The 57,671-nt window shown below is 42.7% G+C and carries 45 protein-coding genes and 1 pseudogene (2 of these 46 only partly in view); 37 read left to right on the top strand and 9 right to left on the bottom strand.

Annotated elements, in window-relative coordinates; translation table 11 throughout:
* The 4 genes from NSQ23_RS14495 to NSQ23_RS14480 form a co-directional block, all read left to right on the top strand.
* Positions 1 to 713, top strand: the final stretch of a protein-coding gene (locus NSQ23_RS14495; RefSeq protein WP_339171731.1) for an alpha-amylase family glycosyl hydrolase. 5,332 nt of this gene lie to the left of the window's left edge; 713 of the gene's 6,045 nt are visible here — the last part of the coding sequence; its start codon lies off the left edge, out of view; it ends in the stop codon at positions 711 to 713.
* Between the two features lie 151 nt (positions 714 to 864).
* Positions 865 to 5,154: a S8 family serine peptidase gene (locus tag NSQ23_RS14490; RefSeq protein ID WP_339171729.1), complete on the top strand. Its 4,290-nt coding sequence runs from the start codon at positions 865 to 867 to the stop codon at positions 5,152 to 5,154.
* A 46-nt stretch (positions 5,155 to 5,200) separates the two neighbouring features.
* The gene (locus NSQ23_RS14485; RefSeq protein ID WP_339171727.1) at positions 5,201 to 11,722 is read left to right on the top strand and encodes an S-layer homology domain-containing protein; all 6,522 of its coding nucleotides are present in this window, start codon (positions 5,201 to 5,203) and stop codon (positions 11,720 to 11,722) included.
* A 72-nt stretch (positions 11,723 to 11,794) separates the two neighbouring features.
* Positions 11,795 to 13,555 carry an S-layer homology domain-containing protein gene (locus tag NSQ23_RS14480; protein ID WP_339171725.1) on the top strand — a complete coding sequence of 587 codons (1,761 nt, stop codon included), beginning with the start codon at positions 11,795 to 11,797 and terminating at the stop codon, positions 13,553 to 13,555.
* Between the two features lie 29 nt (positions 13,556 to 13,584).
* On the opposite strand, the gene NSQ23_RS14475 is transcribed toward NSQ23_RS14480, so the two are convergent.
* Positions 13,585 to 15,423: a copper amine oxidase N-terminal domain-containing protein gene (locus tag NSQ23_RS14475; RefSeq protein WP_339171722.1), complete on the bottom strand. Its 1,839-nt coding sequence runs from the start codon at positions 15,421 to 15,423 to the stop codon at positions 13,585 to 13,587.
* 86 nt (positions 15,424 to 15,509) lie between these two features.
* On the bottom strand, positions 15,510 to 17,432 hold the full coding sequence (locus NSQ23_RS14470; protein ID WP_339171720.1) for a 5'-nucleotidase C-terminal domain-containing protein: 1,923 nt from the start codon (positions 17,430 to 17,432) through the stop codon (positions 15,510 to 15,512).
* A gap of 188 nt (positions 17,433 to 17,620) precedes the next feature.
* Here NSQ23_RS14470 and NSQ23_RS14465 point away from each other — a divergent pair, with 188 nt between their 5' ends.
* The 3 genes from NSQ23_RS14465 to NSQ23_RS14455 all read left to right on the top strand — a co-directional run bounded on the left by NSQ23_RS14465 (position 17,621) and on the right by NSQ23_RS14455 (position 22,310).
* Positions 17,621 to 19,840 (top strand): S8 family serine peptidase, encoded by a 2,220-nt coding sequence (locus NSQ23_RS14465; RefSeq protein WP_339171718.1) that lies wholly within the window; start codon positions 17,621 to 17,623, stop codon positions 19,838 to 19,840.
* A 297-nt stretch (positions 19,841 to 20,137) separates the two neighbouring features.
* Positions 20,138 to 21,550, top strand: a complete 1,413-nt coding sequence (locus NSQ23_RS14460; RefSeq protein WP_339171717.1) for an N-acetylmuramoyl-L-alanine amidase — start codon at positions 20,138 to 20,140, stop codon at positions 21,548 to 21,550.
* A gap of 13 nt (positions 21,551 to 21,563) precedes the next feature.
* The gene (locus tag NSQ23_RS14455) at positions 21,564 to 22,310 is read left to right on the top strand and encodes an S-layer homology domain-containing protein (protein WP_339171716.1); all 747 of its coding nucleotides are present in this window, start codon (positions 21,564 to 21,566) and stop codon (positions 22,308 to 22,310) included.
* Positions 22,311 to 22,328: 18 nt separating this feature from the next.
* Here the strand turns inward: NSQ23_RS14455 and NSQ23_RS14450 are convergent, their stop codons facing one another.
* Both NSQ23_RS14450 and NSQ23_RS14445 read right to left on the bottom strand, forming a co-directional pair.
* Positions 22,329 to 23,672: a SpoIID/LytB domain-containing protein gene (locus tag NSQ23_RS14450; RefSeq protein ID WP_339171714.1), complete on the bottom strand. Its 1,344-nt coding sequence runs from the start codon at positions 23,670 to 23,672 to the stop codon at positions 22,329 to 22,331.
* Between the two features lie 2 nt (positions 23,673 to 23,674).
* The gene (locus NSQ23_RS14445) at positions 23,675 to 23,893 is read right to left on the bottom strand and encodes a hypothetical protein (RefSeq protein ID WP_339171711.1); all 219 of its coding nucleotides are present in this window, start codon (positions 23,891 to 23,893) and stop codon (positions 23,675 to 23,677) included.
* A 223-nt stretch (positions 23,894 to 24,116) separates the two neighbouring features.
* Here NSQ23_RS14445 and NSQ23_RS14440 point away from each other — a divergent pair, with 223 nt between their 5' ends.
* A complete protein-coding gene (locus NSQ23_RS14440; RefSeq protein ID WP_339171708.1) occupies positions 24,117 to 25,169 on the top strand; it encodes an MraY family glycosyltransferase in 1,053 nt (350 codons plus the stop codon).
* A 31-nt stretch (positions 25,170 to 25,200) separates the two neighbouring features.
* Here NSQ23_RS14440 and NSQ23_RS14435 read toward each other — a convergent pair whose 3' ends face one another.
* Entirely contained in the window at positions 25,201 to 26,220 is a 1,020-nt protein-coding gene (locus NSQ23_RS14435) for an LCP family protein (RefSeq protein WP_339171706.1), read from the bottom strand.
* Between the two features lie 92 nt (positions 26,221 to 26,312).
* Positions 26,313 to 26,951 (bottom strand): YigZ family protein, encoded by a 639-nt coding sequence (locus NSQ23_RS14430; protein WP_064221018.1) that lies wholly within the window; start codon positions 26,949 to 26,951, stop codon positions 26,313 to 26,315.
* A 195-nt stretch (positions 26,952 to 27,146) separates the two neighbouring features.
* On the opposite strand from NSQ23_RS14430, the gene NSQ23_RS14425 reads away from it, so the two are divergent.
* The 11 genes from NSQ23_RS14425 (at position 27,147) to NSQ23_RS14375 (ending at position 40,203) form a co-directional block, all read left to right on the top strand.
* Positions 27,147 to 28,313: a sensor histidine kinase gene (locus NSQ23_RS14425; protein WP_339171703.1), complete on the top strand. Its 1,167-nt coding sequence runs from the start codon at positions 27,147 to 27,149 to the stop codon at positions 28,311 to 28,313.
* Complete coding sequence (locus NSQ23_RS14420) at positions 28,310 to 28,990, top strand: response regulator transcription factor (RefSeq protein ID WP_339171701.1); 681 nt, start codon at positions 28,310 to 28,312, stop codon at positions 28,988 to 28,990. The genes NSQ23_RS14425 and NSQ23_RS14420 overlap by 4 nt, the downstream gene beginning before the upstream one ends.
* Before the next feature lie 99 nt (positions 28,991 to 29,089).
* Entirely contained in the window at positions 29,090 to 29,932 is an 843-nt protein-coding gene (locus NSQ23_RS14415; RefSeq protein WP_339171698.1) for a DegV family protein, read from the top strand.
* A gap of 68 nt (positions 29,933 to 30,000) precedes the next feature.
* Complete coding sequence (locus NSQ23_RS14410; protein WP_339171696.1) at positions 30,001 to 31,356, top strand: DEAD/DEAH box helicase; 1,356 nt, start codon at positions 30,001 to 30,003, stop codon at positions 31,354 to 31,356.
* Positions 31,334 to 32,002: a ComF family protein gene (locus tag NSQ23_RS14405; protein ID WP_339171693.1), complete on the top strand. Its 669-nt coding sequence runs from the start codon at positions 31,334 to 31,336 to the stop codon at positions 32,000 to 32,002. The genes NSQ23_RS14410 and NSQ23_RS14405 overlap by 23 nt, the downstream gene beginning before the upstream one ends.
* Positions 32,003 to 32,084: 82 nt before the next feature.
* Positions 32,085 to 36,086: a metal-dependent peptidase gene (locus NSQ23_RS14400; protein WP_339171690.1), complete on the top strand. Its 4,002-nt coding sequence runs from the start codon at positions 32,085 to 32,087 to the stop codon at positions 36,084 to 36,086.
* Complete coding sequence (locus NSQ23_RS14395) at positions 36,083 to 36,370, top strand: EscU/YscU/HrcU family type III secretion system export apparatus switch protein (protein ID WP_064221020.1); 288 nt, start codon at positions 36,083 to 36,085, stop codon at positions 36,368 to 36,370. Before NSQ23_RS14400 ends, NSQ23_RS14395 begins: the two co-directional genes overlap by 4 nt.
* Positions 36,371 to 36,428: 58 nt before the next feature.
* Entirely contained in the window at positions 36,429 to 36,842 is a 414-nt protein-coding gene (fliS, locus tag NSQ23_RS14390) for a flagellar export chaperone FliS (RefSeq protein ID WP_339171686.1), read from the top strand.
* Positions 36,843 to 36,855: 13 nt separating this feature from the next.
* On the top strand, positions 36,856 to 39,264 hold the full coding sequence (locus NSQ23_RS14385; protein ID WP_339171683.1) for a flagellin: 2,409 nt from the start codon (positions 36,856 to 36,858) through the stop codon (positions 39,262 to 39,264).
* A gap of 81 nt (positions 39,265 to 39,345) precedes the next feature.
* On the top strand, positions 39,346 to 39,783 hold the full coding sequence (locus NSQ23_RS14380; RefSeq protein WP_192954121.1) for a YaaR family protein: 438 nt from the start codon (positions 39,346 to 39,348) through the stop codon (positions 39,781 to 39,783).
* A gap of 12 nt (positions 39,784 to 39,795) precedes the next feature.
* Positions 39,796 to 40,203 (top strand): TIGR03826 family flagellar region protein, encoded by a 408-nt coding sequence (locus NSQ23_RS14375; RefSeq protein ID WP_339171677.1) that lies wholly within the window; start codon positions 39,796 to 39,798, stop codon positions 40,201 to 40,203.
* A gap of 277 nt (positions 40,204 to 40,480) precedes the next feature.
* Here NSQ23_RS14375 and NSQ23_RS14370 read toward each other — a convergent pair whose 3' ends face one another.
* Positions 40,481 to 41,920: a DDE-type integrase/transposase/recombinase gene (locus tag NSQ23_RS14370; RefSeq protein WP_339170875.1), complete on the bottom strand. Its 1,440-nt coding sequence runs from the start codon at positions 41,918 to 41,920 to the stop codon at positions 40,481 to 40,483.
* 164 nt (positions 41,921 to 42,084) lie between these two features.
* Between NSQ23_RS14370 and flgM the strand changes: the two genes are divergently transcribed.
* The 11 genes and pseudogenes from flgM to NSQ23_RS14315 form a co-directional block, all read left to right on the top strand.
* The gene (gene flgM / locus NSQ23_RS14365; protein ID WP_094240435.1) at positions 42,085 to 42,342 is read left to right on the top strand and encodes a flagellar biosynthesis anti-sigma factor FlgM; all 258 of its coding nucleotides are present in this window, start codon (positions 42,085 to 42,087) and stop codon (positions 42,340 to 42,342) included.
* Positions 42,343 to 42,356: 14 nt separating this feature from the next.
* On the top strand, positions 42,357 to 42,809 hold the full coding sequence (locus NSQ23_RS14360) for a flagellar protein FlgN (protein WP_339171673.1): 453 nt from the start codon (positions 42,357 to 42,359) through the stop codon (positions 42,807 to 42,809).
* A 13-nt stretch (positions 42,810 to 42,822) separates the two neighbouring features.
* The gene (gene flgK / locus NSQ23_RS14355; protein WP_339171670.1) at positions 42,823 to 44,349 is read left to right on the top strand and encodes a flagellar hook-associated protein FlgK; all 1,527 of its coding nucleotides are present in this window, start codon (positions 42,823 to 42,825) and stop codon (positions 44,347 to 44,349) included.
* A 241-nt stretch (positions 44,350 to 44,590) separates the two neighbouring features.
* On the top strand, positions 44,591 to 45,871 hold the full coding sequence (gene iscB / locus NSQ23_RS14350) for an RNA-guided endonuclease IscB (RefSeq protein WP_339174439.1): 1,281 nt from the start codon (positions 44,591 to 44,593) through the stop codon (positions 45,869 to 45,871).
* Positions 45,872 to 45,933: 62 nt separating this feature from the next.
* Complete coding sequence (flgL, locus tag NSQ23_RS14345) at positions 45,934 to 46,815, top strand: flagellar hook-associated protein FlgL (RefSeq protein ID WP_339171667.1); 882 nt, start codon at positions 45,934 to 45,936, stop codon at positions 46,813 to 46,815.
* Positions 46,816 to 46,826: 11 nt separating this feature from the next.
* Positions 46,827 to 47,384, top strand: a complete 558-nt coding sequence (locus NSQ23_RS14340) for a DUF6470 family protein (RefSeq protein WP_339171664.1) — start codon at positions 46,827 to 46,829, stop codon at positions 47,382 to 47,384.
* A gap of 13 nt (positions 47,385 to 47,397) precedes the next feature.
* Positions 47,398 to 47,835: a flagellar assembly protein FliW gene (gene fliW / locus NSQ23_RS14335; RefSeq protein WP_004892651.1), complete on the top strand. Its 438-nt coding sequence runs from the start codon at positions 47,398 to 47,400 to the stop codon at positions 47,833 to 47,835.
* A gap of 12 nt (positions 47,836 to 47,847) precedes the next feature.
* Entirely contained in the window at positions 47,848 to 48,096 is a 249-nt protein-coding gene (csrA, locus tag NSQ23_RS14330) for a carbon storage regulator CsrA (RefSeq protein ID WP_003397376.1), read from the top strand.
* Positions 48,086 to 48,271 (top strand): hypothetical protein, encoded by a 186-nt coding sequence (locus NSQ23_RS14325; protein ID WP_339171662.1) that lies wholly within the window; start codon positions 48,086 to 48,088, stop codon positions 48,269 to 48,271. Before csrA ends, NSQ23_RS14325 begins: the two co-directional genes overlap by 11 nt.
* 140 nt (positions 48,272 to 48,411) lie before the next feature.
* A complete protein-coding gene (locus NSQ23_RS14320) occupies positions 48,412 to 49,497 on the top strand; it encodes a flagellin (RefSeq protein ID WP_339171660.1) in 1,086 nt (361 codons plus the stop codon).
* A gap of 348 nt (positions 49,498 to 49,845) precedes the next feature.
* Positions 49,846 to 49,959 (top strand): annotated as a pseudogene (locus tag NSQ23_RS14315) (flagellin); the annotation flags it as partial.
* A 430-nt stretch (positions 49,960 to 50,389) separates the two neighbouring features.
* On the opposite strand, the gene NSQ23_RS14310 reads toward NSQ23_RS14315, so the two are convergent.
* A complete protein-coding gene (locus NSQ23_RS14310; RefSeq protein WP_339171658.1) occupies positions 50,390 to 50,815 on the bottom strand; it encodes a hypothetical protein in 426 nt (141 codons plus the stop codon).
* A gap of 51 nt (positions 50,816 to 50,866) precedes the next feature.
* On the bottom strand, positions 50,867 to 51,238 hold the full coding sequence (locus NSQ23_RS14305; protein ID WP_339171656.1) for a hypothetical protein: 372 nt from the start codon (positions 51,236 to 51,238) through the stop codon (positions 50,867 to 50,869).
* A gap of 298 nt (positions 51,239 to 51,536) precedes the next feature.
* Here NSQ23_RS14305 and NSQ23_RS14300 point away from each other — a divergent pair, with 298 nt between their 5' ends.
* The 7 genes from NSQ23_RS14300 to fliS (NSQ23_RS14270) all read left to right on the top strand — a co-directional run.
* The gene (locus NSQ23_RS14300; protein ID WP_339171654.1) at positions 51,537 to 51,815 is read left to right on the top strand and encodes a hypothetical protein; all 279 of its coding nucleotides are present in this window, start codon (positions 51,537 to 51,539) and stop codon (positions 51,813 to 51,815) included.
* A 396-nt stretch (positions 51,816 to 52,211) separates the two neighbouring features.
* Complete coding sequence (locus tag NSQ23_RS14295; RefSeq protein ID WP_004892636.1) at positions 52,212 to 52,844, top strand: DUF4433 domain-containing protein; 633 nt, start codon at positions 52,212 to 52,214, stop codon at positions 52,842 to 52,844.
* A 13-nt stretch (positions 52,845 to 52,857) separates the two neighbouring features.
* A complete protein-coding gene (locus NSQ23_RS14290) occupies positions 52,858 to 53,892 on the top strand; it encodes a macro domain-containing protein (RefSeq protein WP_339171652.1) in 1,035 nt (344 codons plus the stop codon).
* A 290-nt stretch (positions 53,893 to 54,182) separates the two neighbouring features.
* Positions 54,183 to 55,463 (top strand): RNA-guided endonuclease IscB, encoded by a 1,281-nt coding sequence (gene iscB, locus NSQ23_RS14285; protein ID WP_339174436.1) that lies wholly within the window; start codon positions 54,183 to 54,185, stop codon positions 55,461 to 55,463.
* Positions 55,464 to 55,740: 277 nt separating this feature from the next.
* On the top strand, positions 55,741 to 56,103 hold the full coding sequence (gene flaG / locus NSQ23_RS14280; RefSeq protein ID WP_192954449.1) for a flagellar protein FlaG: 363 nt from the start codon (positions 55,741 to 55,743) through the stop codon (positions 56,101 to 56,103).
* Positions 56,104 to 56,120: 17 nt separating this feature from the next.
* Entirely contained in the window at positions 56,121 to 57,614 is a 1,494-nt protein-coding gene (locus NSQ23_RS14275) for a flagellar hook-associated protein 2 (RefSeq protein ID WP_339171649.1), read from the top strand.
* A gap of 17 nt (positions 57,615 to 57,631) precedes the next feature.
* Positions 57,632 to 57,671: the start of a flagellar export chaperone FliS gene (gene fliS, locus NSQ23_RS14270; protein WP_339171646.1), read on the top strand. It continues 362 nt past the right edge of the window; only the first 40 of its 402 coding nucleotides appear in the window; the start codon lies at positions 57,632 to 57,634; its stop codon lies beyond the right edge, outside the window.

The following is a 57,671-nucleotide window of genomic DNA, read 5'->3' as shown; positions in this document are numbered from 1 at the left end:
AGGCGGTGAATGCAAGTCGTTCTATTGTGGTGCGCGTAAACGATGACGGTTCCATTACACCTGTACCGACCACATTTGTTGGCAACAAAGCGGTCATCAAGTCATTGACGAACTCGACATACGTCGTCGTTGAAGGAACACATACATTTGGCGACATCGAGCAACATTGGGCGAAAGGATATATCGAAACATTGGCAGCTAAACAGCTTGTGAAAGGTATGACAGAAACAGCATACCGACCAAATGAGCAGATGACACGTGCCCAGTTTGCTGTGTTGCTTGTACGCGCATTAGCATTGCCACATGAAACATATGACGGTCGATTTGCTGATGTAAAAGGCACAGAATGGTTTAACAAAAACGGTGAATTAGCGGCTGCAGTCAAACTAGGTATCATTCAAGGAAAAACAGCCAATACGTTCGCTCCGAATGAGCCAATCACTCGCGTGGAAGCAGCTGTTATGATCGAGCGAGCATTGAAACTTTCGTTTGTTGGCTATAATGAAGCAACGAAAGACAAAACGAAAAAAGTGACAGATTTCCGCGATACAAAACAGCTGCCAACATGGGCAAAACAGGCGATTGAAGCAGTATACCAAGCAGGAGTCATGCAAGGACGAGATAATGGAAGCTTTGATCCTACGAGCCATATGACGCGTGCCGAAATGGCGAAAGTATTGGTGGAGTTTTTAGGAAAAATAAAATTGATGTAACGAAAGGGAGGCCTCCGATATGGAGGTCTTTCTTGATGTCGGAAAATGTCGAAAATTACATAAGGAAATAGAAAAATAAGAATATTATAATATTTTATGTATTTTATAGTTTTATAACTTTATTTTTCTGTTATAGAAGGGAGAGGAAAAAGTGAAGTGGAAAAAACCTTTTAGTGTCATGACGACAACGGTGTTAATGGCGAGTATGTTTGCCGGAAGTGCATGGGCAAATGATTCTTCAAGCCGTGCGACGTCTGTTGTCTCATATTCTAGTAAGTTGCAAAGAGAGCTTGTGCAAAAAAAGCTAGAGAAGCAACTAAAAAAACTTCCACAAAAAGTAGAGTGGAAAGAAACAGACAACGTACGTGTTGTCGTTGAAGTGGAAGGAAAAACACCGCTTCAATACGCCACAGAGCAAGGCAAGCTGTATAAGGATTTATCAGAACAAACGCGAGAGCAGCTTGAAAAACAAGCGGAACAAAAACAAAAAGAAGCATTGCAACAAATTCAACAATCGGGTGTTGATGTAGACGTTGAACAATCGTTTACAACGGTCGTAAACGGGTTCAGTACAGAAGTGCAATATGGCGATATTGAAAAAATTCAAAGTTTGCCATCGGTTAAAGCTGTTCATCTTGTCAACGCCTATGAACGTCCACAACCGATGCCAAATATGAAAACAAGCCATCAATTTATTCAGTCACGAGCAACATGGGCAGACGCACAGTTGCGTGGTGAAGGTACTGTCATTGCGATTATTGATACAGGCGTTGATCCATCACACCAAGATATGAAATTAAGTGAAACAACGGAAGAAGCATTAACAAAAGATGAAGTTGAACAAATTGCTAGTGAACATCACCTCCCAGGAAAATACTTCACAGAAAAAGTGCCGTACGGATATAACTACTTCGATAAAACAGACGAAATTCGTGATCTTGGTCCAGCAGCTTCTATGCATGGCATGCACGTAGCTGGCACAGCGGCAGCAAACGGTCAAATTTCTGGTGTTGCACCAGAAGCACAAGTGTTAGCCATGAAAGTATTTAGTAATGATCCGATGTATGCATCTACATATGACGATGTGTATGTAGCGGCTATTGACGATGCGATTAAACTCGGTGCAGACGTGATTAACATGAGTTTAGGAAGTGCAGCTGCATTTTATAATGAACAAGATATGGCGAGTGAAGCGATTGCGCGCGCAACAGAAAATGGAATCGTCGTATCCGTCTCAGCAGGTAACTCGGGTCACTTTGCTTACGGATTTGGTAACCCACTCGCTGAGAATCCTGATATCGGGACTGTTGGAGCCCCAGGTCTAGCAGCAAATGCCCTTCAAGTTGCGGCAACAGGCAATGAGAGATATTTATACGAGACGTTCGTGAATGTTGGAGATAATCAATTCGTAGGTTACGGGGCAGATAACTGGGTGAAAGCGTTTGGCGATGATCCAGTTGAGTTAGTTTCTCTTGGCGGTGCATATGGTTTCGCAGAAGATTATGAAGGAATGGATGTAAAAGGAAAAGTTGTTCTTGTTCAGCGTGGTAAAATTTCTTTTTATGAAAAAACAATGAATGCCAAAGAAGCCGGAGCGATTGGTATTATTGTTTACAATAACGGAAACCCGAACTTTTACAAAGATCAAGGTGGATGGGATCTCATTCCATTTATGAAAATCCAAACAGAAGATGGACAAGCATTAGAGGAGCTGATTGCTAATGCTGGTGGTTCGCTTCAAGTCAACTTTGCAGTCAAAGATCAAACCGAAGATCCAGAAATGGGACGAATGACAGACTTTACGTCATGGGGAACAACGCCAAGTTTACAATTAAAACCAGAAATTTCTGCGCCAGGTGGAAACATTTACTCGACGCTACAAAATAATAAATATGGTTATATGAGCGGAACATCGATGGCAGCGCCACATGTAGCAGGTGGTGCAGCGCTTGTTATGCAACATTTAAAAGAACAATTCCCGAATATGGGAACGAAAGAGCGAGCAAAATTAGCAAAAATTTTACTAATGAATACAGCGAATGTAATTACGGATCAAGAAGGTTATCCATTCTCGCCACGTCGCCAAGGTGCTGGAATGATGCAAACGTATGCAGCGGTTACAACGCCAGTATACGTCGTCAATACAACGACTGGTGAGGCGAAAGTCGAACTTGGTGATTTTACTGAAAAGTCGATTAAAATGACGTTTACCGCATACAACATGTCAAATGAAGATGTCACATATGAGGTGAAAGCGAATGCGTTAACCGATCTTGTAGATGGAGATTATAACGCTTTAGCGGCACGTCATATAGAGGGTGCAGTCATTTCAACGGAATCTGACCAAATTGTAGTTCCAGCGAATGGGAAAAAACAGTTTTCTATAAAAATCGATTTATCAAATGCGAAAATCCCAACAACTGATGGGGCGAAAGAACTTCATGAAAATATTTTTGTTGAAGGATTTGTGCAATTGAAAAATGAAACAAAACCAGATTTAACGATCCCATATGTTGGTTTTTACGGCCATTGGGATGAACCGAATATTTTTGATGGCATTGCCGATCTTGGAGAAGCATCGTTTTATGGATGGTCAACGATGATAGATGAAAATACATCGCTTTTAATGCCGAATGAGAAAGGAAAGTATGCATTTTCTCCAAATGGCGACGGCTTTATGGATCAAATTCAGCCACTGCCAACATTTTTACGCAATGCAAAAGAAGTGCAATACAACATTTTAAAAGATGAGAAACAACTTCGCCGTATTAAATCTGAAAACAACGTACAGAAAAATTTCTTTGATGCCGGAAGTGAGCCGCCATTCTCTTACATGGACGGTCGTCTATGGGATGGAACAGCAAAATTCCAAGTTGTTCCGGATGGAGAATATGCGTATGAACTAAAAGCAGTCATCGACTATCCGAATGCACGTTGGCAGTCGAAGAAAATTCCAGTTCTCGTTGATACGGTAGCACCGACTTTATCAGTTAACTATGATGAAGAAACAAATACGATTTCATGGGAAGCTATTGAAAATGGTGCTGGTATTGCTGGTTACGATGTATTCGTAAACGGAGAATCGATTACAGGCGAAACATTGTTATCAAAAGAGGAAACGAGTGTAGAACTTCCACAAGTTTACACAAACGCGGAAGTAACGGTATCTGCGATTGACTATGCTGGAAACGTCAATTTTGCTTCAACGGTCGTAGCGGATGAAGAAGCGCCAATCATTTCACTATTCTCGCCGGAACCACTTAGCGCGTATGGTTCAAGAGATGTACACGTATTTGGATCTATTAGTGATGTGTCAAATGTTGAAGTGACTGTGAATGGAAAGAAAGTGAAAGTAAGTAACGACCCAATGATCGGAAAATATTTCTCTACAGTTGTGTCATTTGAAAGTGACGGTGTGAAAGACATCCAAGTAACAGCAACCGATGAAAAAGGTCAATCGATTACGATTAATCGCACAGTTTTTGTCGATTCCACACCAGGAGAAATTGAATTTGTAGAGCGTGTGCCGAAGTATGTGGCTCATGATGTGGATAAGTTTAACTTACAAGTGGCGTTAAAAGATAATTATCGTCATATGCAATTTTATGTCAATGACGACTTTGCTTATGGGGTAGATTTTGAAAGCCCGTTTGTTATGAAAGATTATGAACATACGTATACACAAGAGTTGCAGCTAGAAGAAGGGCTCAACACATTTGTGCTCACATTAAAAGATCTCGGTGGCCATGTGACACAAAAAGTCGTATCGATTTATCGTCTAGCAGAAGGAGAACAGCCACCAAAAGTAGAGATTACAGACACACATGTACAGCCAAATCAATTTGTTAGCGCAAATCGTCCAGCATGGTTCAGCGCGTACGCAAACGAAGAAGTGACGTGGAAAGTAAAAGTGAAAGATCCACTCGGTGAGGAGCAACAACTTCCAGAACAAATAGGACAGGAGTACTCTTACGCTTATCAAGTGGGACAAGATGCGATGAACGGCACATATACTGTGACGTTTGAGGCATACGATGCAGAAGGGAAGCTCGTTGATTCGAAAGCCAATACATTCGTTGTATACAACTATGAAACGCTAATTGAAGCGGTAAAAGTATTAAATGAAAACGGTGAGGAGCAAACATCGTTCAATCAAACGGGTTCTGCTTACGTGATGGCACGTGTTCAAAACTTAGAATACGCGCCAGTCAAACCGCTTGTTATTTTACAAGTGCTTGATGCGGATCGCCGAGTTGTTGGACGTGCTTTCTTGACAATCGACCAACTTGATCCACAACGAACAAATGGTCTTGGTATGCAATTGCCACTTTCATCCCTTGCAAAAGGAACGTATGCAGTAGAAGCATTCGTTTGGTCGGGATGGGATCAAAAAGCAATGGCTGAAGCAAATAAAGACAAAGTTCAATTCCAAGTAAAATAAAGGAGGGGTCTCTCCCCTCCTCATTAAACTAAGGAGGAATGTCGCGGTGAGGAAAGCGTTATATACGCTATTAGCAGTCTTACTTATTTTTTCATCTTTTGCTCCTTCTATTGTGGTACATGCCCAAGAGGAAGAGAAAACGATTCAAATCGAATTGCCAGATGGGTATGAACCTACAGGGGAAGCAGATGGTTGGTTAGTAGGTTATAGTACAGGGAATGATACTCACCCATCTTTGTGGGAATGGCTGAATGGTGAGAGTGACCAAGCGAATTTAGTTATTCCTGTTGACAAACTAAAACCAGATCTAACGTATGAACTTAGCTTTTCCATTAACGTAAAAAATGAACAAAATGAATATGCTGTATATGCGGATACGAGAAAACTGACATATGAACAACTTAAAGCATTACTTGAAGGAGAAAAATTATCTTTGCCAACGGACCTTGTACCCGTTCAAGTGACAGGAGAAGGTACGCCGGTTACTAAAGAAGCTTCGGCTGAGTATTACTTATCAACAACACATGGGGATTTTACAGTTTATGCATATGATATAAAAAGAAAAATATTTGTTCGTCCACAAAAGATGACTGTGAGTTATCGGGGATTCGACGATGAAAATAACGGTTATGTTGTATACAAACAATTCGAAGTAAATGGAGAACATCGTGTATTGTCATTTGAGGATGCGTTTCATAACATTTCAAAGATTGAAATAGAGGGTGATAAAAAATTAGATTCGTTTGTGTTTATGCGTGAAAAACAATATAGCGCTGCGCACGTTCATTTGAATGAAGGAAATATTTCTAATGTGTATGTTACATCTAATAAGTATAAATATGCTGTTTTCAGTATGGTTGATGATGGAGGATACACATATGACCTATCACCTATCAATCTTGACTTTACAACACCTCGTACGTTATCGGTTGCCGGTCAACCTGCAATAGAAAGCACAGATGTATCTTACTGGAAAGATAGTTCGAACGGTACGTTCATTTTATTAAGAACTGATGTGCGTCAAGGGGACTTTAAGTTAAGGAAAATTCAAAAGAAAACTGATGGCGTGTATAAGAATATTGAGCCATCGATTCGTATTGTCAATGAACAAGGGAAGGAAATAGCGTTTGAGAAGAAGTATGTTACGGTCGAGTACGCTCATCTCCGAGTACCTAACTTACCAAACGGCACATATATCGTATACTATGATTTAACTCTTCCAGACGGAAATGACGTGTATTGGAAAAAGGAACTTAAAGTATCTGACGGAGAAACATCTCAACCAGTTCCAGAAAAAGAAGTTCACATTCAAACAGACCAAGCTATTTACTCGCCAAATAGCGAAGTGAAGCTTAGCGGTTACGTACGTAAAAAAGGTCAAGCAGGCTACGGGATGAAACCGACGTTAAAAGTCACATCTCCAACAAATGACGTTGTATATACGTATCAATGGAACGATGCAGATATTCAACCAGATGGTTCGATCGCTACGTCGTTTACACTAAATCAAGCAGTTACCGGTGTATATCAAGTTGATTTAGTGACGGGAACAGGTGAAAGAGCGTATACTTCGTTTACTGTTTCTGAAAACGCCGCACCAGTCATCGTTTCGCCACAAGACGGCGCATTTGTTCGTGGGGATGACAATAAAATTCACATTTATGGATATGCGAAGGCAAATGTCGATTTAACTGTACAAGCAAAACAAGGCGAAGAAGTAATTGCATCCGCAAAAACGAAATCCGATTCAACAGGTCGTTTCACTGCCGAGTTAGAGCTTGAGGATGGAACGTATTCATTAATCGCATCAGATGGTGAACAGTCATCTAAAGCAGTAACAATTACAGTCGATACCACGCCGCCTGCTAAGCCTGAAGTGACGATTAAAGAGGAGAACAATGAACTTGTTCTTCGTTGGAATGAAGATAGCGATGTTGCTTACTACAATGTTTTACTTCAAATGAACAATGGAGAGTGGCAACAACTCAAATCAGGATTAAATGGCCAAGAGTATCGTTATTCACCGTTGTTGCCAAATACGACATATCGTTTTAAAGTCATTGCAGTTGACCAAATAGGAAACTATAGTGAAGCGATCGCTGAATGGAAAACAGAAGACTTTTCAGCAACGACATTGAAAGTTTATACGGAACAAGGTTATTTAAAATTGGATACAAACATTGGCGTTGAATTATACGGCTCATATAAAGAAGGTTATAAAGCGACAGCGGTCGTATATTATGACGGGAAGCAAAAAGAAATCAACTTACCGTACGATACGGAGCGTAAAGCATACGTTGGGGCGTTCCCGATTGAGCAAGGTATGATGTTTGTTGATCAAGTTGTTGCGTTTATTACAGATGGAAAAGGACAAAAAACGAATGAGCTAACAGAAAACGTTGGAAAGTATGTAGGGGCAACAGTTGAAGGAACAGTACGTACCAATGGTGAGCCATTAACAAAAGGAAAAGTGCAAATTGGTGCATACACAGCGGCTATTCAATCCGACGGTACGTTTACGCTCGAAGGATTGCCAAAAGGGTTTTACAGTATCGATATTTACGACGGAAAAGAATGGAATTACGCTGTTTCGACGATCCAATTGCAGTACGGACAAAAAGAGCAAATAACCGTTCATTTACCACAAGAAGTGCGCATTCATTTTGTTGATCAAAATGGACAGGCAGTCACTGACCGTTTATACGTAGAGATGTACAACGATCGTGCATGGTTTAGTGGATATATTAATCAAAAAGGGCAGTTCGTTTCTTGGGATGATCGTGCATTAAAACGTGTACCGGCTGGAGAATATAAATTGATCGTATACGGAAACGGTTTATATGAAACGTTGAAAACAAAAGTTACGATTGATCCAGAGCACAATTATGTAAAAGAGCCAATTGAATTCACATTAAACAAAAAAGACATCGAGGTCGTTGATGTCAAGCTAACGTTCAAAGATAAAGATGGAAATGTCATTACGGAACCAAATGCATATTTTTATTTATACCAATATGACGTATATCGTACGTCGAATTACGAGCTTGGTTTTTACCATTCAACGTATCCAGTGGAATATAACGAAGATGGTAGCGTAACGATTCGAAATGTAGTTGTGGCGGAGCGCTATTCGTTATATACGAGCGTACCTGGATATATCACAAAAGAAGAGACAGTAGATATTACGAAAGATGAGCATCATGTGACTGTTACACTCGAAAAAGGATTGACGGTCACAGGAAAAATCGCTGATTATGACAAAATGACGGGCGTATACGTATACGCTTATACCGACAATAGTTATGGTTATGTATCGTTTGCAGAAGATGGTACGTTTACAATTAAGGGATTACGCTCAGATGAAAAAATCACATACGTCGTCTCAGCGACAGATTATGTCGAAAAGAAAGTGACTGTTGACGGAGCAAGTGACGGTGAAACACTGGATCTCGGTACAATTACGTTAGAAAAAGCAAAATATATTGACGGACGTGTATATGAAGGAAGTACGCCACTCAAACACGTATATGTAAACGTATACGATGCTAATGAACAATATGCAGGCTGGGCGCGTACAGATAAAGATGGATATTTCAAAGTTCGCGGTTTACAACCAGGTATGTACAAACTTGAAGCATGGTACAACGGAAAAACGCTTGAACAAGAAGTTGATATTCAAAAAGAATCACAAACGGTCGCGCTTACATTTACGAAAGGAACAGGAAGTTTTGTAGGTGAAGGAAATCGCTTCGTTGCGTCTGTTGACACGGTCGTACCAGGAAAAACAATTGACTATAAGTTAACGTATCGAAATAACGGTACTGCAGATGAAGAGAACGTTCCTGTCACATTTACTTTGCCAAATCATGTGGAGCTTGTCAGCAACTCACTCGTTGTAAACGGACAGCAAGCAACGTTAACAGACGGTAAAGTGACCATTCCTAAAGTAAAAGCTGGTGAATCAGGATCTATTACTTTCCAAGTAAAAGTGAAAGATAGTGCGGATGATTTTGTACGTGTTGTTGCGAAGGTTGGAAATGGAGACGAATTATCAGCAACGACAAACGTATTGTTCGTCACTATGCAAGCACCAGCACAAACATCTGAGAAGCAAATAAAAGTATATGGAAAAGCAAAACCGAATGCTGTTGTTGAAGTATATGCAGATGGGAAAAAGTTAACAGAAACGAAAGTAGAAGGTCGTTGGTGGTTTGCGACTGTCAATTTGCCAGTCACAAAAGAAAAAGAAACGTTCGGATTGTACGCTGTTGTAAAAGAGAACGGTCAGCAGCATATGTCAAACGTTTCTACTGTTCAATATGATGCCTCTGTTCCAAAAGTAGAGGAAGCAGAAGTATATGCAGGATGGAACGGAACGGTATCGCTCAATCCTTATACCGGTGTCGCTTCGTTTGCGGTTGTTGAGAAAACACCGTTAGATACAAAAATTGTATTTAGCGATGAAGTCGATGAAGCATGGATTGAGTTTTTAGGTGAACAGTACAAAATGGAAAAAGAAAGTGATGGCAAAACGTTCACATTTGATGGCTCAAAACTCGGACCTTGGAGCTCGTACGGTGAACAAATGTTACAACTTATTTTCAAAGTGAAAGGGAAAGAAATTCGCCTGCCGCTGATGCAAATTATTGTGTTGATTGACCCATCAGGTTACGTATTTGAAGGTAGCATGGACAACCGTTTAGAAGGTGTAACAGCGGAAGTTCAACAACTTCAAGGGGATGAGTGGGTGAAATGGAGTGCCGAATTTTACGGTCAAGTGAACCCGCAAGTGACAGATGAAAATGGACGATACGGTTGGGATGTTATTCAAGGCAAGTGGCGTGTCGTCTTCTCAAAAGAAGGTTATGAGACGTATACGTCGCGCATTGTAGACGTTCCGCCAGCGGAAACACAATTGAACGTGCCGCTTGTTCGTCAAGGTAATCCGCGCGTGGAAACAGCAACACCTGCAACAAATGCGGAAAACGTAGATACGAATACAAGCATACAAGTTACATTCGATCGTCTAATGGACAAAGCGTCTATTGAACAATATGTAAGCGTATATGAAGTAAAAAATGGACAAAAAACAAAAGTATCCGGTACGTTCACATATGATCGCATCTTTAACGGTTATAAATCGGATGAAAGTAAAAAGGATGATAGTTTACTAGACGGCAAGGGTGAAAGCGGTTGGTTTATTGAAGATGGAACGAAAAAACTCGTTCAATCATTTACTTTCAAACCAAATGCACCACTCAAACATAATACGACATATGAAGTAGTAATCGACTCACAAGTAAAAGATTATGCTGGCAAGTCGATGACTGATTACACGTACATCTTTACGACAAAGCAGCAGCCAGCGAATCCGACACCAACTCCAGGAGGAGGCTCAGGAGGGGCGCCAAGTCCAACGCCAACACCAACACCTGCTCCATCGACCAATGTTGGGAAAGAAGTGATCCAAAATGGCGAGAAGACAGTCGAACTATTTACAGAGCGTGTGTTAGAAATGGCGAAAAATGTCGACACAGTAAACATTGCTGTGGAGCATAAACAAGGAGAGCAAAACATTCATACACTTAGTGTACAAGTGGCAAAACAGTTGGCTGAAGCGTTGGTGGCAAGCGGGAAATCTATGTCAATCGAGATGAATGGAGCTACTATCGTTTTAGCTAAAGATGTATTGAAATCATTTACGAAAGCGGATGTAAAACTATCCGTAAGTGTCAAAGATGTGAAGCAGGAGACTGAGGGCAAAGTCATTGCACCTGTATATGAACTGTCAGCTAAAACATTAGATGGCCAACATATACTAGGTGAAGAGCCTATTAAAGTCACATTTAACGTCGCATCTACGCCTGTTGATGCTCGGAAAGCGGCTGTATATCGCCTCAACGGTCAGTCGTATGAATACGTTGGCGGTGTATACGACAAATCGAAAAAACAAATGGCCGTTTCACTCCGCACGTTTGGCACGTTTGCTTTGTTAGAACAAAATAAAACGTTTAATGATGTGACAAGTCGCTTAGCTTGGGCGAAGGACGAAATTGAAGTGCTTGCTTCTCGCTCAATTATTCAAGGTGTGACAAAAGATCACTTTGAGCCGAATGAACCGATTACACGCGCTCAATTTGCGGTATTGCTCGCACGTGCATTGCAGTTACCAACTGGTGTGTACAAAGGTGTGTTTACCGATGTTTCATCACAGATGGCATGGGCCGCACCATACATTGAAGCTGCATATCGTGCAGGCATTGTGCAAGGAAATAAAGGGCTCTTTAAACCGAATGATGTCATTACAAGGGAACAAATGGCAACGATGCTTGTTCGTGCGCTTGCGTACAAAAATCAACATACAAAAGGTAATGAGCCGATTACGTTTGCTGATGAGCCAGCAATTGCACCGTATGCGCGTGAACATGTCCAATTGGCCGCATCTTTACAATTAATTCGCGGTACGGTTGTTAACGGCAAACTTGTATTTAAACCGAAAGCGAACGCAACGCGCGCAGAATCAGCTGTTATGTTGTATCGCTTACTTCAACAAACAGGAGAGTTTTAATGAGTGGGGAATGGCTTCTGTCGAATAAGACAGAAAGCCATTCTTCTATGCTATAATTAAGGGGGATTATGGATGAAAAAAGGAATAGCAACTTTATTATGTTTGTTGCTCATCTTTTCTTCTTTTTCAGCTTGGGCAGCCGGGGTTACTGTGTCAACGGATAAGTCTTCTTATGTGCGGGGAGAAAAGGTAAATATCTCTGGAAACGTACAAGGAAAAGGAACGAAGCCAACGTTAACTGTGCGGGGTCCTAATCAATCGATTGAGTACACATACCAGTGGAACGATAGTGAAATTAGCACAAACGGTGATGTACAGACATTTTTTACATTAGGAGATCATGCGTCATATGGTACATATACCGTCACTTTAAAAGCAAGTAGCGGAGAAGCAACAACAACATTTGTCGTCGAAGAGCCGAAAAAAGAAAAAGTAGTGGAACTTACTGCGGAATTGAATGCTTCTTCTTATGTAGAAGGGGATACAGCGACTGTTTCTGGAACGATAAAGGAAGATGGAAAAGCATTAAGTACGAGTGTACAAGTGACATGGATGAAAAATGGAACAACGTTAAAACAAGAAAGTGTTTTTTCAAATAGTAATGGACAATACGCTCATACATTCCGCGTCATTGAAACAGGTTCTTATATTGTGAAAGTCGAGGCTCTAGGAAAAACAGTCGAAAAAAGCTTTACTGTTTCAGCGGCACCAACACCGGATCCGACGCCATCACCAAGTCCAAGTCCAACTCCAGCGCCTAAACCAATCCCACAACCTACTCCATCAAAAGGAGAGGAAGTAGACGAGGCGGTACGTCAGCAGTTACAGTCATCGGTGTCAACTGTGACGGTTCAAGTGGAAAAACAAGCAACAATTTCTGCGGCAACAGTTAGTGAACTCGTGAAAGCGAATAAGCCGTTAGCTATCCAAGTAAATGGTGCTACGGTAGTCCTTTCGCCAGCTGCTTTACAGTCGTTCGATGTGCGTGCAAATGTGACGGTTACAGCCACACCTGTGCAAAAAAGTGAAGCATATCGTGCATATGATTTTTCTATCCAAGTAGATGGAAAAAAATATGATCGTTCATTTGAGAAACCAATTGACATTCGTATGAATGTAGGTAAACAAATTAAACATGCTGATTATACAGCAGCATATTATTGGAATGAAAATATGAAGCAATGGGAGTATGTTGGTGGGACATTAAAAGGGGAAGAATGGGTTGTATCTGTATCTCATTTTTCCACATATGCGGTCATCGAGCAATTTAAAACGTTTGCTGATGTGAACAAGCATTGGGCGAAAACGTATGTGGAATCATTAGCATCACGGATGATTGTTAAAGGAATGAAAGAAAATGAATTCGTGCCAAACGGAAAGGTGACACGTGCAGAGTTTGCTGTATTGTTAGCAAGAGTATTGCATTTACCGAAGACTACGTATAAAGGGACGTTTACGGACGTGAATGAAAAATTAAATTGGGCAGTTGCTGAAATTGAAGCAGCCAGCTCGGCTGGAATTGTTCGGGGAAGTGAGGGAAGATTTGACCCGTATGCTCCGATTACACGTGAACAAATGGCAACGATGATCGTCCGTGCGATTCAATATAAAAACGAGCAAGTTTTAGAAAAAGTAAAAGAAAGTAATGTATCATTTGCTGATGCTTCGGCGATTGCATCTTATGCTCGTGAAAATGTGCAATTGGCTGCTCAACTACAAATCATTGATGGGAAAATACAAAAAGGTCAGAGAGTTTTCGAACCAAAAGATAAAGCGACACGTGCAGAAGCAGCGAAAATGTTATATAAAATGCTTCGATTGTTACATGAATAAAAGGATGTCCGCCATGGACATCCTTTTATTCATCTCACCGTCGAAACTTCAACCCCAAGCGGCAGAGCGGCTCCGCCTGCATGCATCAGTTCAAGTGAAAGAACGTCTTGGTTTGAGAAAACAGTATAATCGATATAGGCCGATTGGGTAATCGGTTGGAGCGGTGGGATGAGATAAACAACCCCGTTTATTTTCACAGCTCCACAATAAGCCCCGCCGCGACCGCTAAAACGAAGGCGAATCGTTTTTATTTCCCCTGTTTCATTTTGAATCGGAAGCGATAGACGGTATGTTAAGCCGTAATGCCCTGGATTGTGTACCGTTTCGCTCGGATGGCTTAATGCATTGGCTACTGAAAGTAAATGGTCCGTTTTTCCGTTTGATATACTGTAAGCAACAGGTTCACCATCGATTGTATATGTCGGCAATGTTGCTTCTAATGTTGTCCCTTTCCATACGCCGCGCGGATGGGTTGCATAAGAATCAATCGGTGCGAGCGTAGGAGAAATGGTTGAAAAATTAGCTGCTGCACTTGTCACCACCGTGCGAATACGATAATTTGCTATGCCGCTTTCTTGTTGGACGGTAAAGTCATATAAAAATCCGAGCAGTTGGTTGTTTGGGACGTCAAATGCTTGAATGACCGCGCTCGTTCCTGCTTTCACTTCCACTGCTTGAGCAGTTGCGAGCGATTGGCGCAATATCGCTTCGGCAAGTGGCAACCCGACATCGTAATGCCCCCAGCTATTTGGACTTGTGCGGTATGTTCCTTTTATATTCGTTACTATTATGTCGTTTGCTGAACGATTATCAATAATCATTGCGACAGTGCCGCGCGTGCCTAAGTTATTGACGTGCCAGCCAAACACGCGATGGTCCATTGCTTGAAATGAACCTTGTACGTCGTCAAGCGCTAATGTTGCTTGTCCAAGCGGCACAGTAGCAGCAGTTAACACTTCTGGATTGTCGCTTATTAATAGACGCCGTCCATCTGCCATGCTTGGCGTTGTGACGTGTTGTGGAACAGTAATGGGAGCTTCGGTAATCGGTAGCAATGGACTACGAAACGTCGTTCTTGGAATGGAGAAAAATAAATCGTTATTTCCATTGCGAGTCATTTGCGCACCAAAAACAGTCATCACCCATGAAGCCGATACGTACCATTCATCGTTTAGTCGAATGGGAGCAAGTGGTGCGACGATTTCATGATCATCAACGACTAATTGTTTTTTTCCTGCCGTAATTGTCATTTGTCCGCGAGATAAGCGAATGCGCATCGTCTCATCTGTTTCGATCCAGTCGACATTGACATCAATGGCCGTCAGTAGTTTCTTTAAGGGAAGATATGTATATACTCCATCGGTCATGGCGTTGTTTGTTATTTTCGTTTCGTTTACGTACACCGCCCCGGCACTTGTCTGGAGAGTTGACCAAGAGAGGCGCACCTCTTTTCCTGTCCATTGCACATTCGCATCGAGCGCTTCAGCGATAAAACGAACCGGTACAAACGTGCGCCCTTTGTAAATGATCGGCGGGGCATCAAGTGTAACGGTTTGATCGTTGATGGTCGCTGTCGATGATTGAACGGTAAGAAAAATGACCTTTTTGTTTTTTTGAACAGTCACTTGTTTTGTATTTGCATTCCAAAAAACATTCGCTCCTGTTGATTGGGCAATTGCTCGAAATGGCACAAGAATACGATTGTTCACCATGATCGGTGAAGTATCTGTTTGTAGCACTTTCCCGTTTGAGATGATAGGGATACGTACCGTTCGAACATTTGTCGCCTCGGCGGATGTCGCCATAGTGGAAATACTAACAAAGGCAACAAGTACATATATAATCATTTTTTTAAACAAAACTACCACTCCTTTCTAGCACATTATACCATACGATTTCCTTTTGTCACGTATTTTGGGATTTGAAGTAAAAAAGACGCCCGTTTGGACGTCTTTTATTGATTCACGACTGTTATTCTTCCTTCAACAGTTGGGATCGGCTTGTTCGATTGCAAGTAGTTCATAACAACGGTGCTTAGCAGCTCGCCGCTATCGAACTCAATCGTGCTTGATTTGAACATGTCATAGCCGTCGCCACCTTTGGCGATAAAGTCATTTGTTGCGACAGTATATGTTTTCGTTTCATCAAGCGGTTGACCGTTCACTTCAACAGATGTTACGCGAGACCCAGCTGGTTTAGTCGCATCGAATGTAAAGCGAATGCCTGAAACGTGCGGGAAGCCGCCATTTTGTTCAGGGTACAGGCGAACACCATGTTCAAGCGCTTTTTTCAAATCGGCGCCGCTCATCGATACTTTCACAAGTGTGTTTGCAAACGGCAACGTTGTTAAAATGTGATTGCGCGTTACATCGCCTTTCGGAATGGAAGCGCGAATACCTCCGCCGTTCGTTAGAGCGACATCGGTTTGAAGAGCTTGGCGCATCGCATCGGCGATAAGGTTACCAAGGTTTGTTTCTTTTGTGCGCACGTTTGCGCGTTCTCCATCTAAGTTGACATCAATCGTTGCGATCACTTGTTGTAGTGTGGAGTCTGTCGTATTTTTGTACGTGTCTACGATGGAACGGATCGCAGCATCTTCTTGTTTTGTCGCATGATCGCGATATAAGAAACCGTTGACGCCGATCAGTTTACCTTTATAAAACAATAAATTTGTCTGTCCGAGCGCTTTTCCGTATTCGAACGCTTGCGAAACGTATGCGTATTTAAACTTTTTTGGCGCTTCAATCGTATCGTGGCTATGACCGCCGAGAATGACATCGACACCCGATACGTTGTTTGCCAGTTTTTCATCTGTTTGTAAACCAGAGTGTGATAGGACGACAATATGGTTGACTTTTCCTTTTAATTCGCTCACAAGTTGTTTTAACGTCGCTTCTTCATCAGCGAATGTGATGCCGACGATGCCAGCAGGGTTCGTTTTGACTGCTGTGTCTGTCGCGGTTAAACCGACAAGGGCAATTTTTTTATTGCCGATTTGCTTAATTGTATAAGCAGGTAAAAACGGTTTTCCATCTTTGTAAATGTTTCCGCTGACGACTGGGAATTGAACGGCTTGCTTTAGCTCAAGCAAACGATTTTGACCGTAGTTGAAATCGTGGTTGCCTGGAACCATCGCATCATATTTCATCGCATTCATTAAGTCGACGACAGCTTGTCCACTATTTAAGTTGACGTATGTCGTACCGTGGAACGTGTCGCCCAAGTCGACAAGTAACGTTTGTTTATTTTTTTGACGCACATCTTGGGCGATTTTTGCGATTTTAGCAAAGCCCATTTCGCCGTTTTTTTCGTTCGCAATAATGCGGCCATGTGTATCATTTGTATGAATGAATGTAATTTTTTCAATGTTTGTTTCGTATCGTTTTAAAATCGTTTTCGTTTGTTCAGCTGTGAGCCATTGTTGCGGTCGAATTGTTTTGTCGCTATATCCTTGAAGTAAGCCGAGGTGAAGGGCTGCAGAGAGCGATTGTTGCGCCCAAGGTTTTGTTGTTGCTCCGTCTTTGTACAATTTAAAGACGTTCGTTGCGTAATGATGGCGAAGCTGTAACGAACGAATGAGAAAGACATACGCTTGTTCACGCGTTATTTTTTCGTTTGGTGCAAATGTCGTTTCTGTCTTTCCGTTTGCGATGCCAAGACGAATAGCCGCTTCGACGTAAGGTGCAAGTTGTGGATCGACATCTGTAAATGGAAGATCTTTCACTTCACTTTTGACGTCTACGCCAAGTGTTGTGATGAGCTGCTGTACAAACTCTCCGCGCGTGATGTGCTCGCTCGCTTGCGATGGTTGCGGATGGAGCGCGAAAGCTACCGCTAGCATACAGACGAGCATCAGCCATTTTTTTGTTTGCTTCATCATTTTTTCCTCCTCTAGTTCATTATGATTCTATTAAATTATAACAAAACGATATATATGTTTTGCTATGAAAATGTAAAAAAATTATTTTTGTTTAAATTGTATGTCATTCCAATATTGTCACGATTTTTGTCTATTCACGTCGTTTTTCGCGCGATACAATGGAAGTACGCAGGAGGGAATTTCATATGAGTAGATGGTTATGGCTATCATTTATTTTTCTTTTTATCCCACAAGTCGTTTGGGCGAGTGAAAAAGAAGAATGGATTATTCAAGTTCGCAACGAGTCGGATATGAAATATATCAATGCTGATGTGCTAGATGTGATGGGAACGTTTGCGAAAGTGATGATGACAGAAGAAGAGCGTGAACACGTCTCGCACCTGCCGTTTGTTGTTCGAATAGAAAAAAACGATCGCAAGCGTGCCGCGACAAATGATCCGTTATTTGTTGAACAATGGTCGCTTCCTGTCATTCGTTGGACATTCCCTTCGCTCACTTCGACAAATCACTTCATCGGCAAGCTGATGAATGTTGACGGACAGATGGAGACATATCGCGGCGAAGCAGTCAATGGTGAACATATCGTGTTTACAATGGGGGAGGAGCGTGTGACGAGAATATCTGTAACGCTCGATCATGTGGAAGGGCCGTGGCGGTTAGAAGTGAAAGATAGTAACGGAGAGATATTAGGAGAAAACGAAGGAGAACTTCAACGGATAGATGTGCTTATCCCTCGCTTCTCGTCTACGATTCATTTACATGTGATCGCATCCGATTGGCAACAGGCGCCGCGCATCATACAAATGAAGGCGGTGAATCACGTCGTCGTTGCCGTCATTGATTCAGGTATTGTGCTTCATGAAGATTTTGGCGATCACATTTTATATAGTTTAAGTGTTGATTATGCAGAAAAAAAACGTTATGCGGAAGATACGTTTGGTCACGGAACGCATGTAACGGGCATTTTAGCTGCGGTAGGGAATAATGGAAAAGGGATTGCCGGGCTCATTGGAGATGCGCCGATTGATATTTTGCCAATTAAAGTGTTAGATCGTTACGGCGTAGGCGGTGATTTTGAAATTGCGAAAGGGGTAAAATATGCGCTCGATCACGGTGCTTCTGTCATCAATTTAAGTTTAGCTGGGCAAGGTGAGACGGAAGTGCTCCGCTCGATCATTGCAGAAGCGGTGAAACGAGGTGTGCATGTCGTTGCGGCAGCTGGCAATAGCCATATGGCAACAACAAACGTTTACCCTGCTAGCTATCCAGGGGTCATGACGGTAGCGGCGGTTGATCGGGAACAAATGCCGCTTTCTATTTCAAATTATGGTTGGGACGTAGAAATAAGCGCCCCAGGGGACTTTTTAATAAGCACATATTTGTCTGGCTATCGTACGATGCGTGGAACATCGATGGCAGCTCCGCACGTCTCTGCATTACTCGCTATATTGCGCGCGATGTATCCTGAAGAAGATGCGCTTCAGCTTCGCAAACGTGTATGGAAAACAGCAAAAGATGTGCATTGGAGAGGATATGATATATATACAGGATATGGAATGATCCGATGGCAACAAGCGCTTGCGTTATCGGCTCCACTAGGTATCGATTGGCTCAATTTACAACCGGGGCAGCCTATCGCAAAAAATCGCACATATATTTTAGCGTTATCCTCTCCATTTGTCGGGAAACAAGGTCATCTTTTTGTGAACGGAAAGCTCGTTTATTCGTTTAACGTAGATAGGGAAATGATGTCGTTTCGCTTGTTTGATCTGGCGCAACAACAAGGCGATATCGCCGTCGTGATCACGGACGATCAAAAGCGGGTTGTCGCCTCTGACGTTCGCCTCGTCCCGATTCGTATGACATCGTTTTCCGATGTGAACAGAACGCATTGGGCGTATGATGCGATTACACAAGCAAAGCAACGAGGAATGATACGTGGATATCCGGACGGTACGTTTCGTCCACACGTTTCTCTCACTCGTCGGCAAAGTATCATTATGCTTTATCGTCTGCTTAGTTGGGAGGCGCCGTCTGTATTGCGCTCTCCTTTCAGTGACGTGCCGCTCACATCAACAGATGCGCTAGCGGTCGTGACAGCTGCAGAAAAAGGAGTGGTAAAAGGAAGTGGGGGACGCGCACGTTTAGATGAACCGTTGACGCGTGGACAGCTTGCCCTATTGCTTACGCGTGCGTTGCAACTTGACAATGAGCCAATTCGTTCTGTTTATCCATTCCAAGACGTGACGCAACGAGATGTGTGGCTTGCCGTGCAATTGTTAGCGGAACGAGGATTAATTGCAAAACATGCTTTTTTCCGTCCGAATGATCCAGTCACGAGAGCACAAATGTGTGCCATAATGGTGCGAGTGTCGACACTAATTCGACAACATTCGACAAAATGAGCATAAAAAAAGCCCCGCCATTTCCAAATGACGGGGAGGCTGACTCAGCAACCGAAACCTTATCGCATAAGTAAGTATAGCCGTTTTTTTAAAAAAAATCACTAAAAAAATAATAACTTTATTTCATAATTTTGTCGATTAGTGTCGTTATTTGTCGAAAAAGGTTGAGGGATTTGTCGAATAGAAAAATGTGCATTATCGGGTATGGAAAAGGTTAGAATTGTTTGTTATGCTTAATGATAGAAAAATGTCGAAAGGGAGAAGAATATGCTGGGGAAACGTCACGTATATTGTCTGTTGATCGTTTTTCTTGCTTTTTTTTCTGTTGCCTCATCCAGTTGGGCAAATACAGAATTAAAGCAAGAAGGACGATTCGTTGATGTGGAAGATGGCCATTGGGCTAAAAATGAAATTGATTTTTTAGCAAATGAACAAATTATTCATGGGTATGAAGTTGGACGCACTGTACAGTTTCGTCCAGATCAAATGGTGACAAGAGCAGAAGCGGCAAAAATGATCGTCAGCGCTCTCGGACAAACAGAATGGAAAAACGGAACGTTGTCGTTTCAGGACGTTCCTGCTAGCCATTGGGCGCGCGGTTGGATCGCTCGTGCGGTGCAACTCGGTATCATGGGAGGGGACGGTACGACAAAATTTCGTCCAAATGATAGCCTTTCGCGTGCAGAAATGAGTGTCGTTCTTGTGAATGCCTTTTCCCTCCCGAGTAAAGGAGCAGCGGTAGAGGAGGCTGCTGTATTTAAAGATACAGCTGACCATTGGGCGCTCAGGCATATTAATCGCTTATATTATCACGGTATAGCGAATGGCCGAGACGGTCAATTTTTCCCGAAAGATGACATTTCACGTGCCGAATTTGCGACGTTGTTAGCGCGAACGATTAATGATCAATTTCGCTTGCCGCTACCAGATTTAATTGAACAAGGAAAAACAAATATTCAAGGAACGGTGACAACTTCTTCGCTTAACGTTCGACAAACCCCGTCAGCAACAGGGACGCTTGTCGGAACGTTGAAAAGAGGACAAGTTGTTGATGTGTACGATATAAACGGATATTGGGCAAAAATTGCGTATAACGGTCAGTTTGCTTACGTGCATAAAACGTATTTAAAACTAAGGAATATGGCAGGCTCTCCTGTGAAAGGACGCATTATTGTCGTTGATGCAGGACATGGTGGAAAAGACACAGGGGCTATGAGTGGGGGAGCGAATGAAAAAACGGTTGTGCTCGGAGTGGCAAAATGGCTAAAAGAAAAGCTTGAAAAAGCCGGTGCGACGGTTGTAATGACAAGAGAGACGGATGTGTACCCGACGCTACAAGATCGTGTTGATATGGCGAAAGATAACTATGCTGAAATGTTTGTCAGCATTCATACAAATTCGGCAACGAACACAAGCGCCAAAGGTGCTGAAGTATATTACGATTCATCGACAAATCCGAATGCCGAAGAAAGTAAAAAATTAGCGCAATACATTCAAGAGGAGATTGTGCGCATGGCGAATATGGTCGATCGTGGCGTGAAAAATAACAGGCTGTATGTGTTGCGCAACAATAGTGTGACGAGCGTGCTTGTAGAACTTGGATTTATTTCTAACGCTGAAGATCGAGCGAAATTAACGTCAGCCGAATATCAAAATATATATGCCGAAGCGATTTATCAAGGTATTGTGAAATATTATACGTCGCAATAAAGGGGGTGGCGTGGTGAAAAAATGGATTCTCTCCGTTGTTTCGGTTAGCATGCTGTTGTTAGCAGCGTGTGAGCAGGAACATGCGGGGGCAAGTGAAGAACAAGAAATTGCGACAGCACCGTGGACAGAACAGCAGTTGGCGGATACAAATAGCCGTTTGAATGAAATCGATAAAAAAATGCAACAACTTGAACAGCAGCTAGCTAAAATAAAAACAGCTGCCGATTCTCCGCAAGTGTTTAAAGACGTACCGATTAATCATTGGGCGTATGTTCATGTTGTTCGTTTATATCATCAAAATATTGTTGGTGGTGTCGGAAACGGCTTGTTTGCACCTGATCAGGCAATTACGCGTGCGCAAGCGGCTGCGATGCTTGTAAGAGCATTCCAACTGCCGCTATCGAACAAGCCATCGATTTTTGCAGATGTACCAAACTCTCATCCGTTTGCACGTGAAATTATGACAGCATATGAAGCTGGTTTTGTTGGGGGGTATCCAAACAGTCGGTTTGCGCCAAAAGAGTCGATGAAGCGAAAGCATATGGCGATGATTATTCAACGTGCTTTTCGCCTGCAGGCGACATCAGCACCGTATGCAGGGTATAAAGATGTGAACGAAAGAACGCAAGGAGCGTTAGAAATTCGTATCATTTCCCAACATGGTATCGCACAAGGGAGCAACGGATACTTTTTCCCAGAACGACCAACGACTCGTGCCGATTTTGCGACATTTATGGACCGAGCGCTGCAAATCAAATAGGCTGTGCATGTGCACAGCCTATTGAATTTTTTTCACTTCAATGCCTTTATAATAGTACTTTAAAATTTGATCGTACGTAAATCCTTTTTCCGCCATCGAACGCGCTCCCCATTGGCTCATGCCGAGTCGATGTCCCGAGCCATTGCCTGTGAACGTAAATTCCGTTGGAGCGGTCGGATAGTACATCGTTTCGTTTTCTGTCCGAATCGAAGCATTTCCTGTTGCGATCGTCGTTTGTCCGCTGGTTGTTTGAAGCGCATAGCCAGCGATATGATCAACTGTCTGCTCGGATCCGTCTGCTCGTTTAATTTTCACATTTGCATTGCCTTTTACATCAAAGGCAATACTTTTTAAGGAGACGCCGAAAAATGAACGAAACGCATCAGCGGATGAGACGAAAGAAGGGCGAGTTTGCAATATTCGTTTTTGCCCTGTCGTTGGATTGTACACCGTTGCCTCCATTTGTTGCACGCTTCCGGCATTTGTTCTTTGTGTAACGCGAAGGGATACGACTTGTTCGTTTGTTAACTTAAATCTTGATGATACAGTGCTTGTCGCAACTTTTGTATTCCATCCGTAGTGTGGGTTGCTTGGATGGCGATCGTACGGATCGGCAACGGAACGGATGTAAGGAACGTCCCGGCTCCATACGTTCTCGCTATTTTCCGTATTTCCACCAGAGCTTGAGTGAAAATAAGCAGAAATCGGTTCATTTTGGTATGTCGCATATACACCGGCTGTTTCATTTACTGCCGCAGTAGAAGTAGCTTGCTCTTTCGACTTCCCGCCATATACTTGGCTCGCTACTGTCATTTGCAAAAACGACGTATTTTTTAATTGGGCATACGCATAGCTGCGCGCCGCCACCGCTTGTGCTTTTAGCGCCTCTTTATGCCAAGAAGCAGGCATTTCTCCAGGGACGACCCCTTTTAAATAATCTTCCATATCTAACGTATTAAATAAGTTTGGTGCTGTCTTCCCAGGAGTGATCTCGAATGAACCGCGATATGTAACGGGTGCGGACGTGCCTCCTGCTTTTTGAATGCTGCCGATCGTGACGTCATGTTGTTCGCCTCTTGTTACTTCATCTAATAAAAAGCCGCTTGTTGACGTATACGAAACGCCATTAATTGTCGCGACGACTGCTCCGTTCGTTTGTGAAAAGACGATCGGATTTGTAAACGGGATGACTTGTTTTGTTTTTAAATCAATAAGTTGATAGTTCCCATTCACCGTTGCTAAAAACGTTGCAGTCGGCAATAGTTTTACTTTTACAGGTGTCGGATACGATGCAGCATCAACAGACATCGGAATGAATAAAAACGTGATGAGAGCGAATGCGATCCATCGAATATGTTTCATCGTTATTTCGCCGCCTCTAATTGTTGTTTTAGCTTTTCTACTTCTTGCTCGAGTTGTTGAACGCGTTGTTCAAGCTTTGTGATACGCTCATTCAATGGATTGATTTTTGCTAGTACCCATTCTACACTTGCAAGTACAGGTTCGCTGTTCGCTAACGCTTTTGATGCAGATACAGTCAGCATCGCAGTAAGCAACATGATGACGATCGTTCTTTTTCTCACTTTTTTCTCCTCCCTTATTCTATCTATCTCCCATTATAGCAAATGATTTCAACAAAAAGGACGAAAATGTAACAAAATTCTAGTTTTCTATTTTCCGTTTGTCGATTTTAAAATTTATGGTATAATGTCTGATAGGTTTGTGAAAAGAGATGGTAGAAAGTGTTGCTTTTTCAGCAATAATTGATTGAAAAATCGGGAATGCTAACAAATAGGGAGGTTTCCTATGGTTTATTTCACCTTGTTTCTGTGCTTTATCGTAGCTGTGCTTATTACGCCTGCTGTGAAGTGGTTGGCGTTTCGGGTCGGAGCAACAGATAAACCAAATCAGCGAAAAGTTCATCAAAAAATTATGCCACGTTTAGGTGGATTAGCGATTTTTATTAGTTTTATCGTCGGTTATTTCGTATTGAAGCCAGCTAGCCCGTACGCAACAGCAATTGTCATTGGTGCGACGATCATCGTATTAACGGGCGTGCTCGATGATATATATGAGCTACCACCAAAATGGAAGTTGCTCGGTCAAATCATGGCAGCCATTGTCGTTGTATATGGCGGCATTCGAGTCGATTTCATTAACTTGCCGTTCGGTGGTCATTTGGAATTTGGGTTATTAAGCATCCCAATCACGATGCTTTGGATTATTGGGATTACAAATGCGATTAACTTAATTGACGGGTTGGACGGCTTAGCTGCTGGCGTATCGTCGATTGCGCTTGTCACGATTGCCGGGATGGCGGCGACGATGGGCAATACGTACGTATTCGTTTTTGCGATGAGTTTATTATTGCTCGGAAGTACGCTCGGTTTTCTATTATATAATTTCCATCCGGCGAAAATTTTTATGGGTGATACGGGCGCATTGTTTTTAGGCTATATGATCTCTGTACTATCGCTTCTCGGTTTCAAAAACGTTACGGTGTTTTCGTTAATTATCCCGATTCTCATTTTAGGGGTTCCAATTTCGGACACGCTATTTGCGATTGTCAGACGGATCGTCAACAAACAACCGTTATCGGCGCCGGATAAGTCGCACTTGCACCATTGTTTGTTGCGTCTTGGTTATAGTCATCGCCAAACAGTGCTCATCATTTACGGCATGGCGGCGATGTTCGGTTTAGCGGCCGTTTTATTATCGAAAGCGACGATGTTTGGCGCGCTCGTCGTGATCGCATTCGTCTTGCTTGTCGTTGAACTTGTCGTTGAGAAAGTTGGTCTTGTCGGGAAAGACTATCGTCCACTGCTAAAGATGGTTCGAGGCATGAAAAAAATATCATAAAAAAGAGGGTGTCGCGCGGACACCCTCTTTTTTACTGTTCTTGAGCGAACTGTTCTGTTTGTGCTTGATAGGACGATACGTCAAGATGTGTTTTTAACGTTTGCTTAATTTCATTTACGGTCGATTCGTCTAGTCGATAGTAATATACACCGCTAATGCGCGCGTCTTCTCCTTTGAGATGGAGCGTTTCGATGTTCGCTCCTGCATCTTTCGTTGCGTAAGCGAAGAAACCTTTCATTTCTTCAAACGTTAAGTTCGTTGTCATATTTTTGCCGACCGCTTCCATGATATCATCAAACTTAGTTAACGATTTTATGCTCATCGCTTTTTTGAAAATGGCTTTCATGAGCTCTTGTTGGCGTTTGCCGCGCTCGATGTCGTTGTCATATTTGCGCGTTCGAGCAAGCGCCAACGCTTCTTCACCGTTTAATGTTTGTAAGCCGGGCTTTAAGTGAATGGCGTTTTTGCGATCTTTTGAATCCATTTCGCGAAGTTCATATGGAACGTCAAATTCAATGCCGCCAAGTTCATCAACAACATCGACAAACGCTTCAAAGTTCATTTTGACGTAATAGTCCACTGGAATATCAAGCAATTCTTCGACTGTTTCTACCGTTGCTTTTACGCCACCGTAAGCGTGGGCGTGTGTAATTTTATCGTATTTTTTTTCAATTGGAATGTACACATATGAATCGCGCGGAATGCTAAGCAGTTTTACCGTTTTATCTTTGACGTTAAATGTCGCTAGGACAAGCGCATCGGAACGTACTGCGCCCATTCCTTTTTCTTGGCGGATGCTGCTGTCATCGACACCGATAAATAAAACGGAGATGTTATCTGAATTTGGATCGACTTCCTTCATTCGTTTCTCCGATTTTTCGCGACCGTCAATTTGTTCAAACGATTGTTGAATGACAGACTGCGCTTTATTGAAGAGAAATGTCGCATATGCCCCTCCGCCAATGAGGAGAAGAAGCAATGGAAGCAAAACGAACGTCCATATTTTTTTTCGCTTTTTCCTTTTTTTCATGTATACTCGTCTATTTTGCATAGTCGTTCCCCTTTTTCAAAAGTTCAACAAATATCGACATGTAAACAATCATCATTTTACAAAATTTTTATGCAGTCGTAAATGAAAAAATTTTATTGCGCGACATCAAACTCGACATATACGTGTTCTCCTTCAGAAATCGCGCTCTTTCCGTTTGTTAATTCGATCATCCATGCGCGGAATTCGTCTTTTCGTTTTTCTTCAACGTATGTGTCGATCGTAACGTGCTCGGCATAATGAATGTCTTTAATGGAGTAGGTTGAAGCGCGCAGTTCATTTTCGACTTTCCCAAGCCATGTATAATCGATCGTTGTATGCATGATGCGCATAAGCTTACGTTCGACGATGCCTGCCGCTTTCAGTCCTTCCGTCACCGCCTTACCATAGGCGCGCACAAGACCGCCAGCGCCGAGTTTAATGCCTCCGAAATATCGCGTCACGACAACGACTGTATCTTTCAACTTTTTCTTTTTTAACACTTCTAGCATCGGAACACCTGCCGTGCCGCTCGGTTCGCCGTCATCGTTTGCTTTTTGGATATGGTCGTGTTCCCCAATGATATACGCGGAACAGTTATGCGTCGCATCCCAATGTTTTTTCTTGATTTGATGGATAAAGCGCACAGCTTCTTCTTCCGTTGTCGCGCGTTCGACATAACAAATGAAGCGCGATTTTTCAATGATGATTTCCGCTTCACCGTATCCTTTTACCGTATAGTATGCCTCTAACAAAACGAAATCACCTCAATGTTTATTTGGAATGTTGTGTGCATGTTGTCGAAAAATGCTGATGGAAATCGTCAAAACGTGCTATAATAAAAATTATAAGGCGGGGTGCGACATGATGGAAGTACGAATAAACGTCAGCTAAAAGTCAGAAAAGTCATTTCAATTGACTTTTGGTCATATTTTCTTTAGGTGGTGTATATGTCCAATAAAAAACTAGATGCGCGGCAGCTTGACCGTATTGTAAAAAAAATGATTGAAACAGTCGATCAAAGCAAAGCTGAAATTTTTCATATTAGTGAGCAATCGCGAAAAGAACATGACCGTTTAATCGAAGAACTTCAGCAAGTAAAAGAAGAAGTAAAGCGCGTCATCCATCAAACAGATAACTTAGAGATGAAAACAAAGTTAGCTCGACAACGGTTATTTGATGTGAGCAAAAACTTTTCTCATTATTCCGAAGCAGAAATTCGACAAGCATATGAGAAAGCGCATTCGCTACAAATGGAATTAACGATGGCGCAAGAGAAGGAAAAGCAGCTGCGTCAACGTCGCGATGAGTTAGAGCGGCGCTTGACAGCTGTGAAAGAGACGATCGAACGGGCCGATCATTTAATTGGGCAAGTGACCGTTGTGCTGAACTATTTGAATGGGGATTTTCGGGAATTAAGCGACTTTATTAACGGTGCAAATGAAAAGCAAGAGTTTGGTCTGCGCATTATTGAGGCGCAAGAAGAGGAGCGAAAACAGCTGTCGCGAGAAATTCATGATGGACCGGCGCAAATGCTTGCGAACGTCATTATGCGTTCTGACCTGATCGAGCGCATTTATCGCGAACGCGGGGCGGAAGAAGCGATTGGCGAGATGCGCGATTTAAAAAAAATGGTACGTTCTGCTCTATATGAAGTGCGGCGAATTATTTACGACTTACGCCCGATGGCGCTAGATGATCTCGGTTTAATCCCGACGTTAAAAAAATATTTACAAACGATTGAAGAGTACCATAAAACAACGATTACGTTTACATATACGGGAGAGGTAAAGCGGCTATCCAACCGTTTTGAAGTTGCTGTGTTTCGCCTCGTGCAAGAAGCGGTGCAAAACGCATTAAAGCATGCGGAGGCGAAGGAGATTCAAGTGAAAATGGAGCTAAAAAAAGATCATTTGCTGATCGTCGTAAAAGATGATGGCAAAGGATTTAATCCGAATGAAAAAAAAGACAAAGCATTCGGGTTAATGGGCATGCGCGAGCGCATTGAATGGTTGGAAGGAAAATTACATATTTACTCGCAATTTGGACGCGGAACGATTGTCACCATGCACATTCCGCTCCAGAAGACAGAAGGGAAAGGGGAACAACAGCAGTGAAGACGCGCATTGTTTTAATTGATGACCATAAATTATTTCGAGAAGGAATTAAACGTATTTTAGATTTTGAGCAAGATTTTGAAGTCGTCGCGGAAGGAAGCGACGGTGACGAAGCGTTAGCGCTTGTAGAGCGATATAAACCTGATGTTGTCATTATGGACATTAATATGCCTCATGTTAACGGCGTAGAGGCGACACGTCAGCTGATTGAAGCGTATCCGGATACGAAAGTCATTATTTTGTCTATTCATGACGATGAAAGCTATGTGATGCATGCGTTACAAACGGGTGCGATGGGATATTTATTAAAAGAGATGGATGCCGACGCTTTAATTGAAGCCGTTCGTGTTGTAGCGGAGGGAGGCTCATACTTACATCCAAAAGTGACGCACAATCTTGTGAAAGAATATCGTCGTCTCGTTGCGGCAGAAGGGGTAGAACAGGAGAAACAAAAGCAAGATGTGCGCCGCCCATACCATTTATTGACGCGCCGAGAATGTGAAGTGTTGCAACTATTGGCGGATGGAAAAAACAACAAAGGTATTGCTGATGCGCTATATATTAGTGAAAAAACGGTAAAAAACCATGTTAGCAGCATTTTACAAAAATTAAACGTGAATGACCGAACGCAAGCGGTCGTTGTTGCGATTAAAAACGGTTGGGTCGAAGTGAAATAAGGTTGTCGAGATGATTCGACAACCTTTTTTCAATGCAATCGCAGTTGTAATGTAGTACAATGCAAATAGGAAAAATTTTGGACAAGGAAGGTAAATACGATGAAAACGGTGATTTTGACAGATAGTACAGCGTATATCCCGAAGCACATTCGCGAGCAGTTGAACATACATGTCATTCCTTTGAGCGTTGTCTTTGGCACAGAGACGTATCGAGAAGAGATAGATATAAGTGCAGAAGATTTTTTTGACAAAGTAAAAACGAGTGAACAGCTGCCGACAACGTCACAGCCGCCAATTGGACTATTTGTTGAAACGTTTGAGCAACTTGCAAAACAATACGATGCGGTCATTTCGATTCATTTATCAAGCGGCATTAGCGGAACGTATCAAGGGGCGGTTGCCGCTAGTCAAATGGTCGAAGGCATTCGAGTATATGCATATGATTCAGAAATTAGCTGCATGATGCAAGGTTTTTATGCGATCGAGGCAGCAGAAATGGCGCAAGCAGGTGCGCATCCCGAAGCCATTATTGCGCGTTTAGATGAAATGAAACAGTCGGTGCGCGCTTATTTTATGGTTGATGATTTATCGCATTTGCAGCGGGGAGGGAGGTTAAGCGGCGCCCAAGCGTTTATCGGCAGCCTTCTACAAGTAAAGCCGATTTTACATTTTGTCGACAAAGTGATCGTTCCATTTGAAAAAATTCGTACACGGAAAAAAGCGTTAAGCCGAATAGAAGAGCTATTTGCTGAAGATGCGAACCTCGGCGTTCCCATGCGTGCGGTCATTATTCATGCGAACCGTGAAGAAGAAGCACGCGCATGGAAAGAAAAACTTGAGCAACAATATCCGCACGTTGAATTTTTCCTTAGCTATTTCGGACCTGTCATCGGCACGCATTTAGGAGAAGGTGCGATGGGATTTGGCTGGTATAAAAAATAAACAGGAATTTTTTTTGCTAGGCACGAATATATGAGGTGGGCGAATGGTCCACTTCTTTTTTGTTGGAGGTGATTTGTTTGCATTTAGCAGGAAAACAGCTGCTTAAATCGGAACTTTCGTCTTCTTACGATAAGCAACATGTGCAGATCGTGGAGAGCATTGTAAAAACGAAGCAAGGCTATCGTTGCGTCCGTTGCAATAACGATGACCAGCAGCTTTTCGCTTCTTTTCCGTGCGCTCGTTGTGGACGCACATGTATGTACTGTCGAAAATGCATCATGATGGGGCGATGTAGCGAATGCAATCCGCTCGTCATTTGGATTGGACCAACTCCTTCGACCTCTTTTTCTTCACCGCTACAATGGAACGGTCAATTATCTCCAGCACAACAACTTGCTTCTCATGAAGTTTGTCATGCGATTGAACGTAACGATTCGTTGCTTGTTTGGGCGGTATGCGGAGCGGGAAAAACAGAAGTGCTATTTGCAGGCATTAACATGGCGCTGTCGCACGGAAAGCGCGTTTGCATTGCTGCTCCGCGCACCGATGTCGTATTGGAGCTAGCTCCGCGTTTGGCGAGTGTATTTCCGTCGGTCGATATGGCGGCATTATATGGCGGCAGCCAAGACCGTGGCAAACTTGCTTCATTGACGGTGGCGACGACCCATCAATTGCTTCGCTATTATCACGCTTTTGATGTGATGATTGTCGATGAAGTTGATGCGTTTCCGTATAGTGTCGATCCGATGCTTTCATATGCCGTTGAACGCGCCCGAAAACCGACATCTTCCCTCATTTATTTGACCGCAACTCCAAATGAACAATGGCAACGTGAAGTAAAAAGCGGAAAACGAAAAGCGGTGACGATTCCTGCGCGCTATCATCGTCATCCTCTTCCTGTTCCGACATTTGAATGGTGCGGAAATTGGCAAAAAAAGTGGCGTAATCAACGTTTGCCTTCCTGTGTCGTGCAATGGGTACATGAGCATCTCGAAAGAAACAAACAAGCCTTTTTATTTGTCCCTCACATTGACTTTTTACAACAAGTTGTTCCATTCTTACAACAATTTCATCCGCGCATTGAAGGCGTGCACGCCGAAGATCCAAAACGAAAAGAAAAAGTGCTTGCGTTTCGACGTGGGCAAATTCCGATTCTTGTGACAACAACCATTTTAGAGCGTGGGGTGACTGTGCCAAACGTCGATGTAGCTGTATTAGGTGCAGAACAACCGATTTTTACAGAAAGTGCGCTTGTGCAAATTGCAGGGCGCGTCGGGCGAAGTGCTCAGTATCCGACAGGTGATGTGCGCTTTTTTCATTTTGGAAAAACGAAAGCGATGGTGGCCGCTAAGCGTCATATCGAGCTCATGAATAACGAAGCGCGAAAGAGAGGTTTGATCAATGAAATGTCTCATTTGTCATGACGAATGGATGCCGCGTATGTCGTTTTCTATGCTTTTGACGCTCCAGCAACCGGACGTTTGTTGCTTACGTTGTCGATCCCGTTTTATTCGGCTTCAAGGGAATCGTTGTGAACGATGCAGCCGTTTAAGCGATCAAGCGATATGTGAAGATTGTATCGGGTGGGAAAAACGAAAAAGTGTGTTGAAACAAAATGTTTCTGTGTATATGTATAACGATTGGATGAAAGAAGTGATGAATCGTTTTAAATTTCGTGGCGATTATGCGCTTGTTGAAGCGTTTCGTTCCGATGTTCGTCGCGTGTTTGATGAACATTTTTCTTCGGATGTGTGCCTCGTCCCGATTCCTCTTAGTTCCTCTCGATTAGCTGAACGCGGATTTAATCAAGCGGAGGCGATCGCTTCGCTTTTATCGGTACCGATGATTTTTGCCTTACAACGAATCGACGACGAAAAACAGTCGAAAAAAACGAGACGTGAACGCTTTGTCGGACGGAAGTTTTGTTTGACAGGAGAAGATGTAGCTGAAAAGCGCATCGTCATCGTTGATGATATTTACACGACAGGGGCAACAGTTCACGAAGCGGCAAAACTGCTATATGACGCAGGTGCACGAGAGATTTGTTCGTTTACACTCGTCCGTTCATAGTTGGGAACAAACTCCCATTGAAAACCGCCTTCTACTGGTCGATATAAAGAGTAGGAAAATCGGAGAACGGAGATGGGTCGTTATGGAAATTCGCGGATACGGACATTATCGCTCGGCATCTTCACATTCAACGACTGTGACGTTAAAAACAGGAGATGTGTACGAAGCAGTTGTGAAAGAACAAGTGAGTGAACGAGAGGCAATTGTACAATTGCGCGGTGTCGACATTCGTTTTCGCTTTGAAGGCGACGTACCGCCATCTGGACGAGTGAAAGTGCAAGTGACAGGTGGAGATGGGGATATAGTGGAAGGAAAGGTTGTCACGCCTCCTTCACCATCATCATTTGAAACGCTTGAAACGCCTGAGCTTCGCCAAGCGGCGATGATTGTTGCTCAAAAACAACTGCCGCTCACTCGTGAAACGGTAGAGTCGTTACGGACATTTTTAACAGAAGGAAAAGGAACGGTTGAACAAAAGTTAGAAACGATTCAAATCGCAGCAACGAAAAAGCTTGATATGACGATAAAGCAGCTGCAAGCCGTTCATGAAGCGCTCCATGGCAAGTCGTTCAGCGAATCGTTACATGATATCGTTCAGGCGATTGATAAGCATTTTTCATTTACGCCAATCGTCAAACAACAGTCGCAAACGGTTAGTGAGCTACGTGCACAACTGCAGCAAGAACGAAACATCGATCGTGTGCTCGAACTGGCGAAGCAGTTTGCAGAAGAAAGCGGACATGACGAAATCGCGAAAGCTGTGCGTGAGGCGACCATTTTGAGAGAGCGCGGACATGAGACGTTTGCCCGAAGCCGCATCATGCAAGCTGTCGCTATGGCGGAAACGAATGAAAAAATAGATCATGGACAAATGGAACGTGCGACAACACAAGAGAAGCAACTGCAAATGGTACGTCAGCAAATTGAACGGGAGCCAATTGTCGCTAAAGCGCTTGCGATGGCGAAAGGGAGCGATGTCGTTCGTCAAACGCTCGGTCCAGCGTTACAAGAAGCAGAACAGTTGTATCGCTCAGGTCAACCGCTTAGCGCAAAAGAGCGATTGCTTGAAGCGTTTGCTTCAGTAGAGGAAAAAGACAATGTACCGACACAACTTTCCCCAACTACACAAAAACAAATGGTCGATGAAGCGAAACGAATAGTTCGCAACGCGCGCTCGATAGAAGATGCCGTTCGTCAGTTGAAAGAAACGGTGCTTCCACGTATCGAAGTGAATGAATTACATGAAGCGATTGAACGTGTAGAACAACTAGGAGAAAAGGCGAAAGCTGATCTTATCCAAGCATTGCGGGCAGTAGGAGCAATGAGAGAAACGTTGCGTCCGAACGCACCAATAGCGAAAGTAGACGTGCAAGAAGCCCAGCTGAAACAAGTGGCAGAGGTACGGAAACAAGTAGAAAGCACACCGACCGTGAAAGCGATAGAACCACAAGTAAGGGAATTGGCTCGTACGTTACCAGCGGAACAAGCAGAGAAAGTGGTTCGTGCACTTGAGCAGTCGAAACAGCAAGAGACAATGGGACGCAGCGTAGAAGCTCGTCAACAGCTCATGCAGGCATTACGTGCGGTAGAAGAAGATACGATTGCGGAAGTGGTAAACACAGCGAAAGAAGCGGTACGAGCGAACGCACCAATAGCGAAAGTGGACGTCCAAGAAGCTCAGCTGAAACAAGTGGCTGATTTACGGAAACAAGTAGAAAGTGCTCCGATGGTGAAAGCGGTAGAACCGCAAGTGAGGGAATTGGCTCGGACATTACCAGCGGAGCAAGCGGAAAAAGTCATTCGTGCGCTTGAGCAATCGAAACAGCAAGAGGCCATGGGACGAAGCATGGAAGCCCGTCAACAGTTGTCGCAAACATTACGTGCGGTGGAAGAAGAAGTGGTTGCAGACGTCGTACGAACAGCGAAAGAAGCTGTACGAGCGAATACACCATTGATGAAAGTGGGCACCCAAGAAGCTCAGCTAAAACAAGTGGCAGATTTATGGAAACAAGTAGAAAGCACATCGACCGTGAAAGCGATAGAGCCGCAAGTGAGGGAATTGGCTCGCACATTGCCAGCGGAGCAAGCGGAAAAAGTCATTCGTGCGCTTGAGCAGTCGAAACAGCAAGAGACCATGGGACGAAGCATGGGAGCCCGTCAACAGTTGTCGCAAACATTACGTGCGGTGGAAGAAGAAGTGGTTGCAGACGTCGTACGAACAGCGAAAGAAGCTGTACGGGCGAATACACCATTGGTGAAAGTGGACGTCCAAGAAGCTCAGCTGAAACAAGTGGCAGATTTGCGGAAACAAGTAGAAAGCACACCGACCTTGAAAGCGGTAGAACCGCAAGTAAGGGAATTGGCTCGGACATTACCAGCGGAACAAGCAGAGAAAGTGGTTCGTGCATTAAGTCAAGCAAAATTATTTGAAACGGTTGGTCGTGGTGTAGAAGCTCGCCAACCACTCGTGCAAGCGTTGCAATCTATTGAACAACAGCTTGCACCTGAATATATCAATCGTGCAAATATGATTGCTAATCGCCTTGAGCAGCAAACGATGACGTTAACAGAAGCGGTTCGTCAGCTACAAGCAGACGCTATGCTCACGAAACAACCAAATATGCCACAAACGCTTCAGCAGATGGCACAGATGCTAGATAAACAGCGCGAACAGCTTTTCACGGCAATTGCGACAATTGAAAATGAACAACGTGCAACCAATGACGTTCGCGCGCTAATTGCGCAAGCGATAAAAACGATACAAAAAGAGCCAAATGTCAAAGAAGCGTTGCATATGGCGCGCACGCAGCTTGCTCAACATATGGAACCATCGCTGCAAGAAGCGTTTGCCCATGCCGAGCAACTAGCTGAAAGCGGTCGCGAAATAGCCGCAAGACAAACGGTCGTTCAAGCGCTCCAACAAATGGAACAAACATTGCCAGCAGTTGATACTTTGTCGCCTCCTAATGCGGCATACGAGTCGCTCGCCGCACTTAATTTACAATCAAAAGATATGATCGTTCAAACTGTGACGCGGCGCATGGCGGAGGCAGCGAAGCAATTTCAACAAGCGAAGCGTGATATGACGCGCAATTTAGATGCGATCGATCATTTGATTACTCAATACAAACAAACAGCGCGACCGCAAGTGAAACAATTGCTAGAAACGACGATTAAACAGCTTGACCAAACAATTTTAAAAAGCGATGCGATGTTGTTTGCTGATATGATGATGGAGAAAAAATTGCTGCAAGCCAGTTCACAATTGGCGGAGGCGAAAAGGCTGCTAGATAAAGGACAAATGGCAGAAGCACAAAAAATCGTGAAACAAGTAAAAAGTACGCTCGAACAAATGCAATTTAAACCGGCAGATGTAAAAGTAAAACATTTTGTTCAAGCGCAGTCGCTGAAACAACAAGCGCCTGAACGGGCGCTGCTCCAGCAATGGAACGAAATCGTTCAGCCTGAGCCGTCCGCGCGCCACATGCTACAAACGATTCACCGCCTCGGTTTTATGCACGAAGCGGATATAGCAAATTCACTCGTATTTCATAGCGAAAGCGAACAGTCTGAAGAAACGATGAAAGGACTGCTCATGAAATTAGCACAAACGGGTGGCGAAGGATCGAAACAAGCCGAACAAGCGCTCATGAATATGACCGGCCAACAACTTTTAAACAAAAACGACCAAGGAAGCGCGATGCAAACGCTCTTTTTCACGATTCCATTGTTGCTGCAAAAGGAAGTAAAAGACGTAAAAGTGTACGTCAATGCGCGAAACGACGGAAAACGAGTCGATTGGGAAAACTGCAGCTTATACTTTTTACTTGAAACGAAAAAACTCGGCGATGTTGGCGTATTATTAAGCGCGAACGAACGGACGATTTCCGTGACGTTTCGCAACGATCGTGAAGATTTTGCGGAGCGCATGCGCCCACTCGTCGAAACGGCTACGAAGCGCCTTGAAGAAATCGGCTACCGCGTCGGAAATGTACAATTTACAACGTTTGCAAAACATGAAGAAAAGTCAAACGAGCCAAAACGAGCGACATGGACAGAGAAAGGATATGATTTTACAATATGATGTACTTTAACCAAAAACGAAAGCGTGAAGTGAACGGTCCGTCGGCGGCGGTTATTCGCTACGAACAAGGCGATAAAGCACCGACCGTCGTCGCCCATGGGCGCGGCTACGTCGCTGAAAAAATTATTGAACTGGCAAAACAAAACGGAGTGCCGATCGAACAAGATGCCGCGCTCGTCCAACATTTGCTTGACCTCGACCTCGGCGATACGATTCCACCGCAATTGTACGCTGTGATCGCAGAAATTTTAATTTTAATTGAAAAAATGGAACGAAACTATTAAACAATAAAAAATTGTGACGATAAATAAAGTAGGTGAACGAGAAAAGGGGAGTGAGCGCGTGGAGTTTTTAACGGAAGAAGTGGTGTATAAAAAAACGCCACAACAATTAACAGCGCTACTTTATGAAGGGTTAATAGAAAGTGTAGAAGAAGCGATCGCAAGCACAAAAAAGGGCGACTATATTCATGCCAACAAAAGACTCCAAAAAGCAAATGATATTTTACGTCGCCTTGGCGTTGGTTTGAAGTATGACGCGGGCATTATCGCCCACCAATTAGATGCGCTATATAACTATATGGCAGAACGTCTTATTGATGCGAACGTGAAAAAAGATGTAGCGATGATGGAAGAAGTGCTCACGATCGCCAAAGATATTGCGACCGCATGGAATGAAGCGTTGAAAAAACAACCGACAACAAACGTCGCAGCAAAAAAAGCTGCTGCATATGAACAATTTATTATGACAGAGTAAAGGAGCGAAAAAAATGAGAATTAACCATAACATTCAAGCATTAAACGCTTACCGTAACTTAGCAGTAAACCAATCAAACACAGCAAAAAACTTAGAAAAGCTTTCTTCCGGTTTGCGAATTAACCGCGCCGCAGACGACGCTGCAGGTTTGGCGATTTCCGAAAAAATGCGCTCGCAAATTCGCGGACTACAAATGGCGGAACGCAACGCCCTAGACGCAATCTCGCTCATCCAAACGGCGGAAGGGGCGCTGAACGAAGTACACAGCATTTTGCAACGTATGAGAGAATTGGCGGTGCAGGCGGCGAATGATACGAATACGGTAGAGGATCGAGAAGCGATTCAAAAAGAAATTAACCAGTTAACATCTGAAATTAACAGAATCGGTAACTCCACTGAGTACAATACGAAGAAATTACTTAATGAATCTGTATCTAGTAATGCAAGAAGTGTACAAATAGATACGAACAGCTTTTCTAGTGGTAGCACGACTATTAATGGCTCTAGCATTCAATTGAATCCAAAGAGCACATTAGTATCAGGAAACTATAAAGTTAAAATTGAGGATGTTGCGACAAAAACGATTCAAAATTTAGGAGCAGTCGCTGGTGGTGTACAGCAAATTACGCTAGATCCTTCATCCAATCTAGCAACTGGCAATACGTATGGAGTGAAAATCGAGCAAGAAAGCGTTAAGGTGATTACCAATAACCCTGCTGCGTCTCCAATGATTGATGCAGTTTCAATTGCACCAAACGCCCTATTAAGTGATGGAACAGTAACATTATATATTCAACGATATAATACAGTTTCTAAATTCCAAGAAAACGGATCAGGATTAACAGGCGTTCAAATTACATCAGCTAATCCGAATGTGAGTCCGACAGATGAATTTGCTGTAAAAACGATCAATAAAGCATCAGGTGTGACAGCAAAGACAGCAAAGAGATCATACATCAGCAACGTGACAATTGACCCTACTAAATTTACTACAAAAGGTGAAGATTTTAGATTAGCTTATGCAGAAACTTGGCCTGGTTCGGGTCAATTTACTGTCACATTGCAAGATAAAAATGGAAATGCGCTATCCGAAGCAGTTATTTTGGATAACAACCAACAAAATTATGAATTTTATTCAGCTCCAGGTGTTAAGCTTGGTGTATCTTTTACAACGGTGAATAATATTAACGCTCAATTGGCGGCCAATAATGAGAACAATAATTACAACGAATTTGACATTAACATTGAGCTATCTTTACGAAAGAATGGTACGCAAATTGGTACGGCCACATTGTCTCCAGCTGATGCCAATGCAGGAAACCTCACGATCACTGGATCGGATGGAATCACATACAGAATTAGCCATAACGGATATGGGAATACAAATTTGAATCAAACAGCTGCTTTTGGTATTCAAAGTACGTTGTATTATTCGACTGATAATATGAACTATTATACTTCTTTTAACGCTGGTGAAAATCTTACGCTTAATGGTGGAATTTTTGTTGATACAGCAAATAATTTAAGTGATTATCCAACAGGAGTAACGTCTATTACAATTGGTGTTGGCACAACTACAGCGTATACAGCGAAACTTGTCGATTCATCATACAAGCAGTTGGCAGGCACACCAACAATTGTTGTCAATGATAATAGCAGTTATTCATTTGGAGGTAATACAGGCGTTTCCTTTACAACAGGGACGTTATCTGCAGGTACTCGTACGTTTACTGTTGGAGCAAATACAACAACGAAAGCAACTTTAAGCATGAACGGAATCGATATCGAAACATTAAATAATATTGCGCCAAACTCAAAACTACAATTTCACAATGGTGATTTAACGATGGATGTTGGTGCACTTACTAAGGGAGAAGCAACGTTTACAATTACAGGTGGAACGTTCGATCAGTCATTGAAAATTCAAATTGGAGCTAATGAAGGGCAAACATTGAACATCGGAATTGATGATATGCGTGCGCTAGCATTGAAGTTGTCTAGCGATACAGCAAGTGCATCCGCTTCTTTTCAAAATAATTTGGGCGAAACGCTTATTGCTTGTTACACAAGCGTCTCTAATGTAAATAATGGAGATTCAAGTAGCAATACAGAATATGCGCTTGACGTAACAACGCATGAAAAAGCTGCCGCTGCTGTAAAAGTATATGATTATGCCATCTCGAGAATTTCAGAACAGCGCTCGAATTTAGGCGCTATCCAAAACCGTCTCGAACATACGATCAACAACTTAAAAACAGCGCATGAAAACTTAACATCGTCTGAATCACGCATCCGTGATACAGATATGGCGATGGAGATGACAAACTTCACGAAAAACAACATTTTAAACCAAGCGGCACAGGCAATGCTCGCGCAATCGAATCAGCTGCCGCAAGGAATTTTACAATTGTTAAAAAGCTAATGGATAAAAAGGGTAGGTCGATGCGACCTCGCCCTTTTTTTGTACGTGTGGCATAATATAAAGAAAAAGGTGTGAGCGATGATGGAAGTGCAAAAAGTGTCACGGGCATCGTTGAACCGTGTGGCGAAAAAGGATGACGCGCCGATGGAGTCGGTATCGTTTACGGAAGTGATGCATAAGAAAAAAGACGATGTATTATTTGAACGGTTTCAAGCGATGGCGCAACAAATTGAAGCGCAAGGGAAAAAATTAGCCGAGTCGCAAACGGTCGAAGACTTAAAAACGTATAAAAAGCTTGTTAAACAGTTTTTAGATGATGCAGTAAAAAATAGTTTGCAACTTGAAGAGCAACGTGGATTTAGCCGCGGGGGACGGTCGAAAATTTATAAGCTTGTAAAAGAAGTCGATCAAAAGTTAGTGGATCTCACAAACGCCGTACTAGAAAAAGAGAAAAAAGGGCTCGATTTGCTTGGATTAGTCGGTGAAATTCAAGGGCTTATTATTAACATATATACGTAAGGTGGGAGAATGATGTTAGATAACTGCCCGAAATGTGGAAGTTTGTTCGTGCGCACGCAATTTCGTGATGTGTGCGAGGCATGTTATAAAGAGGAAGAGAAATTGTTTGAAAAAGTGTATGCGTTTATTCGAAAGCGAGAAAATCGCACGGCAACAATGTCTCAAGTTGTTGATGCGACGGGGGTAGAAGAAGCGCTAATCATTAAATGGATTAAAAAAGGATGGTTGCAGCTCGTACATTTTCCAAACCTCGGCTATCCGTGCGAAAAGTGTGGGGCAACGATTCGCGAAGGACGCCTCTGTTCCTCATGTATTAGTAGCATCCAAAAAGAGATGACCAAAATTCAACAAGAGGAAGAACGACAAAAACAAGCGAAACATCAGACGACATATTTTACCGTGCGACGCAAAGACGACTAAACATTTTTTTCTTTTTGCCGATAATAAACGTAGACGAAAAAGAACGGAAAGGTAGCGTCAAAAAATCTATGAAAAGTCATCATGGTCTACCTGTTGAAGGAAAATAAAGAGGATAGTGGAATTGGATTCGCCCTTGACCAACACTCGCCAAAGGAGAAAAACGGTCAGTAAGGGCAAGGGCAGAAAAGAAGGGCATAGGAAAGCAGCCCTTGCCCTATCCTGATTTTACCTTTGGCGAGGTTCGGATGGTCAAGGGTACGCTCCGCCGAATCCGTCCTTAGGATGCAGCTTGTTGGGTCAACATCTCTTGAGCCATGACAATGAGCCTTGCCCAACGTGCCGGCATATGCGGAAGGCTCTCTAATGCTGGGATGACGACCGGTACCCGTTTTTCTAACGCGCTATGCGGACGCAAGAAGTTGAAATACGCCACAAAGAGTGTGACAAAGGAAACCGAGCCTTCTTCTGCGCCAAACCCATGAGTCGGTCGGTAGTTGCCTTTAAACGTTCGGTTGAATCGTTCAATGATCTGTTTAAGTGGTCGATATTCCTCGGACACAGGATCCTCGTTTGTCAGCCCGATGACTTGACGGACATCGAAAGAAATCCCTTGTTGGGCGAAAAAGTGCTGCGCCAACAAGTAGATCGGGTTGCCATCGACGACAAAAGACAAATCTTCAGGAATGGACGGCAGTTTCTTGAGAACATCATCGATCGCACGGATGGCAGAGAGTGTATCCCGATGTGGAGAGACCCGATAAGACAGCACGACCTTTTTCACGGCATCAAACATAAAAAACAAGTAATGCCAGCACCCTTTGACGCGGATATACGTCTCGTCGCCGCAAAAAGAACCAGACAGTTCGTAAGGAAAGTGATCGATGAAAGGTTTGACGATCAGCGCAACACTGTTGGCATAGTTGATGACGGTCTGATGAGAAATCGACAACCCATGAATGTCTTTCATGATCCTCGCTGTTTTCCGCGTGGAGAGTCCATAGTTGACGTGATACGTCAAGATGAGTCCGAGTGTATGCGAAGACACGGAAAGACGCGACAAATCCACCTTCGACTGTATCGGTGACGACGGTGCCAACGGCTGAAAATCAAAGAGAAACTCACGGAAAATGTATCGAACTTTAAAGGCATACGGCGCATGTTGAAACTGTTCTTTTTCCTGAGGTGTCATCTGTCGCAAGTTTGCTTGGTAAAACGAGCAATCATCATTCTTACATTTGTGGATGTAATAATCGTTGCGCTCTTTGATTTTCTCGAGTGCCTTTAAACAATGTGGGCACCGAAAAATCACTTGTTTGGCAAAACGGCTACGATGGTTGAAACGGCAACGACACACTTTGCATTGATACTGCCCTTTACCTCCGTTGTTGGCGTACACATAATTAGATGGCGCTTGGCACTGTGGACACGTCAATGCATCAGGCACCGTGGTTTTCGTGTTCGCGTGCCTCTTGATCGGCTTCAACGGTTTTCCGTGTTGTTGTTCGTATTCGACAAGAAGATGACGATAGTCTAAACGCGGAAGCGTTTCGATGACAGGCAGTTCATCGACTTGGAGTTTCTGATACGATTGATTCACCGGTTCTTCGTCATCCCAGTCTGTGAGGGACTTTCCAAAAAGTACACCTAGTAAATAAATAATGATTTGATATTGGGTCTTGATTATTTGAAGACATTTGATTAATAATTGAGGTAACAAGCTTGTCACTCCTTTGTTTGGATTGGGTGTGTGGTTACCTCAATCGTACCAAAAACAGCAGGGGTGGCAAGCTTTTTTTGTCGAAAACCGCATAAAATCAATAAAAACTTAGGGTATGTCTTTAAAACTTTTGACAATACCAACGGAAAAAGCGAGGTGGGAATATGAAAATTAATCGCATTCAACCGATGAACGTCAATCCGTATGAGCGGACATCACGTGTCGAAAAGCCGACAAAAGCAACGAAAAAGATGGATCAAGTTGAAATTTCTAGCGCGGCGAAAGAACTGCAAGAAGCTGCGAAATTTTCTTCGGAACGGTTAGAAAAAGTGGAACGGCTAAAATCAGAAGTTGAAGCAGGTACGTATACAATCGATGCACGAGCGATTGCAGAAAGCGTATTGCGCTATTATAAACGATAACGGAGCGAACGAACATGATCGATGTGATGCAAAAGTTGCTGACGTTTCATCGTGGGTTATTGCAACTAGCAGAACAAAAAACAGAAGCGATTAAAAAAGGCGATGTCGGTACGTTACAGCAAATGATGATGAAGGAACAAAAATATGTGATGGCCATTCGCCAGCTAGAAAGCGAACGAATGAGCCTTCTGTCGCATTTACCCGAGAAAGAACGAACGGTGAGCCGATATGCTGAACAGGTAGAAGAAAAAGAACGAATGAAGCTTCTTCAACTAGCCAATGAACTAAGCGACACGATTGTACGATTAAAAGAGCAAAACGAACTGAATATGCAACTACTGCAACAATCGCTCCAATTTATTCATTTTACATTAGATTTGATGATACCAAACGAACAAGATGTGACGTATGACCCGAAGCGAACGGATGAATTGCCGCCACGGTCGTCATTTGAAGCGAAAACGTAAGGGGGGATTTTTTTTGCTTTCGACATTTCACGGTTTAGAAACAGTGCGGCGTGGGATGACTGCCCAACAGCAAGCATTATACGTCACCGGGCATAATATCGCAAACGCCAACACGCCAGGCTATTCGCGCCAACGCGTCAACTTTGAACAAACGCCGCCGTATCCGTTTGCGTCTCAAAACCGCCCCGTCATGCCAGGACAAATGGGAACAGGCGTGGAAGGCGGAACGGTACAACGAATGCGCGAAGAATTTTTAGACGTGCAATATCGCGGAGAAAATATGAAATACGGCTATTGGAACACGCGCGCCGAAGCATTGTACAAAATGGAAGAAATTATGAATGAACCGTCAGACGAAGGACTGGCAAAAACGCTTGATCGCTTTTGGCAATCGCTGCAAGATTTAGCGGTAAACCCTTCAAACTCAGGCGCACGTTCGGTCGTTCGTCAGCGCGGCATGGCAGTCGCAGAGACGTTTCATTATTTGTCTAGTTCACTCAAGTCGATTCGCGATGATTTAAAAAATGAGTTAGACGTTACAATAAAAGCGGTAAACTCTTTAGCTCGTCAGCTTAATGATATAAACAAACAAATTAGCGAAGTCGAAGTGCACGGCTATTTACCGAACGATTTATATGATGAGCGAAATCGGCTTTTAGATGAATTGTCGCAATATGTAAATATTAAAGTAACGCCTGTGCCAAGCGGCGGTAGCGCGCTAAAAATTGCCGAAGGACGCTTTACGGTAGAGTTAGTGGACCGTAACGGCACGTCTCTTGGGAAGCTAGTAGACGGAAATACAGGTGCGTTTAACGAGATAACGGTAAAGTATGAAACGACAGGTGACAAGTATGTAAGAGAGATAAAGTTAGGGAACGATTCATTAAATTTTTTAAGCTTTAAGGAAAATGGAAAGATTGGCGCATTGCTTCATTCGTATGGGTATGTCGGCGGAACAGGACTATACCCAGAAATGTTGAACAACTTAAACGCCATGGCAAAAGCATTTGCGGATGAGTTTAATAAAATTCATTCAACAGGTTGGAGTATTACTGAGATTAAATCGGGTAGAAAACTCGCAAGTAACGATTTCTTTAAGTATGATCCGCCGGATGTGGCAGGAACGCTTAAAATTGATGATAAGATTATGGAATCTTTGGATCGTATTGCTGCATCAAAATCAACATCATCGACACCGGGACAAATCGGTGACGGAAGTAACGCTCAAGCGCTCGCTGAAGTGAAAAATGGGATGATGAATATTGCTGGAAACACAACAACGATTCAAAACTTTTACGAAAGCGTAATTGGACAAATGGCAGTCAACGCACAAGAAGCGAAACGATTGTCGGAAAATAGCGAAGTGCTTCGCCAATCGGTTGACGAACGGCGCATGGCGGTCAGCTCCGTATCGCTTGATGAAGAAATGATGAACATGATGAAATTCCAGCATGCGTATAACGCCTCTGCACGTATGATTACAATGATTGACCAAATGCTAGACAAAATCATTAATAACATGGGCATCGTCGGAAGGTAGGTCAACAACCCAATGACTAAAGTCATGGGCTTGTAAGCCCCATGTTGACCAGACCAAGGCTTGAAACAGAGCCTACGTTATAGATGTCATGACACGTTCGGGTGCTTCTCCAGCCCGTTCCTCTGTCGTGCAAGGTTAAACAAGCGTGGTGGGTAGCGCTAGTGTCTTGCACATAACAAGCATCTATAACATGGTCGAGGAGAATATGACCTGCTTTATGCAGAGGAAAGGGGAGAACCCTATGGTTTTTGTGTTAGACACAAACAAACGTCCGCTTGCTCCTTGTCACGAAGCAGTTGCAAGAAAGCTGTTGAAACAAGGGAAGGCGGCGATTTACAGGCGATTTCCATTTACCATCATCTTGAAAAAATCAGTAGACGAATCAGAAATTAAAGCAACATATCGGCTAAAAATCGACTATGGAAGCAGGCATACAGGATTAGCGATTTTGCGAGGACAAGAAGTGGTATGGTTAGGGCAACTTGACCATCGCACAGACATCAAGGAAAGAATAGATAAAAGGCGTGCTTTTCGTCGAGCAAGACGAAATCGAAAAACAAGATACAGAAAACCACGCTTTCTGAACCGAAAGCGAAAGGAGGGGTGGTTGCCTCCATCACTAGAGAGTCGTGTGCAAAATATCCAAACATGGGTTAACCGCCTAAAGAAGTTATGCCCCATTGGGTATATATCATACGAAAATGCCAAATTCGACACGCAACTCATGCGAAATCCTGAAATCAATGGTGTAGAGTATCAACAAGGCACGCTACAAGGATATGAAGTACGGGAGTATTTGCTTGAAAAGTTTGGGCGGAAGTGTTGTTATTGCGGAAAAGAAAATGTTCCACTTGAAGTGGAGCATATCATTCCAAAATCGAGAGGTGGAACAGACCGAGTGGATAACCTATGTCTTGCCTGTCATGACTGTAATCAGCGCAAAGGAAGTAAGACAGCAGAAGAATTCGGGTATCCGCACATTCAAAAGCAAGTCAAAGAATCATTAAAGGATGCAAGTGCTATCAACTCGACAAGATGGAAAGCGTATGAAGTGTTAAAGCAGACAGGATTAGATGTCGAGTGTGGAACAGGTGCACGAACAAAAATGAATCGTATTCGTTTAGACTTGCCGAAAACACATTATTTTGACGCTTGTTGTGTAGGCGAAAGCACAACAAATCACTTATATTTCAAAACAAAAGAAGTGTTATTTATCAAGGCAAAAGGGCGTGGTAGTCGCTCTCGTACAAACCTAGATAGATATGGCTTCCCAAGAGGTTATCTTGCAAGACAAAAATTCTTCTTTGGTTTTCAAACAGGGGACATGGTTAAGGCTGTTGTCCCAAGAGGGAAATATCAAGGCGTTTGGTTTGGCGAAGTCGCATGTAGAAAGACTGGAAGTTTCGATATTAAAGGCAAGGACGGAAAGCGTATCGCACAAGGAATAAATTATAGATATGTCCAAGTCATTCAGCGATTTGACGGATATGCTTATGGAAAGGGGGTGGCGGAACTTGCGTAAGGTGCAATTCCTCCCCGTGCCTAAAGGCAGGGGCTTCCTTGCGTAAGTTTCGTGAGTAACGTATGCGCGTGACACAAATGATGCTTGCAAACAATACGCTTCGCAACGTCAGCAAAAGCTACGATAAGCTTGGCACGTATCAGCAACAGCTCGCGACAGGGAAAAAAATTCATCGTCCATCGGAAGATCCTGTCGTGGCGATGAAAGGCATGCATTATCGTACAAGTTTAACGGAAATTGAACAATTCCAGCGCAATTTATCGGAAGCGTATACGTGGATGGAAAATTCCGAATCGGCGTTAGGTCATACGACGAACGTTTTGCAGCGTGCCCGTGAACTTGTCGTGCAAGCGAAAAACGGAACGCTCGGTCCCGAAGATCGTCAAGCGATTGCGCGAGAAATTGAGCAGTTAAAAAAAGACTTAGTGCAAGTCGCGAACACAAAAGTAGCAGGGAAATATATTTTTAACGGCACAAAAATTGAACAAGCGCCGGTCAAAGACGGCTCGCCTCCGACTGTCGATAACAACAACCACGATTTTATGGTTGAAGTGGCAAAAGGGGTAAAATTAAAAATTAATGTCACCCCAGATAATGTGTTTAACGAAGGTTTGTTTGAAACGTTGCAGGATATTGAAAATGTATTAAATGGCACATCGACATCAGGAAAAACTTTAGATAACTTATTATCCGATTTGGATAATCATTTAAACGACGTACTCGCAGAGCGTGCGGAACTCGGTGCGCGCGTGAACCGTTTAGAGCTCGTGGAGCAACGTCTTGCCGAACAACAGCTGATCGCCAAACGAATGATTTCCGATAATGAAGATGCGGATATTGAAAAAATTATTACGGAATTAAAGTCGCAAGAAAGTGTGCATCGCGCGGCACTCTCCGTCGGGGCGCGCATCATTCAGCCGACGCTCGTTGATTTTTTACGTTAAGGGGATGATGAATGTTGAGAATCCCGCAACTGACGATGCAAGCGACGTTTGCCCAGCTATCTATTATAGTTGAACGCGGGTATATGAATATGCTTCAGCCGCAAGCGGACATGTCACTTGAGCAGCCGCAACCGCAAGTCGAGATGAAAACAACGCCACCGCGCCTGACGATCGACCAGACGGAAGCGTGGGCGGACGTCGATTTAAAGCACATTTTCCGTCGCATTGAAGAAGCTGCGCAAGACGGCTATGCCAGTTGGTTATCATATTTAGAAACGACAGCGATACAAGGCGATGAATTAATGCGCATCGAACAAGGTGGTGATGTACTCGCGATGCAGGCAGAGGCGAATAGCGAACGACCGCCTTTTGATTATAATGTCGGGCTTATTCCACGCCCATTTAGTGTGAAAGTCAGTTTTGAGCCAGGACATATCAATATGAACTGGCAAACATCAAATGCTCGTATTCATATTGAGCCACGCCCTGTGCAAATCGATTACAAACCAAACGTTGTGCATATTGACTTAGCGCGTCACAACAACTTGCGCATTGACGTGACCGTATAAATGAGGGATGAACATGAATATTGAAACGAAATATCATGGAACGGTTCAGCTTTCTCAGCTGGCACTCGTTTCATTTGAAAACGGGCTACCGGGGTTTGAACATGAAAAACAATTCGCCTTGTTGCCGATTCACGATTCGCCATTTACAATTTTACAATCAATACAAAATAAAGACGTTGCTTTCGTCATGATTGAGCCGTTTTCGTACTTCCCAACGTACGAAATCGAATTGGACGATACGACGTGTGAGCAGCTGAAAATACAAAAAGAAAACGATGTGGCGCTATACGTCATTTTAACGGTCGCAGAGCCGTTTACAAATACGACAGCGAACTTACAGGCGCCTGTCGTCATTAACGTTCATGAACGAATCGGCAAACAAGTCATTTTAACAAATACACCGTACAAAACGAAACATCGGCTATTTCCAGAAACGGTTGAGGCGAAATAAGGAGGCGGGAACATGCTTGTATTAACGCGCAAAATAAAAGAAGCGATCCACATCGGCGACGATATCGAAGTCGTCGTTCTCGCCATCGACGGCGACCAAGTCAAGCTCGGCATTCGCGCGCCGAAACATATCGATATACATCGGAAAGAAGTATATCTCGCTATTCAACAAGAAAACAGCGCGGCATCTCTCGCCTCCGCCACTTCGCTTCAACAACTATCCGATCAACTAAGGAAGGGAGGGGAAGAAAATGAGCGTTAGCATCGGCGACGTTCACGTTCCTGGCGTCATCGCGCGCATTGTGCAAGACAATAAGGCCATTGCCGAACAAGCCTTAAACGAAATGATCAACAAACATAAAGACGACCCAGCGCACATCATTAAAGAAATTCAACAACCATCGCCGTTTTCACAATTTCTTGACGTCAAAGTATAAAATTTTTTTCGCAACCTATTAAACTTTGAAAAAACGAGCCGATAATAAACATGAGAGCGAGAAAGAAGGGCGGCCGACTTCATTCTTGCTGAACAAAACCACACGGACGTGGGAAAAACATATTCAAGGAGGAATATAAAATGAGAATTAACCACAACATCGCGGCGTTAAATACGTATCGTCAATTAACTATCGGTAACTCTAACGCTGCAAAAAACATGGAGAAATTGTCTTCAGGTCTTCGTATTAACAAAGCTGGCGATGACGCAGCAGGTTTGGCAATTTCTGAAAAAATGCGCGGGCAAATTCGCGGATTGGAGCAAGCTAGCCGCAACGCACAGGACGGAATCTCGCTTATCCAGACAGCAGAAGGGGCTTTGAATGAAACTCATTCTATTCTTCAGCGTATGCGTGAATTAGCTGTGCAGGCTGCTAACGACACAAACGTAATTCAAGATAGAGATGCTCTTCAAGAAGAAATGAATCAATTAGCTCAAGAAATTGACAGAATTGCTAATACAACCCAATTTAACACACAATATTTACTTAATGGTAATTTTAGCGGAAATTTACAAATTGGAGCTAATGAAGATCAAAATTTATCGATTAGTATTCGAAATATGAAAGCTACTGGTACTGTGCTGAATGTTGGAACAGCAGCTACTACTGCTTCAAGTGTAAGTGAGGTAGCTGTTGTAAATGAAACAAACGAGGTAATTACTGGGAAAGGAAATGTTAATGTATCTAGCTATACACAAAAAGATAACTTAGATATTAAAGTTAAGGTACTTACAGCTCCAGATGGTTCGGGAACTAATGCTGTTTTCGAAGTTACAATAAATGGAAAAAAAGCTACTATTAATACAGGTAGTGATGTGGCAAGCCAAAACTTAACTTTAGATGCGACAAATTTTGATATTTTTGAAACTGGACAGTCAATCACTATAAATGCTCAAGCTGCTTGGAGTGCTGGTGATGAATACAATATTAAAGTAGTTGGGAAAACAACTTCAGTTACTGGTCCAAATATTAGTAGTTATACAAATGCTAAAGCTGCAATCACAACAATCGATAACGCTATAAAAGAAGTTTCAAAAGAGCGTTCTACTCTTGGTGCATGGCAAAACCGTTTAGAGCACACTATCAACAATTTAAGTACATCAGCTGAGAACTTAACAGCAGCTGAATCTCGTATCCGTGACGTAGATTATGCTTTAGCCGCATAAGCGGTGACAAGCACAGTCGTCCTAACTGGAAACGGTTAGGAGTATGACCGGGTGAATTGCTGGAAACCCCTTAGAGCCTTTGGCGCCACAACGAAGCTGGAAACGGCAAGCGTGACGGCTTGAAAAGTCAAAGGATTGGGCAACCGAGCAGCCAAGCTCCTGTGACGAAAGTCTGGAGAAGGTTCAACGACTAGGACATACCACCTAAAGCGAGAGCTATGGTGATGAAGTCCGTAGGGTGAGTAGGATGCTCCATCGTCCTATATCATTCGAAGTGCCCGGCCCCTAACAGGTCAAGCTGAGGGTGAAGATATAGTCTAGTCGTTTGCGAAAGCAAATGTTCGCACGATGGCGAAAGAAATGATGGAGTTTACGAAAAACAACATTCTTTCTCAAGCAGCACAAGCAATGTTGGCTCAATCCAATCAAATGCCACAAGGAGTTTTGCAGTTACTTCGGTAATTTGATTGGAAGGGCGTCTTAGCTGGAAACGGTTAAGAGGATAACTGGGTGAATTGCTGGGAAGCCCTAAAGCTTTCCTTGCCACAACGAAGCTGGAAACGGCAGGCGTGACGGCGTGAAAAAAGGAAAGATGATACAATGGGCAATCAGCAGCCAAGCTCCTGTGAGGAAACTCTGGAGAAGGTTCAACGACTAGGACATACCACCTAAGGCGAGAGCTATGGTGATGAAGTCCGTAGGGAATTTCCCGAAGTGCCCAGCCCCTAACAGGTAAAGCTGAGGGTGAAGATATAGTCTACACAACGATCGAAAGACGTTGAGGCATGGCAAGCCAACCAACAACCACAAGGAGTATTACAATTGCTTCGTTAATCGTACACAAACGGAAAGAGACCTTAGATTATCTAGGGTCTCTTTTTTCATGAACACTTTATTTATCTTTTATCTCTCTCCATTTATGCACAACGGACCAATAGCTTCTTTGCAGTGCGTTGGCGATTTCTTGAATCGTAGCTCCTTCTTGCTTCATTTCTTTCAGTAGCCGTATTTCTTCAGTGGAATACGGTTTCACGCGCTCGGAGCTGCTTACGAAAATATCGAAATTAGGAAACTTGCTCTTCCATTTGCGTTTCTCTACTTTGAATCGCTCGTTCCAGTTTGTTTTGTAATACATAGACGGACAGTCATGAATAACAGGGGAGATCGTTTCAAAGAAGAGGAACGTGTCTTTTACCGATGTCGTTTTTAAAATACTGCCTTGTCCATCGGGGCATTTGCTTAAGTGAAACGTGATGCCGAAATGAGTAAAAGTGTGGTGCTGTAATTGTTGCAGTTCGTGGGGCGGGTAACATTGCAAGTAGAGATAAATATGAGGCGTTAAATAAATACATTTCTTTCGCCGATTTACTTAGGAAGAAATGGAGAGCGAGCCATCGTCCATATACAAAACGGAAAGAAAATGCGGCAGCGTACAATAGGATAGCAAAGAAAGCGGTATGTGCTTAGAGCCGTCATCGTGATAAAAATGAGGATATAATTTTGTAAACAATGGTAGTGATGATGAACGGACGCATTGACTTTTATGCGTGATATATAAAAGGTCGTTAAAAAATGAAACTTTCCATTTTCGATATTCTTCTTGGTCAATGCCAAAATGTTCACGATAACTGTGATTTTTCCTCCTACTATTTTTATAAAGCTTTGTAATTTCTCCGTCGCCAATAATGCTGGCAATTAAGATGTTCTGTTGTATGGGGGTTAACTGTGAGAAATCGTGCATTATTTCACCTCTTTTCTGGAACATACGTTCTATATTTTATTATAATGTATCCCTCATGCTTTGGAAAAGTTTTTAACTAATTTTATGAAGTAGTGTTTTTATCGTTATGAGCTATGTTCAACGGAAATTATAGATTTTTTAAGGAAAATCGAGAATTTTTTAGGAGATTTTCAAAAAGAAAGAGGTGCCTTTAAGAGTAGCTATTATTTATCAATAATTGAAGAATGAGAGTATTTTACAAAGTAACTGATGCTTCTTTACAATATGGATAAATTCAATTATAAAAGGAGGAGTTACTATGGAATTAATTAGCTGTTATCTTTCCATTCAGAAAATTAAAATGATAAATGACTTAATTGAAAGACTTTTACAAAAAGTTAGTGACATTATAGAGTATAATATTTCTAAAGAAGATTCCCCTTGTTATTTTGCTTACTTTGGTTACATTTCAAATGAAGTTATTGAAGACTTACAATGGTTTATTAATTTTTGTGATTCAAGCAACCTTTACAGAATTGTCACAGATTCTGATTCGTTAATAAAAATTGATGAGTTATCGGAAAAATTGCGTTTGTGAGCTATTGCTACGGTACCGTCAAGAATTTTGTGTAATGTAAGATAAATAGGGGGATCTCTGAATAGATAGGGTACTCCTTTCTCTGGAATGTGTTATGGCTAAATCAGAGAATACCCTACCTTTTTTCTTTTGGTCTAGAAAAATGCTTTACACAAACTTTTATACATCATCGGGTTTTGTATACCAAAAAGAAATAGGAGCTGTAATTCAGGTTGAAGATTATGAAATATTTCTAAAATTATGAACTGTATTTTATTGTAAGAAAAAATGTAAACCCACATAAAGACGGTTTGCATACTAGTTTTATAATTTGTCTGTCGGGCAATGCACGCCATCGATCATTTATGAAATATTTTATTTCCACATATAAAACTAAACAGTAGGGTGTTTGACGTGATGATTTATAAAAAATGGCTCTACCATATCACCCACTATAGCAACCTTCCATCGATCCTTTGTCACGGCGGATTAGTGGCAAATAACGTGGCGAAGGTGAAAAGTGTATCGTATGTCAATATTGCGCATACACGTATACAAGCTAGGAGATCAATCATATCCGTTCCGCTTCCTCCTTATGGCACTTTACATGATTATGTTCCTTTTTACTTTGCACCTAGGTCACCGATGTTATATGCTATTAACAAAGGACGTGTAGACGGGTACGCAAAAGGACAAGATGAGATTATTTATCTTGTGTCTAGGACAGATGTGATCCATCATAGAGGATTAGGTTATGTGTTTACGGATGGGCATGCCATTATGAAATTTACTGATTTTTATAACGATTTAAAGGATTTGGACAAAATCGACTGGAACGTTATGCGCTCTCAATTTTGGTTTGAGACGGAAGAGAACCCCGATCGGGAAAGAAGAAGGCAAGCGGAGTTTTTAGTGTATCAATTTGTTCCTATTGATATGATTTTAGGCATCGGGGTTAAAAATGATAAAATGAAGCAAAAAGTTGAAGAGATTATGTACCAATGTCATTGCCATAAACCGATAGCTGTCCGGCCGCATTGGTACTACTGAAGGAGGTGATGCAATGATCATCCTAAAACAAGGCAACCTCTTAGAAGATGAAGCAGAAGCGTTAGTGAACACGGTCAATTGTGTCGGAGTGATGGGGAAGGGAATCGCTCTGCAATTTAAGCAAGCATACCCGGAAATGTTTTCGGAGTATGAAAAGGCTTGCCGCCGCAAGGAAGTACAGCCAGGCAAAATGCATGTCGTTTCCACTAAATCGTTGTTGAACCCAAAATATATTATTAATTTTCCTACAAAACGCCATTGGAAAAATAAATCCCGGATGGAAGATATAGAGTTAGGGTTAGTGGATTTAGTAAAGGTAGTTAAGGAACTCGATATAAAATCAATTGCGATTCCGCCGCTTGGCTGTGGTAATGGCGGGCTGAGATGGGATGAAGTACGTCCTAAAATTGAAGCAGCTTTTAAACATCTACAAGATGTGGAAGTACATTTATACGAGCCTGCAGGAAGCCCTAAACCCGATCAAATAAAGATACGTACAGAACCTCCAAAGATGACAAGATCTAGAGCATTATTTCTTATGCTAATGAATGATTACTCCATTCCAGGTTATCGGCTATCTTTGCTTGAAGTGCAAAAGCTAGCGTATTTTCTCCAAGCAGTAGGGGAACCCCTTAAACTAAGATTTGAAAAAAGCAAATATGGTCCATATGCAGACAATTTAAATCATGTATTATTGCGCTTAGATGGCCATTTTATTCGTGGTTTTGGCGATCGCAGCAGAGATGCAGAAATTTACTTAATACCAGATGCAGTCCAAAAAGCGGAGCAGTATTTGATGGACGATTCCGAAGCCTATAAGCACTTAAAAAGAGTAAGGGATATTATTCAAGGGTTTGAAACTCCATATGGGCTAGAATTGCTTTCAACTGTACATTGGGTTGTTAAGGAAAAGCCAGATATAAAAGATGATATTCAGTCAATCGTTGAAGAAATCCACAATTGGAACAAACGGAAACGGAAGATATTTAAAGAGAAGCACATTACAAAAGCTTGGCAACATTTGAAAGAAGTAGAGATGCTTAATTAACAAAAATGCTTGTATTACGTTTCATTCAAATTTGAAAATGGGGCTTTTGGTCAACAACCCAATGACTAAAGTCATGGGCTTGTAAGCCCCATGTTGACCAGACCAAGGCTTGAAACAGAGCCTACGTTATAGATGTCATGACACGTTCGGGTGCTTCTCCAGCCCGTTCCTCTGTCGTGCAAGGTTAAACAAGCGTGGTGGGTAGCGCTAGTGTCTTGCACATAACAAGCATCTATAACATGGTCGAGGAGAATATGACCTGCTTTATGCAGAGGAAAGGGGAGAACCCTATGGTTTTTGTGTTAGACACAAACAAACGTCCGCTTGCTCCTTGTCACGAAGCAGTTGCAAGAAAGCTGTTGAAACAAGGGAAGGCGGCGATTTACAGGCGATTTCCATTTACCATCATCTTGAAAAAATCAGTAGACGAATCAGAAATTAAAGCAACATATCGGCTAAAAATCGACTATGGAAGCAGGCATACAGGATTAGCGATTTTGCGAGGACAAGAAGTGGTATGGTTAGGGCAACTTGACCATCGCACAGACATCAAGGAAAGAATAGATAAAAGGCGTGCTTTTCGTCGAGCAAGACGAAATCGAAAAACTCGATACAGAAAACCACGCTTTCTGAACCGCAAGCGAAAGGAGGGGTGGTTGCCTCCATCACTAGAGAGTCGTGTGCAAAATATCCAAACATGGGTTAGCCGTCTAAAAAAGTTATGCCCCATTGGACATATATCATACGAAAATGCCAAATTCGACACGCAACTCATGCGAAATCCTGAAATCAATGGTGTAGAGTATCAACAAGGCACGCTACAAGGATATGAAGTAAGAGAATACTTGCTTGAAAAGTTTGGGCGGAAGTGTTGTTATTGCGGAAAAGAAAATGTTCCACTTGAAGTGGAGCATATCATTCCAAAATCGAGAGGTGGAACAGACCGAGTGGATAACCTATGTCTTGCCTGTCATGACTGTAATCAGCGCAAAGGAAGTAAGACAGCAGAAGAATTCGGGTATCCGCACATTCAAAAGCAAGTCAAAGAATCATTAAAGGATACAAGTGCTATCAACTCGACAAGATGGAAAGCGTATGAAGTGTTAAAGCAGACAGGATTAGATGTCGAGTGTGGAACAGGTGCACGAACAAAAATGAATCGTATTCGTTTAGACTTGCCGAAAACACATTATTTTGACGCTTGTTGTGTAGGCGAAAGCACAACAAATCACTTATATTTCAAAACAAAAGAAGTGTTATTTATCAAGGCAAAAGGGCGTGGTAGTCGCTCTCGTACAAACCTAGATAGATATGGCTTCCCAAGAGGTTATCTTGCAAGACAAAAATTCTTCTTTGGTTTTCAAACAGGGGACATGGTTAAGGCTGTTGTCCCAAGAGGGAAATATCAAGGCGTTTGGTTTGGCGAAGTCGCATGTAGAAAGACTGGAAGTTTCGATATTAAAGGCAAGGACGGAAAGCGTATCGCACAAGGAATAAATTATAGATATGTCCAAGTCATTCAGCGATTTGACGGATATGCTTATGGAAAGGGGGTGGCGGAACTTGCGTAAGGTGCAATTCCTCCCCGTGCCTAAAGGCAGGGACTTCCTTGCGTAAGTTTCGTGACAGTATAAACTTTAATTGCCTGTAATATTGTTAATTAACTGCATGCTCAACAACAAGGCATTAGCTTGGCTAGTGCCTCTTTTTATGTCGATTAATAGGATTAATTTTTTATTTCGCTGTTTCATTCATGATCTCGTTTGTTTATGTACGAAATGACTTCATATTTTTCTTTTCTAACCGATATAAACAGTAGAAACGTATATGTCAAAGGGGCGAATGATGATGATTGAACGTATTTCTTCTTCTCTTTCTTCCACATATATGCATGAAAAAACAACGACAGAGCGTCCAGCAGAGCAGCAAAAACAAGAGCAAACGACCGTGCAGCAAGCGACAGTCAAGCAAGAGGAAGAACGTATTCCAAAACAAAAACTTGAAGAAATCGTCAAAGGAATGAATGAATTTTTACAGCCGAGCCATACGTCGTTAAAGTTTACTGTGCATGAAGATTTAAAAGAGTATTATATTCAACTCATTGATGATCGAACAAAAGAAGTTGTGCGCGAAATTCCGCCGAAAAAGCTGTTAGATATGTATGCGGCGATGATGAAGTTTGTCGGGTTGATTGTTGATCGAAAAATTTGAGAGGATGGTGAGAGGGCATGAGTACAATGCGTATCGGTGGCTTAGCGAGCGGCATGGATATTGATAAAATCGTTGGCGATTTAATGAAAGCGGAACGAATGCCGCTTGATAAACTAAAGCAAAAGAAACAAATTTTAGAATGGCAGCGTGATGACTATCGCTCGATGAATACGTTGTTGCAAGACTTAGATAGCTATGTTTTTAATAATTTGACATTGCAAAGCAGTATGTTAAAGAAGAAAGTGGTAAGTTCGGATGAGAGCGTCGTCGCGGCAACAGCAAATTCGAGTGCGGTGAACATTAGCACAAACTTAACTGTCACAGAAGTCGCGACATCAGCAACATGGATTTCTGCAGCTGCTTCTAGTTATACACCAAGCCGTACAGATACGACGCTGAAAATTAACGTAACAAATGGTGACGGCACAAGCCCAACAACAAATCCGGTAACGATTACAATCGCAGCCAACTCGTCGTTAGATGCGGTTATCTCTCAATTAAACAGCAATAGCGACCTTGGCATTACGGTGTTCCGTGATACACAGACAGGGAAAATTTCAATTACAAAAAAAGATACAGGAGCCTCAGCAAGTTTAAAAATGGGGGATGCAACGACTGCCTCGTTTTTCCAAAGCCTCGGATTTACAGGAGTTACAGATGGTGCAGAATTGACAGGAAAAACAGCAGGAAAGAATGCGCAATTTACAATTAACGGTCTTTCGACATCACGCTCGACGAATACATTTATGATTAATAACGTTACTTATACGCTCAAGAAAACAGGAACGGCTTCTGTTACGACGACAAACGATACAGATGCAATGTTCAATGTAATTAAAGGCTTCGTCGACAAATATAACGAAGTGATTGGCAAAATCAATGGTAAACTATCGGAAGAGCGGTATCGCGACTATACGCCGTTAACGGATGAGCAAAAAGAAGCGATGACGGAGAAGCAAGTTGAACTATGGGAACAAAAGGCGAAAAGTGGGCTTCTTCGCCGCGATTCGATTTTATCAAGCGGTTTAGGCCAAATGCGTTTAGATCTCTACAGCAAAGTGAGCAACTCGCCTGTCAATACGAACTATGATACGCTTTCGGAAATTGGGATTACGACGTCTAGCAACTATTTAGAAAATGGAAAGCTCATTATTGATGAAACGAAATTGCGTGCAGCAATTGAAAACGATCCGAATGCTGTTTACCAGCTGTTTAACGCTAGTGGCTCAAACTTTGACACAAAAGGGATTGCGCAACGTTTACGTGATACGATCAAAAATACAATAGGAAAAATTGAGAAAAAAGCTGGTAAAACCGTTTGGACGAACAGCCAGTTTGAAATCGGAAAAAGCTTAAACGATTTAGATAAACGAATTGATGCCTTTGAAGATCGGTTAAAGAAAGTTGAAGACCGATACTGGAAGCAGTTTTCCGCGATGGAAAAAGCGGTACAACGTGCGAACTCGCAAAGCATGTATCTCATGAACGCCTTTGGCGGTGGAGCACAATAATTTAGGAGGTAACAAACATGGCGATGAATAATCCGTATCAATCATATCAAACAAACG

It is taken from the genome of Anoxybacillus sp. FSL W8-1294 (assembly GCF_037965005.1).
Classification (GTDB): Bacteria; Bacillota; Bacilli; order Bacillales; family Anoxybacillaceae; genus Anoxybacillus; species Anoxybacillus flavithermus_G.
Note: the sequence above shows the minus strand (reverse complement) of the source record. Positions and strands in the feature narration are given on the sequence as shown.

Bases quoted from the DNA above. Each gene is read 5' to 3' on its own strand.
- NSQ23_RS14440 (WP_339171708.1), top strand. From the start codon at position 24,117: ATGGTTTATTTCACCTTGTTTCTGTGCTTTATCGTAGCTGTGCTTATT.
- flgL (WP_339171667.1), top strand. From the start codon at position 45,934: ATGCGCGTGACACAAATGATGCTTGCAAACAATACGCTTCGCAACGTC.
- NSQ23_RS14385 (WP_339171683.1), top strand. From the start codon at position 36,856: ATGAGAATTAACCATAACATTCAAGCATTAAACGCTTACCGTAACTTA.
- NSQ23_RS14295 (WP_004892636.1), top strand. From the start codon at position 52,212: ATGATTTATAAAAAATGGCTCTACCATATCACCCACTATAGCAACCTT.
- NSQ23_RS14400 (WP_339171690.1), top strand. From the start codon at position 32,085: ATGGAAATTCGCGGATACGGACATTATCGCTCGGCATCTTCACATTCA.
- csrA (WP_003397376.1), top strand. From the start codon at position 47,848: ATGCTTGTATTAACGCGCAAAATAAAAGAAGCGATCCACATCGGCGAC.
- NSQ23_RS14360 (WP_339171673.1), top strand. From the start codon at position 42,357: ATGATCGATGTGATGCAAAAGTTGCTGACGTTTCATCGTGGGTTATTG.
- NSQ23_RS14480 (WP_339171725.1), top strand. From the start codon at position 11,795: ATGAAAAAAGGAATAGCAACTTTATTATGTTTGTTGCTCATCTTTTCT.
- NSQ23_RS14405 (WP_339171693.1), top strand. From the start codon at position 31,334: ATGAAATGTCTCATTTGTCATGACGAATGGATGCCGCGTATGTCGTTT.
- NSQ23_RS14375 (WP_339171677.1), top strand. From the start codon at position 39,796: ATGTTAGATAACTGCCCGAAATGTGGAAGTTTGTTCGTGCGCACGCAA.
- NSQ23_RS14290 (WP_339171652.1), top strand. From the start codon at position 52,858: ATGATCATCCTAAAACAAGGCAACCTCTTAGAAGATGAAGCAGAAGCG.
- NSQ23_RS14340 (WP_339171664.1), top strand. From the start codon at position 46,827: ATGTTGAGAATCCCGCAACTGACGATGCAAGCGACGTTTGCCCAGCTA.
- NSQ23_RS14275 (WP_339171649.1), top strand. From the start codon at position 56,121: ATGAGTACAATGCGTATCGGTGGCTTAGCGAGCGGCATGGATATTGAT.
- NSQ23_RS14415 (WP_339171698.1), top strand. From the start codon at position 29,090: ATGAAAACGGTGATTTTGACAGATAGTACAGCGTATATCCCGAAGCAC.
- NSQ23_RS14300 (WP_339171654.1), top strand. From the start codon at position 51,537: ATGGAATTAATTAGCTGTTATCTTTCCATTCAGAAAATTAAAATGATA.
- NSQ23_RS14325 (WP_339171662.1), top strand. From the start codon at position 48,086: ATGAGCGTTAGCATCGGCGACGTTCACGTTCCTGGCGTCATCGCGCGC.
- NSQ23_RS14435 (WP_339171706.1), bottom strand. From the start codon at position 26,220: ATGCAAAATAGACGAGTATACATGAAAAAAAGGAAAAAGCGAAAAAAA.
- NSQ23_RS14425 (WP_339171703.1), top strand. From the start codon at position 27,147: ATGTCCAATAAAAAACTAGATGCGCGGCAGCTTGACCGTATTGTAAAA.
- NSQ23_RS14395 (WP_064221020.1), top strand. From the start codon at position 36,083: ATGATGTACTTTAACCAAAAACGAAAGCGTGAAGTGAACGGTCCGTCG.
- fliW (WP_004892651.1), top strand. From the start codon at position 47,398: ATGAATATTGAAACGAAATATCATGGAACGGTTCAGCTTTCTCAGCTG.
- NSQ23_RS14320 (WP_339171660.1), top strand. From the start codon at position 48,412: ATGAGAATTAACCACAACATCGCGGCGTTAAATACGTATCGTCAATTA.
- NSQ23_RS14380 (WP_192954121.1), top strand. From the start codon at position 39,346: ATGGAAGTGCAAAAAGTGTCACGGGCATCGTTGAACCGTGTGGCGAAA.
- NSQ23_RS14465 (WP_339171718.1), top strand. From the start codon at position 17,621: ATGAGTAGATGGTTATGGCTATCATTTATTTTTCTTTTTATCCCACAA.
- NSQ23_RS14305 (WP_339171656.1), bottom strand. From the start codon at position 51,238: ATGCACGATTTCTCACAGTTAACCCCCATACAACAGAACATCTTAATT.
- iscB (WP_339174436.1), top strand. From the start codon at position 54,183: ATGGTTTTTGTGTTAGACACAAACAAACGTCCGCTTGCTCCTTGTCAC.
- flaG (WP_192954449.1), top strand. From the start codon at position 55,741: ATGATTGAACGTATTTCTTCTTCTCTTTCTTCCACATATATGCATGAA.
- iscB (WP_339174439.1), top strand. From the start codon at position 44,591: ATGGTTTTTGTGTTAGACACAAACAAACGTCCGCTTGCTCCTTGTCAC.
- flgM (WP_094240435.1), top strand. From the start codon at position 42,085: ATGAAAATTAATCGCATTCAACCGATGAACGTCAATCCGTATGAGCGG.
- NSQ23_RS14450 (WP_339171714.1), bottom strand. From the start codon at position 23,672: ATGAAACATATTCGATGGATCGCATTCGCTCTCATCACGTTTTTATTC.
- NSQ23_RS14470 (WP_339171720.1), bottom strand. From the start codon at position 17,432: ATGAAGCAAACAAAAAAATGGCTGATGCTCGTCTGTATGCTAGCGGTA.